The organism is Shewanella sp. POL2, assembly GCF_000282755.1.
Lineage (GTDB): Bacteria > Pseudomonadota > Gammaproteobacteria > Enterobacterales > Shewanellaceae > Shewanella > Shewanella xiamenensis.
Window position 1 is genome coordinate 57,672 of record NZ_AKZL01000001.1, and the last position, 57,671, is coordinate 115,342.

The 57,671-nt window shown below is 44.6% G+C and carries 48 protein-coding genes, 1 tRNA gene and 2 pseudogenes (2 of these 51 cut by a window edge); 22 read left to right on the forward strand and 29 right to left on the reverse strand.

All coding sequences use genetic code 11. From position 1 onward, the window contains the following. From SHEWPOL2_RS00280 to SHEWPOL2_RS00345, 14 genes and pseudogenes are all read right to left on the reverse strand, one after another. Nucleotides 1-572, reverse strand: partial view of a flagellin gene (locus SHEWPOL2_RS00280; protein ID WP_011716406.1) — the 5' portion only. 250 nt of this gene lie to the left of the window's left edge; only the first 572 of its 822 coding nucleotides appear in the window; it begins with the start codon at nucleotides 570-572; its stop codon lies off the left edge, out of view. 94 nt (nucleotides 573-666) lie between these two features. Continuing rightward, entirely contained in the window at nucleotides 667-1,878 is a 1,212-nt protein-coding gene (gene flgL, locus SHEWPOL2_RS00285; RefSeq protein WP_037424806.1) for a flagellar hook-associated protein FlgL, read from the reverse strand. An 11-nt stretch (nucleotides 1,879-1,889) separates the two neighbouring features. After that, nucleotides 1,890-3,815, reverse strand: coding sequence for a flagellar hook-associated protein FlgK (gene flgK, locus SHEWPOL2_RS00290; RefSeq protein WP_037424813.1), 1,926 nt, complete (start codon nucleotides 3,813-3,815; stop codon nucleotides 1,890-1,892). Between the two features lie 40 nt (nucleotides 3,816-3,855). After that, a complete protein-coding gene (flgJ, locus tag SHEWPOL2_RS00295; RefSeq protein WP_037424815.1) occupies nucleotides 3,856-5,025 on the reverse strand; it encodes a flagellar assembly peptidoglycan hydrolase FlgJ in 1,170 nt (389 codons plus the stop codon). Nucleotides 5,026-5,042: 17 nt separating this feature from the next. Continuing rightward, nucleotides 5,043-6,134 (reverse strand): flagellar basal body P-ring protein FlgI, encoded by a 1,092-nt coding sequence (locus SHEWPOL2_RS00300; protein ID WP_037424820.1) that lies wholly within the window; start codon nucleotides 6,132-6,134, stop codon nucleotides 5,043-5,045. Nucleotides 6,135-6,145: 11 nt separating this feature from the next. Further along, a complete protein-coding gene (gene flgH / locus SHEWPOL2_RS00305) occupies nucleotides 6,146-6,820 on the reverse strand; it encodes a flagellar basal body L-ring protein FlgH (protein WP_011716401.1) in 675 nt (224 codons plus the stop codon). A gap of 12 nt (nucleotides 6,821-6,832) precedes the next feature. Then, nucleotides 6,833-7,620: pseudogene (flgG, locus tag SHEWPOL2_RS00310) on the reverse strand (flagellar basal-body rod protein FlgG). 10 nt (nucleotides 7,621-7,630) lie between these two features. After that, on the reverse strand, nucleotides 7,631-8,374 hold the full coding sequence (flgF, locus tag SHEWPOL2_RS00315) for a flagellar basal-body rod protein FlgF (RefSeq protein ID WP_011716399.1): 744 nt from the start codon (nucleotides 8,372-8,374) through the stop codon (nucleotides 7,631-7,633). 171 nt (nucleotides 8,375-8,545) lie between these two features. Continuing rightward, nucleotides 8,546-9,908, reverse strand: a pseudogene (gene flgE / locus SHEWPOL2_RS00320) (flagellar hook protein FlgE). A gap of 69 nt (nucleotides 9,909-9,977) precedes the next feature. Then, nucleotides 9,978-10,757 (reverse strand): flagellar hook assembly protein FlgD, encoded by a 780-nt coding sequence (gene flgD / locus SHEWPOL2_RS00325; RefSeq protein ID WP_037420602.1) that lies wholly within the window; start codon nucleotides 10,755-10,757, stop codon nucleotides 9,978-9,980. Between the two features lie 24 nt (nucleotides 10,758-10,781). After that, nucleotides 10,782-11,198: a flagellar basal body rod protein FlgC gene (flgC, locus tag SHEWPOL2_RS00330; protein WP_011716396.1), complete on the reverse strand. Its 417-nt coding sequence runs from the start codon at nucleotides 11,196-11,198 to the stop codon at nucleotides 10,782-10,784. 2 nt (nucleotides 11,199-11,200) lie between these two features. Continuing rightward, nucleotides 11,201-11,605, reverse strand: a complete 405-nt coding sequence (gene flgB, locus SHEWPOL2_RS00335) for a flagellar basal body rod protein FlgB (protein ID WP_037424822.1) — start codon at nucleotides 11,603-11,605, stop codon at nucleotides 11,201-11,203. Between the two features lie 143 nt (nucleotides 11,606-11,748). Further along, on the reverse strand, nucleotides 11,749-12,588 hold the full coding sequence (locus SHEWPOL2_RS00340) for a protein-glutamate O-methyltransferase CheR (RefSeq protein ID WP_037424824.1): 840 nt from the start codon (nucleotides 12,586-12,588) through the stop codon (nucleotides 11,749-11,751). Between the two features lie 102 nt (nucleotides 12,589-12,690). After that, nucleotides 12,691-13,611 (reverse strand): chemotaxis protein CheV, encoded by a 921-nt coding sequence (locus SHEWPOL2_RS00345; RefSeq protein ID WP_037420608.1) that lies wholly within the window; start codon nucleotides 13,609-13,611, stop codon nucleotides 12,691-12,693. 205 nt (nucleotides 13,612-13,816) lie between these two features. Between SHEWPOL2_RS00345 and flgA the strand changes: the two genes are divergently transcribed. The 3 genes from flgA to SHEWPOL2_RS00360 all read left to right on the forward strand — a co-directional run bounded on the left by flgA (nucleotide 13,817) and on the right by SHEWPOL2_RS00360 (nucleotide 15,353). Then, nucleotides 13,817-14,524 (forward strand): flagellar basal body P-ring formation chaperone FlgA, encoded by a 708-nt coding sequence (flgA, locus tag SHEWPOL2_RS00350; protein WP_037424826.1) that lies wholly within the window; start codon nucleotides 13,817-13,819, stop codon nucleotides 14,522-14,524. A 74-nt stretch (nucleotides 14,525-14,598) separates the two neighbouring features. Then, nucleotides 14,599-14,925, forward strand: coding sequence for a flagellar biosynthesis anti-sigma factor FlgM (flgM, locus tag SHEWPOL2_RS00355; RefSeq protein WP_037420613.1), 327 nt, complete (start codon nucleotides 14,599-14,601; stop codon nucleotides 14,923-14,925). A 2-nt stretch (nucleotides 14,926-14,927) separates the two neighbouring features. Next, nucleotides 14,928-15,353 (forward strand): flagellar protein FlgN, encoded by a 426-nt coding sequence (locus tag SHEWPOL2_RS00360; RefSeq protein WP_037424828.1) that lies wholly within the window; start codon nucleotides 14,928-14,930, stop codon nucleotides 15,351-15,353. A gap of 122 nt (nucleotides 15,354-15,475) precedes the next feature. Here SHEWPOL2_RS00360 and SHEWPOL2_RS00365 read toward each other — a convergent pair whose 3' ends face one another. Next, nucleotides 15,476-15,925: an LPP20 family lipoprotein gene (locus tag SHEWPOL2_RS00365; protein WP_037424831.1), complete on the reverse strand. Its 450-nt coding sequence runs from the start codon at nucleotides 15,923-15,925 to the stop codon at nucleotides 15,476-15,478. Further along, nucleotides 15,922-16,554 carry a FlgO family outer membrane protein gene (locus SHEWPOL2_RS00370; RefSeq protein ID WP_037424938.1) on the reverse strand — a complete coding sequence of 211 codons (633 nt, stop codon included), beginning with the start codon at nucleotides 16,552-16,554 and terminating at the stop codon, nucleotides 15,922-15,924. Before SHEWPOL2_RS00370 ends, SHEWPOL2_RS00365 begins: the two co-directional genes overlap by 4 nt. A gap of 239 nt (nucleotides 16,555-16,793) precedes the next feature. Here SHEWPOL2_RS00370 and SHEWPOL2_RS00375 point away from each other — a divergent pair, with 239 nt between their 5' ends. The 13 genes from SHEWPOL2_RS00375 to SHEWPOL2_RS00435 all read left to right on the forward strand — a co-directional run bounded on the left by SHEWPOL2_RS00375 (nucleotide 16,794) and on the right by SHEWPOL2_RS00435 (nucleotide 31,624). After that, nucleotides 16,794-17,960 carry a flagellar assembly protein FlgT gene (locus SHEWPOL2_RS00375; protein ID WP_037424834.1) on the forward strand — a complete coding sequence of 389 codons (1,167 nt, stop codon included), beginning with the start codon at nucleotides 16,794-16,796 and terminating at the stop codon, nucleotides 17,958-17,960. Between the two features lie 55 nt (nucleotides 17,961-18,015). After that, nucleotides 18,016-18,091 (forward strand) — tRNA-Arg (locus SHEWPOL2_RS00380). Between the two features lie 47 nt (nucleotides 18,092-18,138). Next, the gene (locus SHEWPOL2_RS00385; protein WP_037424837.1) at nucleotides 18,139-19,464 is read left to right on the forward strand and encodes a 6-hydroxymethylpterin diphosphokinase MptE-like protein; all 1,326 of its coding nucleotides are present in this window, start codon (nucleotides 18,139-18,141) and stop codon (nucleotides 19,462-19,464) included. Beyond that, nucleotides 19,464-19,745, forward strand: a complete 282-nt coding sequence (locus SHEWPOL2_RS00390; protein ID WP_050991283.1) for a hypothetical protein — start codon at nucleotides 19,464-19,466, stop codon at nucleotides 19,743-19,745. The genes SHEWPOL2_RS00385 and SHEWPOL2_RS00390 overlap by 1 nt, the downstream gene beginning before the upstream one ends. A gap of 64 nt (nucleotides 19,746-19,809) precedes the next feature. Continuing rightward, nucleotides 19,810-20,682: an N-acetylneuraminate synthase family protein gene (locus SHEWPOL2_RS00395; protein ID WP_037424841.1), complete on the forward strand. Its 873-nt coding sequence runs from the start codon at nucleotides 19,810-19,812 to the stop codon at nucleotides 20,680-20,682. Then, nucleotides 20,682-22,427: a thiamine pyrophosphate-binding protein gene (locus SHEWPOL2_RS00400; RefSeq protein WP_037424849.1), complete on the forward strand. Its 1,746-nt coding sequence runs from the start codon at nucleotides 20,682-20,684 to the stop codon at nucleotides 22,425-22,427. Before SHEWPOL2_RS00395 ends, SHEWPOL2_RS00400 begins: the two co-directional genes overlap by 1 nt. Further along, nucleotides 22,420-23,154, forward strand: a complete 735-nt coding sequence (locus SHEWPOL2_RS00405) for an SDR family oxidoreductase (RefSeq protein ID WP_037424851.1) — start codon at nucleotides 22,420-22,422, stop codon at nucleotides 23,152-23,154. The genes SHEWPOL2_RS00400 and SHEWPOL2_RS00405 overlap by 8 nt, the downstream gene beginning before the upstream one ends. A gap of 10 nt (nucleotides 23,155-23,164) precedes the next feature. After that, a complete protein-coding gene (locus SHEWPOL2_RS00410; protein WP_037424853.1) occupies nucleotides 23,165-24,349 on the forward strand; it encodes a methyltransferase domain-containing protein in 1,185 nt (394 codons plus the stop codon). Then, entirely contained in the window at nucleotides 24,349-25,578 is a 1,230-nt protein-coding gene (locus tag SHEWPOL2_RS00415) for an ATP-grasp domain-containing protein (RefSeq protein ID WP_037424857.1), read from the forward strand. The genes SHEWPOL2_RS00410 and SHEWPOL2_RS00415 overlap by 1 nt, the downstream gene beginning before the upstream one ends. Further along, on the forward strand, nucleotides 25,575-27,479 hold the full coding sequence (locus tag SHEWPOL2_RS00420) for a glycoside hydrolase (protein ID WP_037424859.1): 1,905 nt from the start codon (nucleotides 25,575-25,577) through the stop codon (nucleotides 27,477-27,479). Before SHEWPOL2_RS00415 ends, SHEWPOL2_RS00420 begins: the two co-directional genes overlap by 4 nt. Continuing rightward, nucleotides 27,476-29,209: an acylneuraminate cytidylyltransferase gene (locus tag SHEWPOL2_RS00425; protein WP_037424861.1), complete on the forward strand. Its 1,734-nt coding sequence runs from the start codon at nucleotides 27,476-27,478 to the stop codon at nucleotides 29,207-29,209. The genes SHEWPOL2_RS00420 and SHEWPOL2_RS00425 overlap by 4 nt, the downstream gene beginning before the upstream one ends. Nucleotides 29,210-29,219: 10 nt before the next feature. Continuing rightward, nucleotides 29,220-30,656: a radical SAM protein gene (locus tag SHEWPOL2_RS00430; protein WP_037424864.1), complete on the forward strand. Its 1,437-nt coding sequence runs from the start codon at nucleotides 29,220-29,222 to the stop codon at nucleotides 30,654-30,656. Continuing rightward, the gene (locus SHEWPOL2_RS00435; protein WP_037424871.1) at nucleotides 30,653-31,624 is read left to right on the forward strand and encodes a glycosyltransferase; all 972 of its coding nucleotides are present in this window, start codon (nucleotides 30,653-30,655) and stop codon (nucleotides 31,622-31,624) included. The genes SHEWPOL2_RS00430 and SHEWPOL2_RS00435 overlap by 4 nt, the downstream gene beginning before the upstream one ends. Here the strand turns inward: SHEWPOL2_RS00435 and SHEWPOL2_RS22325 are convergent. From SHEWPOL2_RS22325 to pseB, 6 genes are read right to left on the reverse strand one after another with little or no spacing between them, the layout of a single operon-like run. Beyond that, complete coding sequence (locus tag SHEWPOL2_RS22325; RefSeq protein WP_083848284.1) at nucleotides 31,567-32,430, reverse strand: NAD(P)-dependent oxidoreductase; 864 nt, start codon at nucleotides 32,428-32,430, stop codon at nucleotides 31,567-31,569. The genes SHEWPOL2_RS00435 and SHEWPOL2_RS22325 overlap by 58 nt on opposite strands. After that, complete coding sequence (gene rfbH, locus SHEWPOL2_RS00440; protein WP_037424873.1) at nucleotides 32,423-33,736, reverse strand: lipopolysaccharide biosynthesis protein RfbH; 1,314 nt, start codon at nucleotides 33,734-33,736, stop codon at nucleotides 32,423-32,425. The genes SHEWPOL2_RS22325 and rfbH overlap by 8 nt, the downstream gene beginning before the upstream one ends. Then, the gene (gene rfbG, locus SHEWPOL2_RS00445) at nucleotides 33,733-34,815 is read right to left on the reverse strand and encodes a CDP-glucose 4,6-dehydratase (RefSeq protein WP_037424875.1); all 1,083 of its coding nucleotides are present in this window, start codon (nucleotides 34,813-34,815) and stop codon (nucleotides 33,733-33,735) included. The genes rfbH and rfbG overlap by 4 nt, the downstream gene beginning before the upstream one ends. After that, nucleotides 34,812-35,585, reverse strand: a complete 774-nt coding sequence (gene rfbF, locus SHEWPOL2_RS00450) for a glucose-1-phosphate cytidylyltransferase (RefSeq protein ID WP_037424876.1) — start codon at nucleotides 35,583-35,585, stop codon at nucleotides 34,812-34,814. The genes rfbG and rfbF overlap by 4 nt, the downstream gene beginning before the upstream one ends. Nucleotides 35,586-35,593: 8 nt before the next feature. Continuing rightward, entirely contained in the window at nucleotides 35,594-36,745 is a 1,152-nt protein-coding gene (gene pseC, locus SHEWPOL2_RS00455) for a UDP-4-amino-4,6-dideoxy-N-acetyl-beta-L-altrosamine transaminase (RefSeq protein WP_037424879.1), read from the reverse strand. Next, nucleotides 36,742-37,737 carry a UDP-N-acetylglucosamine 4,6-dehydratase (inverting) gene (pseB, locus tag SHEWPOL2_RS00460; RefSeq protein WP_037424882.1) on the reverse strand — a complete coding sequence of 332 codons (996 nt, stop codon included), beginning with the start codon at nucleotides 37,735-37,737 and terminating at the stop codon, nucleotides 36,742-36,744. The genes pseC and pseB overlap by 4 nt, the downstream gene beginning before the upstream one ends. 378 nt (nucleotides 37,738-38,115) lie before the next feature. On the opposite strand from pseB, the gene SHEWPOL2_RS00465 reads away from it, so the two are divergent. From SHEWPOL2_RS00465 to SHEWPOL2_RS00475, 3 genes are all read left to right on the forward strand, one after another. After that, on the forward strand, nucleotides 38,116-40,584 hold the full coding sequence (locus tag SHEWPOL2_RS00465) for a 6-hydroxymethylpterin diphosphokinase MptE-like protein (RefSeq protein WP_037424944.1): 2,469 nt from the start codon (nucleotides 38,116-38,118) through the stop codon (nucleotides 40,582-40,584). Nucleotides 40,585-40,689: 105 nt separating this feature from the next. Beyond that, nucleotides 40,690-41,169 (forward strand): DUF2947 domain-containing protein, encoded by a 480-nt coding sequence (locus SHEWPOL2_RS00470; RefSeq protein WP_037424885.1) that lies wholly within the window; start codon nucleotides 40,690-40,692, stop codon nucleotides 41,167-41,169. A 244-nt stretch (nucleotides 41,170-41,413) separates the two neighbouring features. Beyond that, nucleotides 41,414-41,974 carry a chalcone isomerase family protein gene (locus tag SHEWPOL2_RS00475; protein WP_037424887.1) on the forward strand — a complete coding sequence of 187 codons (561 nt, stop codon included), beginning with the start codon at nucleotides 41,414-41,416 and terminating at the stop codon, nucleotides 41,972-41,974. Here SHEWPOL2_RS00475 and SHEWPOL2_RS00480 read toward each other — a convergent pair whose 3' ends face one another. Then, the gene (locus tag SHEWPOL2_RS00480) at nucleotides 41,975-42,850 is read right to left on the reverse strand and encodes a DUF6268 family outer membrane beta-barrel protein (RefSeq protein WP_050991284.1); all 876 of its coding nucleotides are present in this window, start codon (nucleotides 42,848-42,850) and stop codon (nucleotides 41,975-41,977) included. A 175-nt stretch (nucleotides 42,851-43,025) separates the two neighbouring features. Continuing rightward, complete coding sequence (locus tag SHEWPOL2_RS00485) at nucleotides 43,026-43,646, reverse strand: TetR/AcrR family transcriptional regulator (protein WP_037424895.1); 621 nt, start codon at nucleotides 43,644-43,646, stop codon at nucleotides 43,026-43,028. A 137-nt stretch (nucleotides 43,647-43,783) separates the two neighbouring features. Here SHEWPOL2_RS00485 and SHEWPOL2_RS00490 point away from each other — a divergent pair, with 137 nt between their 5' ends. Together SHEWPOL2_RS00490 and SHEWPOL2_RS00495 are read left to right on the forward strand one after the other, a co-directional pair. Continuing rightward, nucleotides 43,784-44,899, forward strand: a complete 1,116-nt coding sequence (locus tag SHEWPOL2_RS00490) for an efflux RND transporter periplasmic adaptor subunit (RefSeq protein WP_037424898.1) — start codon at nucleotides 43,784-43,786, stop codon at nucleotides 44,897-44,899. A gap of 2 nt (nucleotides 44,900-44,901) precedes the next feature. Beyond that, complete coding sequence (locus SHEWPOL2_RS00495; protein ID WP_037424901.1) at nucleotides 44,902-47,982, forward strand: efflux RND transporter permease subunit; 3,081 nt, start codon at nucleotides 44,902-44,904, stop codon at nucleotides 47,980-47,982. On the opposite strand, the gene SHEWPOL2_RS00500 is transcribed toward SHEWPOL2_RS00495, so the two are convergent. Continuing rightward, a complete protein-coding gene (locus tag SHEWPOL2_RS00500; RefSeq protein ID WP_037424904.1) occupies nucleotides 47,967-48,212 on the reverse strand; it encodes a DUF465 domain-containing protein in 246 nt (81 codons plus the stop codon). The two genes, SHEWPOL2_RS00495 and SHEWPOL2_RS00500, sit on opposite strands and share 16 nt — an antisense overlap. 270 nt (nucleotides 48,213-48,482) lie before the next feature. Between SHEWPOL2_RS00500 and SHEWPOL2_RS00505 the strand changes: the two genes are divergently transcribed. After that, nucleotides 48,483-50,486, forward strand: a complete 2,004-nt coding sequence (locus tag SHEWPOL2_RS00505) for a Cache 3/Cache 2 fusion domain-containing protein (protein WP_037424906.1) — start codon at nucleotides 48,483-48,485, stop codon at nucleotides 50,484-50,486. A gap of 543 nt (nucleotides 50,487-51,029) precedes the next feature. Here SHEWPOL2_RS00505 and cydX read toward each other — a convergent pair. From cydX to purL, 4 genes are all read right to left on the reverse strand, one after another. Next, nucleotides 51,030-51,146 (reverse strand): cytochrome bd-I oxidase subunit CydX, encoded by a 117-nt coding sequence (gene cydX / locus SHEWPOL2_RS00510; protein ID WP_011622029.1) that lies wholly within the window; start codon nucleotides 51,144-51,146, stop codon nucleotides 51,030-51,032. Between the two features lie 18 nt (nucleotides 51,147-51,164). Beyond that, complete coding sequence (gene cydB / locus SHEWPOL2_RS00515; protein WP_037420654.1) at nucleotides 51,165-52,304, reverse strand: cytochrome d ubiquinol oxidase subunit II; 1,140 nt, start codon at nucleotides 52,302-52,304, stop codon at nucleotides 51,165-51,167. Between the two features lie 15 nt (nucleotides 52,305-52,319). Then, the gene (locus SHEWPOL2_RS00520) at nucleotides 52,320-53,876 is read right to left on the reverse strand and encodes a cytochrome ubiquinol oxidase subunit I (RefSeq protein ID WP_037420657.1); all 1,557 of its coding nucleotides are present in this window, start codon (nucleotides 53,874-53,876) and stop codon (nucleotides 52,320-52,322) included. A 1,237-nt stretch (nucleotides 53,877-55,113) separates the two neighbouring features. Beyond that, nucleotides 55,114-57,671, reverse strand: the 3' portion of a protein-coding gene (purL, locus tag SHEWPOL2_RS00525) for a phosphoribosylformylglycinamidine synthase (protein ID WP_037424909.1). Its footprint extends 1,324 nt past the window's final position; 2,558 of the gene's 3,882 nt are visible here — the last part of the coding sequence; its start codon lies beyond the right edge, outside the window; it ends in the stop codon at nucleotides 55,114-55,116.

Below are 57,671 nucleotides of genomic sequence, written 5' to 3' on the forward strand. Positions count from 1 at the left end.
TCAATGTTTGCTAGCGCAGTGGAACGACCTCCTGCGCTAGCAATAGCTAATGCGTTGACAGATAAACTCCCGGCATTAGTAGTACCAACGGAAATAGTGATATCTTCACCTTCTTGGTGACCCACTTGGAACGTTTTACCCGTTGAAAATAGGCCAGTCATCAGTAGAGTATTACCAAAAGCGGTGCTGTCACCAATGGCAGTAATTTCTTCAGATAATTGATTGATCTCTTTTTGTATTGCATCTAAATCATCGGTACTATTTGCACCGTTTTCAGCTTGTACAGTCAAGTCACGCATACGCTGCAACATGTTAGTTTGTTCTTGCATCGCACCTTCAGCGATTTGAGCAATAGAAATCGCATCGTTAGCATTACGCATGCCCACATCTAAGCCACGAACTTGGCTATTTAAGCGGTTAGAAATAGCTAGACCAGCAGCGTCATCTTTCGCACTGTTAATACGCAGACCGCTCGATAGACGTTCCATAGAGGTTGCTAAACCACTACTGGAGGTATTTAAATTTTTCTGTGCCTTCATCGAAGTCACGTTGGTATTAACTGTAATAGCCATGTTGAGTTCCTCTTCCTAGTTATACCGCCAAGGCTTGGAGCTTGGCTAAATTTTTAACAATTTATCTTACAGATGGTTAGGTCTTTGCTTTCTGTTAAATAAAGTCAAACAGGGAAACAGAACCCACCTTACTAAACACGCTAGAGACTGCGTTCAATGCAAGCTGCTGCTTTTCAAATTCCGTAATCGCTGACGCGTAATCAAGATCCTCAAGTAGAGAAAGAGCAGATGTATTCAACACTTGTTCCTCGATGTGAGTATCTTTGTAGCTTTCAACGGCTTTCAGATTATTCCCCGCCACACTTCTGGCAGAACTGATCTGATTGACACCACTATCGATGTCATTCAATATCTGTGCCAACTGAGATCGACCTTGAGGTGTGTTAGCTGAATTAGGATCTTCAATTAATGCGATCGCACGACTGATTGTATCGAAAATGCTGACTTCAGACTGTGGCTCCATGGTGAAACTATCGCCAGCGCTGGGTTTTCCAGAAATGTTGACTTCAATACCATTAAAACTTACAGGGGTTGCCGCATCAAAATTAGCAATGTTCGCCACTGGATTATTGGCTGAATCAAGTACTTGTAAATTGGTTCCACCAGAACCATTATCTGAAAAATTAAATGTATATGTATCAGCTAGATAAGTTGCTGGATCAGCAATCTTCGCCGTTTTAACACTAAACTCGCCCTGCTGGCTGGCCAAATAATTGACACTATAATCGCCAAGTCCATTGGGGGCTTTCATAAAAGCGGTGTCGCCAGGAACATTAGTGCCAAGGGCCACACCGGACTGAACTAAGCTATCACGCACGCCAGAATCACCGCTATAAACTATTTTGGGTGGTGTAGAGTTATCGAAAGCAAAAGGCTCTTTATCCGTGCTGTAGCCAGAAAACATATAATTGCCAGATTCATCCTTACTATTGGCAATAGATAAGAGTTCTTCTAAGCTGCCTTTCATTTCATCGGCAATCATTTGCCGCTCAGAATCCGCGAGAGTGCCGTTTACCGCTCGCATAACTTGTTCACGTATGGAAGATGCCAGATTTTCGGCACTCCCCAACTTACTTTCAGTTACTGCTAATCGATTAGTCGCGTAGTCAATATTCTTCATAAATTGATCGACTAAGGCATTGCGTTGATTCAGGTTATCGATACCTAGCGCCGCAACGGGATCATCACCCGCAGTATTGACTTTTTTGCCGCTACTGAGCTGTTCGAGGATCTTGCTAGTTGCCGTTTGCTTTTGCAGTACACTCGTAATGCTTTGATTAAAGATCTGCGCGGATGATAGTCGCATGATTAAATCTCCTAACGCACTGAAGTTAATAGGGTGTCAAAAATTTGTTGTGCCGTAGTCATGATACGGGCTGAGGCTTGATAAGCTTGTTGAAAACGCATTAAATTGGCGGCTTCTTCATCTAAGTTGACGCCCGATTCGCTTTCTACTCTGGCATAGGCTTGTTGGTAAATAGCCTCTGCAGACCCTACACGCACTTCGGCCGCTTTTGTCTTACTGCCTATGTCAATTTTTGTATTTTCAAATACATCCGCTAAGGTTGACTTCCCCCCATTCATCACTTTACTTTCACTCAATTTGGCCATAGCAACGGCGTTAGAGTTGTCGCCTTCAGCAAAGGCTAGGTTAAAGGTAAATCTGTCATTACTGGCGGCTGCGGTACTATCAACTTCAAAGGTAAAACCAAAGGCACTTATACTTGGGGGAGTATAAGGAGCGGCAGCGCCAAGGGAGGTTCCGGAGGCATCAAATGCTTCATAGGTTGGAGGTATCGCGGTGGTATCGAGCTGGATCGTCAATTCACTGCCAGTAATAGGAAAATTGGCTGCACTGCGATTCGTAATTTGCGTCAACTTAACTTGGGTATTACCTGAGTTCGCTGCATCAGCGGTTATTTTAGGCGAAGCGGCGGCAATGCCTTTTGGATCCGTCATTTCAACGGTAATGCCGTTAGCGGCGCCCGCAGTAGGGCGAATAACAAAGCGATCACCTGAAGCCATCGCCCCTGCTTTAATATCGATTGAAAATCCAGCACCACCTTCTAAGGTCGAGCCATTTAACGTCAGTGGTGTAATTACCCCTGTTTCTGTATCCCTTAGTTCATAGGAGGCCGGCGCAGTAAAAGATAACTCATATGAGCCACCCGTTAATAAGCTTGTGTCATCAATATTCACGCCTAAGGTTGCGTTACCAGTATTGTTTGAATAGCCACCAACACGACCCAATGACATCAAAGGATCATTAATATCCCTAAAGATATTCGCTCCCACTTGGCCATTTAGATCTAATCCTTGTTGCTGCATTTTGTTGAAGTTATCAGCAATCCCCAGGGCCAACTGATCAAGCTCATGGCTTGCAGGAATTAACGTTTGATCACGGTACTCAAACAACGCCCCTAATTGCCCACCTAACTTGCTCGGATCGGCAGCAACACTTTGTGAGCCAATACTTGACGTCAATTGCAATTCATTGGGAAATGGATCTCCAGTTTTAGTATCCATCGTCATGGCGATTTCACCGGAAACCAACATCACCGAACCACCTAACATAATACTTTTTGCACCATTCTCTTGAGGAATTACATTCACCTGAGCATATTGGCTTAGCTCTTGAATGAGTGCATCTTGCTTATCGAGTAACATGGCATCTTGATTTGGCGATTTCATCAGCTCGAGATTTAAATTAGCCAGCTCCTTACTAATCTCGTTGATGCGCTTAGTCATCCCCGTGATCTGGTCATTGGTTTGCGTAAGCTGGCCATTTAGACTCGATTGCATCTGATTCAAGCTACTTGCCACTTGTTTAGCATCAGTCAGGGTTGAGCTGCGAAGACCTAAATCAGCAGGTAAATCCGCTAAACTGTTTACTCCAGCAAAGAGAGAATTTAAGCTCTGCGGCACCATTTTACCGGTTTGAGAAAACAGTTGGTCGAGCTCACTGAGTTTGCCATAACTCGCTTCAGCACCACTTAGGGTTGTTTGTCCAATACGTAATTCTCTTGCCGCATAGTCGTTGTAAATACGTTTTACATCATCAACGTAAGTCCCCGTGCCATAAAAACTATTACCAAGCCGTTGTGACTCTAGCGTCGACTGGGTTGCCACCTGCCTGTGATAACCTGCGGTATTCGCGTTGGCAATGTTATTACTGGTAACCCCAAGTTGCGACTGCGAGGCTAGCACCCCAGTACGAGCAATATTTAATAGGTCAATCGCCATTAGCCGACACTCCTCAGAACTAATAACCTATGAAGATTTATCATTTGTCTTCTCCTTGCAGTATCGACTTAAGCTCTTGGCTTATTGTCTGCATCACTTTAATGACTTTCTCAGCATATTTTGGATCGGTGGCATAGCCCGCATCCTGCAATGCACGAATAAATTGGGTTGGTGAAGCGGCGACTTTTTTAGCATCTTGATAACGCTCACCCTCAGCAATAAAGGTGACAAAATCGTTAAAACTATGTTCAAAATCAGTGTAAACGCGAAAATCGGCTTTTTGTCTAACGGCAATACCCTGCTCAAATTCCAAGGTACTCACGTTAGCCTTATCACCTTGCCAACGACGGTCTGCTTTAATGTTGAATAGGTTATGGCTAGGCGCGCCATTGCTACCTCGTACAATTTTCTGTCCCCAACCGGTTTCGAGCGCCGACTGCGCCAGTAGCACTTCAGGTTGGGTACCCAAAGCCTTAGCCGCTTTTTCTGCATGGGGATACAAGGTCGCCAAAAACTCTTCCCGACTACCAAATTTGAGTGTCTTTTGGGTTTCTCTAAATGCCACTGTCGGCAAAATCTGGCCGCTAATTACAGGCTCAATGGGCGATAGTGGTTGCTCTGACCAGGTTGGTTTGGGTGTACTAACCGCTAATGAAGGTGCTGGCGTGTCGATATCCAATGACGAGGCCACATCATCTGGCCTATCTGACTCAAAGGTTGGACGAACAATATAGGCTGGGATGCCTGCAGAAGTGCTTGCAGAAGTGCTTGCAGTCGTTGCTGAAGCATTAAGCACATCTTGGGTTGCCGTATTTTGCGCTGGAACACTCAATGCTTTATCGCCTTGCAGCAATTTTTCGCCGCCATCACTACGTAATACAGAGGCAGGAATATGCTGGCTAGACTCAGGTGATAACTGTTGCACCATCATGTCGGCAAGACCTAACACACCTTTATCCGACAAATCGACCGACAATTGCTGATCACGCATTTGCTCATAAAACTTAGTGTATTGGCTATTGAGGGGACTATCCGATTCAAATACCGCATTAGCATCGCGCATGCTTTTCATCAACATTTGCACGAAAATGCCTTCAAATTGTTGGGCAACTTGTTTTAAAGTGCCCTTCTCATCCTTCTGTGCCTGGGCGCGAAGTGAATCTAGCCCGCCCAGGTCAAGAAAATGTGATGAACTTGAAAGCTTTTCCATAATTTTCCCGACAGAAATTAGATGATGATAAGCTCACCATGCAAAGCACCTGCCACTTTTAATGCTTCTAGGATAGCAAGTACATCTGAAGGTGCTGCACCCACTAAGTTGACGGCTCTGACCAACTCATCCAGAGTGGTTCCCGGGCTAAACATAAACATGCGGCGATCACTTTCATTGACACCTATAGTGGTGTTGGCAGTCACTACGGTTTCACCATTAGCCAATGCATTAGGTTGAGAGACTTGTGTCGCTTCAGCAATTGTCACGGTTAAACCACCATGGGTTACTGCAGCAGGCAATAATTTAACGTGTTGACCCACTACTATGGTTCCAGTTCGAGAATTAACAATCACCTTGGCCGACTCTTCTGCAGGAATAACATCCAGATTTTCTAGGGTTGCAAGGAAGGATACGCGTTGTGAGACATCTCGTGGAGCACTCACTTGAACTGATGTTGCATCCAATGGGCGTGCCATATCAGGGCCGAGCAGATCATTAATCGCATCGGCCATACGCTGCGCGGTCGAAAAATCCGAGCGACGTAAGTTAAACGTCAAATAATCGCCAGTAGAAAACGGCGTAGCCACACTGCGTTCAACAATTGCGCCGTTAGGAATACGGCCAACCGTTGGCGTGTTTTGAATCACTTTCGAACCATCCAAACCATCGGCACTAAAACCACTTACCACTAAGCTGCCTTGGGCAATCGCATATACATTGCCATCAACCCCTTTGAGGAAGGTTTGCAGTAACGTCCCACCACGTAAGCTTTTTGCTTCACCTAGGCTTGAAACGGTCACATCCAATTCTTGGCCTGGTTTAATAAACGCTGGCATATCGGCATGCACAGCAACCACGGCCACGTTTTTGATTTTGGGTCTAAAATTTTCAGGCAAATTGATGCCGAAATTTTTAAGCATGGTGGTGAATGTTTGCTCTGTGTAATTGGTTTTCTCACCCGTACCAGGCAACCCCACGACTAAGCCATAACCAATTAACTGGTTATTTCGTACCCCTTGCACATTAGCAATATCTTTAATGCGTTCTGCCTGGCTTGGCATCGAAAACGCCAACATAACAACGGCCAAAATGAGTTTATATTTCATGATATGACTCCTTAGAAGGGCCACCAATCGCTCATAAAGAACTGGCTTAACCAGCCCACTTTTTGCGCTTCGGCGAAAGTACCAGTACCGCTATATTGAATACGCGCATTGGCCATACGGGTTGAATCAATGGTGTTATCTGGCTTGATATCCTGCGAGCGCACAATACCGGTCACGCGGATAAACTCATCACCATTGTTGATTGAAATCCACTTTTCACCGCGCACAACTAAGTTACCGTTATTGAGCACTTGCATAATATTGGCGGAGATACTGCCATCTAAGCTATTGCTTTGATCTGCATCGGATTCACGCTTAGTATTCATGCTGTCTTTGTAGCGTAAATCGAGGGGAATACCGCCTAAAGACACATTGCTCCCGCCGGCATAAATGGGATCGAGTGTCATATCAGAACCTTTTTTGATCTGATTACCGGCACTCTTTTTCGCCTGAGTCGCTTCTTTCAACACGATAGTGATAATGTCACCGACTTTATGGGCACGAATATCCGAGTAAAGACTCGCCGCTTGGCTATCTTGGTAAATCGACCCCGTTGCAGCAATTTTAGTCGGTGGTGCTTCGGGATAAACTGGGGCATAGAAGGGATCATCCGCAATCGGCTTCTTTGGAGTTGAACTACATGCCGCCAGCAAGAGCGTACTAGCCAATAGTAGATATCTAGCCATGATCATGTGCCTCTATAGATTCTGATTCACATAAGCCAGCATCTGATCGACCGCCGAAATCACTTTGGAGTTCATCTCGTAGATCCGCTGACTTTCAATGAGGTTAACTAGCTCTTCGGTCACGTTCACGTTAGAGGTTTCTAACGCACCTTGACGAATCGCTCCCATACCATCAAGTGATGCAGTGCCTTGAATAGGCGTACCACTCGCACCAGTTTCGGTGTATAGGTTTTGTCCCATAGGATCTAAACCCGACGGGTTAATAAAGTCGGTCATACTGAGCTGCCCAACGACCTGGTTTTCCGCCGCACCTGGTGTTTTACCGAAACTTCCCCTTCAGCAGAGACCGTAATACTGGTTGCATCCTCAGGAATAGTGATCGCAGGTTGCAACACATAACCCGAACCCGGCGTGACAATTTGCCCTGTATCATCTAAGGTAAATTGACCATTACGGGTATAAGCCGTAGTCCCATCGGGGAGCTGCACTTCGAAAAATCCTGGGCCTTCAATCATCAAATCGAGCGAGTTATCCGTGGTCAGCATATTGCCTTGGGTAAACATTTTTTGGGTGGCTACCACCTTGGTACCCGCACCAATGTTCAAACCGTTTGGCAACTTAGTGTTAGAGGCGCTGATCCCACCCGCTTGGTTAACAGTTTGATAAAGTAAGTCCTCAAATACCGCGCGGCTTTTTTTATAGCCCACAGTGCTGGCGTTAGCGACGTTGTTTGAAATCACCGCAATATCGGTTTGCTGTGCGTCTAAGCCAGTTTTACTAATCCATAACGCTGGATGCATAATTTATCTCCTAACTAATCCGCATTAATGAGGATGAAGCGCGGTCATTTTCTTCCGCGGTTTTCATCATCTTCACTTGCAATTCAAATTGTCGCTGTAGGTCGATTAAGGACACCATCTCATCCACGGGGTTGACGTTACTGCCCTCTACAGCACCACTTTCAACAAATACACTAGGATCGGCAGGCGCCGGATCACCGGATACCAAACGGAACAACCCATCCTCGCCGCGCATCATTTGTGCATTGCCAGGGTTTACTAACTTTAATCTTCCTACCTCTTCGACGACTTCTGTCGTCGCACCTTGAGGACGAACAGAGATAATCCCATCCTGTGAAATAGTGACCTTTTCAATTGGCAGCGGTAACACAATCGGTCCGGCATCACCCATCACGGGATTACCACGGTCGTTATGCAATAAACCTGTTGAGTCAAAACTGAGACTGCCAGAACGGGTATAAGCTTCACTACCATCCTGTGCTTGCACGGCAAACCAACCGTCACCTTTAATGGCAACGTCAAGATCGCGTCCAGTAGATTTAATCGGGCCCGAACGAAAATTGGCGGAGGGGGTTTCAACCATGGCAAAGACCCTTGTCGGCAATCCTTCACCAAAGGCTTGCATCGATCTGGCTTGCGCCATATCCGACTTAAATCCATCGGTATTTGCGTTGGCTAAGTTGTTGGCACGCAACGCCAACTCATTCATATTTTGCTTAGCGCCGCTCATGGAGATATAAAGGAATTTGTCCACAGACTGCTCCGTCAAAGTTTCAACCTGACAATAGCAAAGCAAGCATCATGCCAATAAAATAAGCAGCTAGTTAACTGATAAATTAGGAGATTTTAATAAACGAATGAATGCACAACAGAAAGAGGCTAAGTGTTGCCGCTTGCGGCAACACTTAGCAGAGGCAAGATTAACTTAACGAATTTGCAGAACAGTTTGTTGCAGAGTGTTATTCACTTCCAGCGTACGTGAGTTGGCTTGGAAGTTACGTTGTGCCGAAATCAAATCCACCAGCTCAGTCGTCAAGTCAATGTTAGATTGCTCTAACGCTGAAGAACTGAGACTACCAAACGTACCACTGTTAGGCTCACCAGCCAGCGCAGGACCTGACGATAAACTGGCTTTCCACGAGGTATTACCCACTTGTGTCAAACCTTGCTCGTTTGCAAAGCGAACTAAAGCAACGCGGGCTAATGGCACTGTTGAACCATTGGAATAACTGGCAGTGATCAAACCATCTTCACCAATTTCGACATTGGTTAAACGCCCTACTGTGGTACCGTCCTGTGACAATTCAGTGGCGGCAAAAGGAGCTGAATATTGGGTTGGTGCATTAAATTTAATAGTCACGGCTTGAGTGCCATCAGCACCAGGGCCTAACACACCAGCGCCGCCAACCCCTAGCGCTTCGGTGGCAACGACTGCCGGATCACTCCCAGTATACACACCGACAGAATTAAACTTCAGAACCGATCCCTTCCAGCCGCCAGCCGTTTGAGCTGTGCCAGAGGCATCGGGAGTGCCATCACCATTGGTGTCAGTCTGATATGTACCAGCAGGGCCAGAAATATCAACTTGTTTACCATCAATGGCATAGTATGCAACCCAGTTGTTTTCACCATTATATGAGCCATTATTTGGCTTGACGAAATAGGTCGTCATGATATGTGGCTCACCCAGAGAGTCATAAATCGTCATGGATGTCACACTGTTATAGGTTTTGGAGTCTAAGGGATCAAAAGCAGCAGGATCGAGTGAACCTTCTTTTGCATTTAAATTCATCTGCAAAGTCACGTTTTCAGTTTGAACAGGGCTACCTGCAGTATCAGGAATTTGTACTGGCTTAGCTGTCGTTAAACTGACAGAGGTAGAGTTACCATCTTTATCTACTGGAAAGGTCTGCAAAAAATTCCCTGCTGAGTCAACCATATAATTATTTTTGTCGACTTTGAAAGCACCTGCCCGAGTAAACTGATGATCCAAGGTACCTATCTCGGACGCAGTTACAAAAAAGCCAACCGCCTTTAATCGCTAAATCTAACGAGTTATTCGTCAGTTGCAAACTACCTTGGTGGAATTGCTGCGCCACTTGGCTCGTAGCCACACCGCCACCCACAGCGGTTTTTGAGTTTGAGAAAATTGAATTAGCGTAAACATCCGCAAATTCAGCACGCGACTCTTTAAAGCCAATGGTGTTAGCATTCGCGATATTGTTCGCAGTAGTATTCAAATCTTTCTGCGCAGCAGAAATGCCACTCAATGCAATGTTAAACGACATAATTCACCTCTACATTTGCTCAATTCAATGATGGACAAGTGTGATGTCCATTTACAATCTTGATAACGATTAAACTTCACTAATCGCAAGTACATCCGACAGTTTAAAGGCCATTCCACCCTTGAGATTTAAAATGGCGCCAGTCGCTGCAGTACCTAAAGAAACACTGGTCACATGCGCATAGGTCGATACAGCTAACGCTTGTGATTTATCATTCACCAAACCCGATGCTTTAATCGAGTAATTACCTGCAGCAACGGGTTCTCCTTTATCATTCAAACCATCCCACTTGACATCAGTGTTACCACCCTTACTACCATCAACAGTAAATGTTCTAACGACTTGCCCTTTATCATCTTCGATTCGAACATTAATGACGGGAATTTTCTCTGAAGTACTGATCACACCATTTAAGCCTGGGCTTTCTGCAGAGATATAACCCGTATCTGTCGGTAACAGCACTTTTCGCCCAACTAATCCCGATGCTTGCAAAGCTTGGCTTGATGTCATCACACTGTTTAAATTAACGATTTGATCATTTAACTTAGAAATGCCATCGACTGTAGAAAAAGATGCCATTTGTGCAATCATCTGGTCGTTATCAACGGGCTTGAAGGGATCCTGCATCGATAACTGCTGGCTGAGTAATGAGAAAAAATCCTCTTGAGTGAGCTGCTGACTCTTAGCCTCTGGAACAGCAGAACTATTCGGCAAACGTAATCCATCCAAAAATGGGTTACCTGTCGAGCTAGTCGAGGTTTTCGTGGTATTGGTTGATACCGTATTCGATTGAGTGTTTGTTTGAGTCAGCTGCGATGAGGTTTGACTCAGTTGGTTAATGAGGCTCACAACGTACCTCCTAAATAACGCATATTATTTACCCATCCCAAGTGTTTGTTGCAGCATAGATTTTGCCGCCTCAGCCACTTGAACATTCATCTGATATGAGCGAGAAGCTGAAATCATGTCAGCCATTTCTTCCATGACATTGACATTTGGTTTGTAAATAAAGCCATCAGCATCCGCCATCGGATGATCCGGCGAATACTCTTTTAATAGGGGCTTATCACTCTCGACTATGCCTTTCACCGTGACACCTTGGGAAGCTTGTTGCTGACTTTGCGCCTTGGCCATTTCTGCTTCGAAAATAGGATGACGAGAACGGTAAGTTTTATCTACACTGCTGGAGACTGAATCTGCGTTAGCAATGTTACTCGCGGTAGTATTTAGCCGCAGAGACTGGGCTGACATGCCAGACCCCGCAACATCGAAGATATTAAATAAACTCATGATTAATCCCCTCTCAGCGCTTTTTTCATACCGCTAAATTTACTGTCTAAAAACCCCAGAGACATTTGATATTCGAGAGCATTTTGCATAAATGCTGATTGCTCTTGTTGAACGTCGACAGTATTGCCATCCCCAGTATCGGGTTGATTCGGCACTCGAAATTTAACGTACTGCCCGGTTAGCTGCGCTAGCCCAAAATGCTGCTCATCAGCGGTCATCTCTAAGCTATTACGCTGTTGTTGCTGGGTTTTAGCAACATTTAAGGCGGCAGAAAAATCGACGTCACGGGCTTTATAATGTGGCGTATCAGCATTTGCGATATTGCTTGAAATCACTTCAGCCCGCTCAGCACGGATCCCCAACGTGAATTGGTGAACACCCAGTGCCTTATCAAAATTAATCGCCATAAAATTGCCTCCATCGTGTCACTCACGGGAACAAAGCAATTCATGTGCCAATACTTTTATGGGAGGTAATAAAGTTTGTGAGGGATATAGCAGATAAAAAAATTACCGAACTATGCCGGTAATTATCAATTAAAATCAAACCCTTAAGCTTTCTTTTGGTAATAAATGCCAGGGTTACAACGAACCATATCAAATTCATCAGTAAGGCCAGCAATGGATTCGGATGCGCCTAAAAAGAGGATACCTTTGGGATTTAACGCGGCAGCAAATTGCCGCAAAATTTTTGCTTTTGCCTCAGGGGCAAAATAGATCAACACATTTCGGAAAAAAATAATGTCAAACTTACCCAACAAAGTGTAACTCTCGAGCAAGTTATGAGCTCGGAAATTGACGAGACGTTTAACGTTATCCTTTATGCGCATGTTGCCAGAAGGCAAAGCATCAAAAAACTGCCGCTTACGTTCTTCAGACAATCCACGTGCTAACGCTAAACTATCATACTCAGCATTTTTACATCGCTCCAACATAGAAGGAGAAAGATCCGTTGCTTGAATCGAGGCACCACCAGGCAGCGCCCCTGGTTTTTTTTGCTGGTACTCTAATATGGTCATTGCTAAAGAATATGGCTCTTGACCCGACGAGCAAGCTGCAGACCATATCTTTAAAGGTCTACCTAACTTACTGTATTCTGGTAATAGCACATTATTAAGCAATTCAAATGGATAACGATCACGAAACCATAAGGTTTCATTAGTGGTCATGGCATCAATAACTTCAGCTCGTAAAGCTCGTTCCGTGGGTTTCATCGAATGCTTTACCACATCGGATAACGAAGGAAGGTTATATTTGCCCATCAATGGCGCGAGACGACTACGTACGAGGTATTGTTTATTTTCACCTAGCACGATGCCGCTATGTTGTTCTAAGAACAACCTAAATTGATTATATTCTGCTTCAGCGAGTGATTTATCAGGCACATTCACGTCCTAGATCCTATAGCAAGCACCAAAATAAGTGCACAACAATCATGTAATAAGGGCTAGATTATAGCGTAAAGCTCAACTAGGCACTAACCCACACTCTCACTACAAACTTAAATGCTTGTTCACTGCCGCAGCTAATTCGTCAGGGTTAAATTTTGCGATAAAGTCATTGGCACCAACCTTTTGTACCATGGCTTGGTTAAAGACACCGCTTAATGAGGTGTGCAGTACCACCTTGATATTTTTAAGCTTAGGATCATCACGGATCTCAGCCGTTAAGGTATAACCATCCATTTCGGGCATCTCAATATCGGAGATAATGAGTGGAATTTCATCGGCAACGTTATTCATTTCACTTGCAATGGCCTTGAGCTTATCAAGTGCCTCACGACCATCCTTTGCCGTGTCAATTTGTAAATTTAACGACTCTAACGACCGAATAATTTGCTTGCGTGCCACCGCCGAATCATCAATCACCATAATATGGTAATGCTGACTTCTATCGAGAGTAAGTTGCTCATTAACCTCTTCACTAATGGCCGTTTTGACAGGTGAGATTTCATCTAAAATCTTTTCAACATCCAAGATTTCAACCAATTCACCTTCAATCTCGGTAACCGCGGTTAAATAGGAATAACGCCCAGCACCTTGCGGTGGCGGCATAATAGCTTCCCAGTTCATGTTGATAATACGTTCAACAGAACTAACCAAGAACCCCTGCACACTACGGTTATATTCCGAAATGATGATAAAGCAATTTTCAGTGCTCGCTAACGGACGCCCTCCCGTTGCCGCACTCAGATCGATAACAGAAATAGTTGTGCCACGAATATGGGCAACTCCTTTGACGTAAGGATTGAGTTTAGGCAATGTCGTTAATGGCGGGCATTGCAAAACCTCTTTCACTTTAAATACGTTTATCCCAAACCGTTGACGACCATTTAACTTAAATAGCAATAGTTCTAGCCGGTTTTGACCTACGAGTTGGGTTCGTTTGTTGACTGAATCAAGAATACTCGACATAACTCTGCCTTGTTGTTCTGTTTATGTACGGCCCTAAAACTCGTTTGAGTATAGGCATATTAATTGCTTACGTCTTGTTATCGATAAACATAGTTGAAACTAAGTCAAACTTCTGACACCAAAAATCTAAGAAAGAAGCATTGAACAGTTTCACGCTTGATAAAAGTATAGGTGTATTCTGGCGTTACAAGCTAGTCTCTTCATTATGAAAGTAAATTTAGTCTATTTTTTGAGTATTTTCGCACTTTTTCTATCCACGGCAGCTAAGGCTGAACCCGTGATACCTAGCGTATCGGCGATATCCGAATTAGCTAAAGCCCTTATTAATGAAAAGATTGCTGTACCTGCAAATGCGAAAGTCGACATTAATCCACAAACGGTCGATAACCGAATGCTGCCAGCACAGTGCACATCACCAATAAGGGTCGAATTAGCTTCAGAACGCGAAATTAGCCGTAATAACACCATAAAAGTCAGTTGTGATACCCCCGATCTCGCCTACCCTTGGCAGATTTTTATGTCTGTTCGAGTAGACATTCTTTTTCCTGTTGTGGTCGCAACCGAAACCTTAGCGCCAGGTGAATTAATCAGTCCTTTACAGGTCGAGATCCGCTATGTTGACCAAAATAGTTTGCGTGGCATGCAATTTAGCGATACTAATCAGCTAACAGGCGTGAGAGTTAAACGCCGAGTCGCGAAAAATTATCCTATTTTTGCGAACAACCTTTGCTTTGTCTGTAAAAATGACACAGTGTCGATTTATGTGCGTTCAAATAACTTCGTACTAAAAACTGTGGGAGAGGCGCTGCAAGATGGTAATATTGGCGACCAAATTCGAATCAAAAATAGCAGTTCTAACAAAGAGCTAGATGCCATAATTACGGCGATTGGCGAAGTAGAAGTTAGAATGTAAAATAAGCTAAAGCTTTTCGATAAGCTGCCGATACCCCAGTTAAGAAATCCGTATACATGACGCTGGAGCCTAAAATGGCAATTGATATTAGCAAATTTAACGCCGGAGCGGCCGCACAAGTCCGTTCAAACAGCACTAAACAAAGCAGCGAAAGCGAGAAAACCTCTCAGGTAGCAGCTAAATCAACTCAACTAAAAGGTGACTCTGTTGTCATTACGGCTCAAGCTCAACAGTTACAAGGAGCTCAAACCAAAATGGCCAGTCTACCTGAAGTCGACCAAAAGAAGGTGGCCGAAATAAAACAAGCCATTGCCGAAGGTCGTTATAAAATTGATCCCGAAAAGTTGGCTGCGAATATTGCCAGCTTCGAAGCAGAATTAAATGAGCTTAATAAAGAGTAACTATGACAGAAATAGCTAAACTGGTAGATCAACAACACGCCCATTTGGCTGTTCTTAAACAAATTATTCTTAAGGAAAAAGGCGCTTTGGTTGACCAAAACGCCGATTTGCTTTTGTCGCTTGCTGAGCAAAAATCAACATGTCTACAAGACCTTAAAGCAAATGATGACTTGCTGGCTAGTCACAGCGATAAAGCCTTACTCACAGAGCAAGTTGAGCTATCCGATAAAATGGCAGTGGTTAAAGAGGCTCTAGCAGAATGCAAAGATCTCAACGCACAAAATGCTAGTTTGATCGAGATGAATCTTGCAAGCCTAAACCGCTTTGCTCAAGCCTTGCAGGCGAGCCGAAATGCCACCACGCTGACGTATAACGATAAAGGTAAAACATCAACAATCTCAAGCTTAGGCAATGATCTAAAAGCGTAAGGTGTTATAAGTACAAACGGATTTCAAACAAAAACCGCGCTTAGTAAGCGCGGTTTTTGTTTATCGATTATCCGTACCCAAACCATCTCATGCTTGTCTTCTGGCGGATAGGAGATAACACCTTAAAAGTAAGTGACTTCTTTAATTCTCTGTGGCCGACTCTGCTGCTGATAGATTTGCCATACCTTAGAAAAATCAAGTTCTAACTCAGTAACGTAATGCTCACCTGCGGGATAACTTTTAACTACTCTTGCGCCGCGGATCAACCCAGTGACTGAAGCTTTAACATTATCATCGGTTAGCATCCAATCACTGACACTGCTGTTAGCGGTGATCTTTTGGCCGTATACTTGTTCAGCTAGCTCACGGTAAGCCACAATTTTAGATGCTTGCATCGCCATCAACATTCTTTGAGATTGCTCTTTCGCTGGTTGAGTCGCTAACGGGGCATAACCAATGGCCGTTAGCTTAGGGAAGCTAGATGGAGGAACATCTTCCCACTGCACATACTTGTCTCTAGAGGCACAACTTGTCAGTAGAAGCGCCGCAATCACTAACAGGTAGCGTTTCATTTTCCATCTCCTAATACACGCACTTCATTCATACCGGGAGCCGACTGACGATATAAAATCCCATCGTGGGAGATCACTTGCTCAGAGGGCTGCATATAATTGCTTAATTCTTTTTGTGTCACAAAGGTCTGTGAAGCTGACACCACTCGGTTGTTACTTAAGGTAACGATTCGAGTATTAATGGCTAAGCCATTGGTCGTCGGGCTCATCGTGGATACCACAATATGGTCAACAGGTAAGTTGGTCGAAAGCTTTTGCCAATCGCGCGTCAAAATAAAATCGCCCTCACCAGTAACATGCAGTCCATCAGCGAGATTTAACTCCACCACATTAAATTGAAAACTGTGCAACGATGCCATGAGTCCCTGCTGCAATTGCAGCGCAACCGCATTCGTACTCGTCATGTCGCCCACTAATACTGGTGTAGTTACAACGATAGGTTGATCAGGACGCAATGCATCATTTTGCTTGACTAGCTCAGTCACAATACGCTGCGCTAAATGATTAATCACCGCTGTCGGCGGCAAACCATTGCCATCAACTAGGCTAGGTTTGGGCGGTACAACGGGTTTCGTCGTACAACCTACCAGCACCACAAGTGCCAGAGGAATAAATGCACGCTTCAGCATTGGAATAACCTCATCGTCTAAATCAATGCGACTCACATGAAGTCGCGGCCTTTGGCGTAAATCAAGCAAATATTAGACCAAGTCAAAATATTGCGCTTAATGAACTCTTCAGATTATCGACAAATCCATTGATAACTTTATCCCTAGACCACGATAAATCAGGCATACAATTTGCTTAGAGCAATAAAGTACTGCCAGTAAACTGACTCATCCCAGCAATTTTAGTTAAGGGCTTATTGATGAACATACTAAGAAAGAACTTGCTCATAATCAGCAGCCTACTGCTATTTGCTGCACAGACAAACGCCGAATGGGTCGAGGCCAGTGGTGAAGCAATCATCACTAATGGCAACATCGCCCAAGCGCGGGAAGAAGCCATCAATCAAGCGGTTAGCTATGCCACCCTCAGCACCGGGATCCAAATATCCAGTGAACAACAAACCACCAACGGCAATCTCACGCAAGACAGCTTCGCCATTAATCGTAACGCTCATGCGATTAGTATTCAGTTAGTGAGTGAACGCATTCAAGGGAATAAAATTTATGTGTCGCTCAGGCTCGATCTGAATGATGACCCAACACAACAATGCCCAACGGGCCAATTAAAAGCCGCGATCCTTATTCCCCAAGCCCAAATAAAAGATCGAGCACAGTTACGCTACGGACAATTATCGGGATTTGAAGAAGTCATCTCCGAGAAACTGGGTAATAGTATTGATGGCTACTCATCAACTGGATACAGCCATATCCATGCCAAAGAAAGGCTCGATATCGCACAAGAACTGGTCGATATCCGCGGCTATAGACTTCCGAGTTGGCTGAGTGAAATTACCGATAGCCAATACATTTTATTACCGCAAATTATTGATATTTCAACTGAGCCAGTACAAGCCACCTTTATGGGATGGTGGGATGAAGCGCCACAAAGGCAGTTCCAATTAAAGCTTAGCCTTTATCACGGCATTAGCGGTGAAGAAGTATGGAACAAAACCTACAGCACATCGGCTCGGTGGGAATTTGAGGAACAAGCCATTGTTGCCCCCAATAGTGATAGATTTTGGCGTTCATCCTACGGCAAAAATATCAGCCAACTGCTGCAAGAAGCGACTCGCGATATTGATAACACGCTCAACTGTAGACCACTACTTGGGCAGGTTGTCAGTCGTCAAGGAGACAGGATTATCCTCAACCTAGGCCGAAAACATGGCATTAGAGTTGGCGATAAGTTCCAAGTGGTGTTACAACGCAATTTACCAGATAGACTCAATGAAATGCGTGCCATTGCTACCAAAAGCCGAGCAACAGTACAAATTGAACAAGTCAGTGAAGAAAGTGCAACAGCCGTACTCGTTGACCAAAATGCGGTTTACAATGTACAGATAAACGACATCGCGCTTAAGATTTAAGCAACTAAATCATAAGCCTTTTAATCAAAGATAAAACCAGTATAATCACCAGCGTCTCTTCATAGCTCAACAGGATAGAGCAGCCGCCTCCTAAGCGGCCGATCGGGGTTCGAGTCCCTGTGGAGAGACCAGATAGTGATGTCGGTAATATCAACACGAAAGCTTCCGAGGAAACGGAATGACTGAACTATTTGCCACTAATCTGAGTATTATTGCTAAACGCTGGCCAATTGTGGCTGCTGCGATAAAAAGCCAATCAATTGACCATCTTGATGCACACTTAGTCCAAGGCCAAAACCAAACTATCAGTGTTAATGGCATTCAGCTCAGCAGTCGCCATGACCGCATCGCTGAAGCACAGCTGTTTATTAGTACCCTTCCCTCAAATGTTCAGCAAGTCACGGTTTATGGGGTAGGAATGGGCGATGTGCCGAGTCTACTAACGGATAACCCGCAATATCAAAAAATCGAAGTTTGCATTTTAAACTTAGCCGTATTCGCATTACTGCTTTGTTACACCGATCAGAGGGAATGGCTCTGTCATCCGAATGTGCTATTAAATGCGATGCCCAGTGCCACGCTGCAATTTCCGAATGTTGCCATTACCCCAGATCTTAATCTCGTCAGTGATGACAATGCCACACTGAGGGATCTCTTGGTGATGGAGCTTAATCGTGATTTCACCAATCGACACCATCAAATTGATGATCCTGAGATCCTTAAGCGCTTTGCCGATAATCAGGTGTTTATTACTAATGATCCCGATGCTGCCCATTTAACGAAAAGCTACAATCCATACAAAGCAATCGTCATAGGTTCTGGCCCATCTTTAGAAGAACATTATGCTTATCTTAAGCAGTTGAGTTTAAGCCCATCGAGACCCTTATTGATTGCTGCGGATACGGCTTTGCGTGGATTACTTCATCATCAGATTAAGCCTGATATTGTCGTCTGTATTGACGGTTTAATTTCCTCCTATCATTTGCCTTTGTCAGAAACCCAAGAAATCAATCTTGTGTATTTTCCTCGGGTAGCCCCCGAAGTATTAGCCCATTGGCTAGGGCCAAGATTTGTGGCTTATGGCACGAGTAAAATTTACGACAGCATGGCCCAGCTGAACCCCAAGCTGAGACTGTTTACAAATGGCAGTGTGATTCACCCAGCAATTGATTTAGCCGTTAAGTTACATGCTAAAGAAATCACGCTATTAGGCTGTGACTTTTGTTACTGCAATAATAAAAGTCATGCTTTTTGGAATGATTATCCATTTGAAAGCAAGGACAAATCTGAAAAAATATGGGTTGAAGCTGTGATACAAAAGGTGAGAGAAGCAAAACATTGGTTGATTAATGGTAAAGGTCAACGGATTGCAACTGATCTAAATCTTCGCGCTTATTTACGACATTTAGAACGCTATATTGCTAAACATCCACAGGTGAAGTTTTACCAAGCCAGTTTATCGGGCGCGAAGATCCGCGGTTCGCAATATAAGGAGCTGATTTAATGTCGTCTAAACCACATAATTCGCCAAAACCTTCACCAAAACAGTCCCTTGAAGACATGCTTTGCCAAGCGGCCCACTCCTTCCGTTTAGGCAAGGAAGCTCAGGCCTCAGTGGAATTTCGTTTATGCCTCGATTCAATTGAGAAACATCACCCCGAGCTGATGCAATTACCCTCGTTTCAGCAAATGCTGGCACCAATGTTACAAGCTCAGGAACAACACGATTGGCTTAGTCTGGCTGATTACTTAGAGTATGAGCTCATTGCCATTGTCAGTAGCTAAACTAACATAAAGCTTCCCTGTCATTTGCCGTTAATACGTTATCAACACCATTGTGTGAGCCACTATGACTAATCATTCCCCCCTATTCATCGCCGAAGTTTCTAGTAACCATCATAGAGACTTACAGCGTTGCATAGAATTTATCAAAACAGCTGCTGACATAGGTTGCGATGCCGTTAAGTTTCAACTGTTTAAAATTGAAGAACTGTTTGCACCTGAGATTCTGTCTAAGAGTGAAATGCATCGTAAACGTAAACAATGGGAGTTGCCCGTCAGTTTTCTACCCCAACTCAAGCAATCCTGCGATGAATACGGTATTCAGTTTTCTTGTACCCCGTTTTATCTCGACGCGGTAGCAGAGCTTGAACCCTTTGTGGATTTCTACAAGATCGCATCCTATGAATTACTTTGGGACGACCTACTCGCGGCCTGCGCGAAAACAGGAAAACCAGTTGTGATTTCAGCGGGCATGGCCACGATAGAAGAAATCGATCACGCGTTAAAAACCTTGAAAGAAAATGGTGCCAGTGACATTACCTTACTGCACTGTGTTTCTGCATATCCAACCCCAGAACGTGAATGTAACTTAGCCGTTTTAGGTAGTTTTAGAAATCGTTACCAAGTTAAAGTTGGATGGTCTGATCATACTGTTTCCAGTGCTGTCATTAATCGGGCCGTACACAGATGGGAAGCCGATGTTGTCGAGTTCCATTTAGATTTAGATGAAACAGGCGATGAATACGCTGCTGGTCATTGCTGGTTACCACAACAAATTGCAACGGTAATTCAGGGAGTCAAACTTGCAACTGTCATTGATGGAAACCCAGTAAAGCAATTTGTTGCCAGCGAAGCCTCAGATAGAGAATGGCGAGCCGATCCGCAAGATGGATTACGCCCAATGAAGTCTCAAAGAGAAAAGTTTGGAGTATCAGAATAATGAGTATGTCCCCAATTACAGTAGTGGCAGATGCTATTATTGAATTTTTAGCCCACCAAGGGATTAAAGCATTTCACAATTATCCCGGTGGAACCATCGCTCCTTTATTAGATGCTTGCAAACGTTTCGGAGTAACCGTTTACACTTCACGAAATGAGCAAGGTGCCGGTTATGCTGCACTGGCTCAAGGCAAACTAACCCAATTACCAGGTATAGTGGCAGTAACATCAGGCCCAGGTGTAACCAACGTATTAACGCCCGTCGCCGATGCCTATTTTGATGGTATTCCGATGTTAGTATTTACGGGCCAAGTGGGTACTGGCGACCTCACAGGCCAAAAACGAGTAAGGCAATCTGGGTTCCAAGAAGTTGATACCCCATCATTGATGAAACCTATCACTAAGGGACAATTCCAACCTAAAAACAGTGAAGAACTATACGCTATTCTTCCTATTGCATGGCAACTGGCTTTAGAAGGCAGAAAAGGCCCGGTTTCGATTGATTTACCAATGGACGTTCAACGCAGTGCAGCAACTGAATCCATCAAAGTTCCCGAAATGGTTGCTTATCCAGTCAATAACACTGAGCTAGGCACTTTTATAGATGAACTAATCAATGCCATTGAACATTCGCAAAAACCAGTGATTATTTGCGGTAATGGTATGACATCACCCGCATTAGTGGATGCAATCCGTACCTTAAGAAACTACTGGCCTGCGCCAGTGAGCCATAGCTTGCTAGGCGTTGGAGTTTTGGACTCCGATGATTCTGGGTCTTTAGGGTTTCATGGCCATACAGGTAGCCAATTAGCAGGTAAAGCCATTGCTGAGTGTGATTTATTACTGGTATTAGGTTCCAGATTAGATGTTCGCCAAACTGGCACACTGAAAACAGCCTTTGCCTCCAATGCGAAAATTTTTAGAGTCGATTTAGATATTGGAGAATTAACTGATAGTCGTATCGCTCACCATAAGGCTGTTCAAGCTGAACTTGAGCAATTTTTTGATGCCTTACACCCCAAATTTGCTCAATTATCACCACCTAATCTATCATCATGGCATAACACCATTTCGCAGTGGAAAGCGCAATTAGCTTGGCCCTACCCAGATTATCCAGGAATTGCACCTAAACTCTTGCTAGAAAAACTAAGCAACTCTTTACCAGAGAACACTATCGTCACCACAGGTGTTGGCGCACATCAACATTGGGTTGCAAGGCACTTTAGATTTGCCCTCCCCCATCGCCAGCTTTTTACCTCGGCAGGCCATGGCACCATGGGCTATGATCTCCCGACAGCGATAGGTGCCGCAATCCACTCACCAGAGTCCACCATTTTGTGTATCGCGGGTGACGGTTCATTCCAAATGAATATCCAAGAACTGGGCGTGCTCAAGGAGTTAGGCCTTAAGATCAAAATACTGGTTCTGGATAACCACAGACTAGGCTTAGTATCTCAATTCCAATTAATGAATTGGGAAACCGATACTGCTTGCGGTAACAAACAATCGCCTAATTTTGCCTTAATAGCTCAAGGTTACGGCATTAAAGCATTGCATTGTCGTGATAGCGCTAAACTAGAACAAACATTGGCTGAATTTATTGAGACCGATGAATCCATTCTGCTTCATATCGAAATTGCCACACAGCATGATGTCCTCCCAATGCTATTAGGGGGTCAAACAACAGATAAAATGTGGCCTTACTTTGACATGCAAGGTAATCCAAGGGATCCATCAAATGTCTAAACTCGTTTTGATCACAGGTGGAAGCAGAGGAATTGGTGCCGGTATCGCCAAAGCCTTTGCGGAGGCGGGATATTGGGTCGCTATAACTTACCTTAATCACCAAGATAAAGCCGTGTCATTAGCTAACATCTTAGGGGATAAGGTAGCCGCTTTTGCATTAGATCAATCAAAACCTGAGAGTATTAAACAATGTATTACTGAGGTCGAAAAATATTTTAATCGAAGTATTGATGTACTGATTAATAATGGCGCCATAGCCCAGGAAAAGCCCTTTAGCGACATTACTGCCGATGATTTTACCACTATGCTGAACACTAATCTGCGCGGTCCATTCTTGCTCGCACAAACGTGTATTCCTGCAATGCAACAGCATGGCTTTGGCAGAATCATCAACATTGGCTCCATTGGAGGTCAGTGGGGAGGCTATAACCAAGTTCACTATGCCGCAGCCAAGGCAGGGCTTATTAACCTAAGCCAATCAATTGCAAAAATCTATTCGCGAGATGGGATAAGAGCCAACACGATTGCTATAGGTTTAGTTGCAACAGAAATGACTGAGCATGAATTGAATACCGAGACAGGCAAACAAAAAGCAGCGGCAATTCCAGTTGGACGTCTTGGCAAAGTTGAAGATATAGCCTCAATCGCCCTCTTTCTCGCCTCCCAAGATAGTGATTATCTCAGTGGACAAACCATAAATGCCAATGGCGGAATGTACTTCGGATAAGGATGCTCTAATGATAAGAAATTGCTTTCTTTGTCAATCAAAAACTGAAGTTGTTTTTTCAACAACTTGGGCTCTTCCAGGCCTCGCACCAAGGGAAATTGGTTTTTCTGTATGCCCTGAATGTGGATCTGTTTGTCAAAGTCCATCGGTTAGTTTCGATGAAATGATGACGTTTTATAGCTCGATGGCGGTTTACACTAATCCAGGAAGACAAGAGAAACCAACTGAAGCCAAGATTAGAGACCTTGATGAGCAAATTCGTTTTATTCGTAGAGGCATAGGTTTCCTTCCCAACTCAGCACTGCAAATTGGTAGCTCTGACGGTTATACCTTATCGCGTTTTCGCGAGGCAGGAATTAGCAGAGTCCTAGGCGTTGAGCCAGGTACAGCGTCAGTTGAACTTGCAAAAAGGTTATATCAAATCGATTGTATCCTCGGCAGCGCAGAAGATTTTGACACTGACGAACAATTTGAGCTAATTATTTTGACCCATGTGCTGGAGCATCTTTATCGTCCCCAAGACACCCTAAAAAAATGCCATAACCTGCAACAGAACATGGCAGAGGGGTTTATTTATGTCGAAGTGCCACTCATGGCTAAACCTGCCAGTCTATGCCCTGGATTTTTCTCTTTCGAACACATTAATTACTACACTCGGGATAATTTGGTTCGCAGTCTGAGCGAAGCGGGTTATTCAGTTGTATCTCTAGTCGAGCACTACAACAGTAACCTTTCGCCTATTATTGGCGTGCTAGCAAGTACCAAAGCACAAGACCACTGTGATGATGCACAACCCAATATCTGCCGGAATAGGGCTATTTTGTCTGATTACCGCGCAAAAGAAGTGGCGTACTGGCAAGGTTGTTTAAATGCAATATTACCAGCACTTAAGCAAAGTAAGCGAATCTTCCTTTGGGGTGCAGGTATCCATACATGCCAAATTGTTGCCAACACGAATCTTATCGACGAATGCGTTATAACGGGACTGACTGATACCTCCAAACTAAAGTGGGGATTAAGGCAAGGTGAGTGGATTTGCCAAGCACCAGATACAATCGATTGGCAGGATGGAGATTGTGTCCTCATCTCATCCTACGCCAGTGAGAAAGAAATTTTTGATGCGCTCAAATGGCTAAGAGATAAAGGTATTCTCACCTTAAGACTTCACAATGTTGACGATACTCGGACTCATTAATGACAAAGAATTTACTGATTGTGGGTGCAGGCGTAGAAGCCTGTGAAGGTATCCGCATTGCCAAGGAAATGGGACTTAAACTTGTTATTGCTGATGGCAACCCCTCCGCCCCAGGACTTACCATGGCAGATTGGCCAATTATTGCCAGTACCTACGATGGTCAAGCCATCTTAGCAGAAGTCAAAAAACTCCAAACACAGGGCGTAAATATTGATGGTGCGATCGCCATGTGTGCCGATGTACCTTTAAGTGTAGCTATCGTCAGTAATGACTTGGGGTTGCCAGGCCTGTCACTTGAGTCAGCTTTTTGGGTTTCTGATAAATTAGCAATGAAAAAGAGGCTGCAAGCAGAAGGTATTCCTATTCCACGCTTTGCGGATGTATCTGATAAATCAATTTTACTTAGTCAAGCCAATCAGATTGGCTTTCCACTGATTATTAAACCCGTTGATAGCCGTGGCGCACGCGGGGTGCAACTGATAGAGATGGCCTCAGAGCTGGATAGTGCATGGGAATTGGCTGCCAGAGAATCCCCAACCTCAAGGGTCATGCTGGAAGAATATCTCGAAGGTCCACAGTTCAGTACAGAAACCTTGGTCGATCGTGGACGCTACTATACCCTCGGTTTTGCCGACCGTAACTATGAGTGGCTCCCTCGAACGAAGCCTTTTATCATTGAAAATGGCGGCGATGCTCCTACGGGTGTTAGTGCAAACATCAAAGCTGAGGTTATTGCCACTGTTGAACGAGCAGCAGCGGCACTTGGGATCAACCAAGGCGTAGCCAAGGGAGATATGGTCTATACGGCTCAAGGCGCTAAAGTGATTGAAATTGCAGGGAGACTCTCAGGCGGATTCTTTTCGACCACGCAAATCCCCCTTGCGACTGGCGTTAACTTTATCGAAAAGGCTATCAAACTCGCCCTTGGCGAGCCCTTAACCACAGAGGAAGTTACAGCTAAATATCAGCGGGCGGTCGCTATTCGCTACCTTGATTTAGCACCAGGCAGAGTACGTCATATTTATGGAGTATCGCAAGCAAATCAAGCCATTGGCGTAGAAATGTTAACGCTATTTATCGCGCCTGGAAGCGTAATTTATCCGCTTGTTAATCATACGCAAAGAGCGGGATTTACTATTGCGAGTGCCGATAACAAAACCGATGCAATAGCTAGAGCAGAAGCTGCGCTGGCGTTGATCCATATCGAATATGAGGATGAACCTGTATGACTACTGCCCTCTACACGGTATTTCATCTCAATCTGGCCTTTTCCTCCATTGAAAATGAACAACATGCCGCTGTCATTCGCAAATGCTATTGGCCACTCCTACAGATAGCGCAAAAAGGTATTCCTGTTGGAATTGAAATGACGGCCTATACCTTAGAAGCAGTTCAACAGGTTGACCCTCTATGGGTACAGGAATTCAAACTATTGCTCCAACAAGGAATGTGCGAACTTATCGCCAGCGGTGATAGCCAAATTATTGGGCCTTTGGTTCCTGCAAAAGTCAATCAGGCTAACCTCCGTCTTGGGCAGGATACCTATCACACCTTGCTTGGGGTGCGTCCTCAAATTGCCTATATCAATGAGCAAGCCGTTTCAGCAGGGCTCTTAGATGTTTATATCGATCAAGGTTTTGAAGCTGTAGTGGTGGAATGGGATAATCCCTACTCCCATAATCCAAACTGGTCCAACACACTGTTAGATAGGCCACAGAGTTTACAAGCCGCAAGTGGTAGAACAATTAAGGTGATTTGGAACCACGCAATCGCTTTTCAAAAGTTCCAGCGTTATGTTCATGGTGAATTAACACTAGAAGATTATCTGCACTATCTCGTTAAAATCTTCAAACCTGGTATGTTGGCCTTTCCAGTTTATGGCAGTGATGCCGAAGTGTTCGACTTTCGTCCCGGGCGCTATCAAACTGAGGCGGATCACGTTGAAGGAGAATGGCAGCGGATTTCCACCCTCTTTAACACTCTTGCGGGGATGGACAACTATTGTTGGCAGTTGCCTCAACACATTCTTAAGTTTTGGCAAGAATCAAATGCGGTGGAAATCACCAATGCAGAGCATCCGGTTTCAGTCAAAAAACAAGCTAAATATAATGTTAGCCGCTGGGGATTAAGTGGTCGTAATGACCTCCTACTCAACAGTCTATGCTATCAACTATTCACCACACTCGCACATAATCCACATGCAACAGAGCAAGACTGGCGAAACTTATGCCGTATGTGGGCAAGCGATCTGCGTACCCATATCACCGCAAAACGCTATCAGCAACTTAACTTGGTTGCTAATCCTGCTAATGCGCCAGTATTTGCGCCTTGGGAAGCACAAGAAGATATTCAGATTGAGTACGATACACAAAGACGTCGTTTGCATATTCGTACCCCTAAAGTACACCTGAGCCTAAATGGTAACCGTGGATTGGCTATTGATAAATTAGCCTTTAAGTCCCACGCCTTTGAACCCGTCCTAGGTACCTTATCCCATGGTTTCTTCGACCATATTAGTTATGGTGCTGATTTCTACTCGAATCATTTGTTAATGGAACGATTTCGTGCACGTGATCGTGTCACCGATCTCAATCGGGTGAATTATGAATTGGGCTGCGCAGAGGGCAATTTAGTGATTTATTGCCGTCAATCATTAAAAAGTGGCGCCATCATTAAATGGTACCGTATCGAGCATGAATCTTTGCATACAGGCCTTTTCTTTGAGGACAAGCAGCGCCCTGAAGCCTCAATCCGACTCAGTTATCTGACTTTACTCGGCTGTGATAACAGAGCCTGGTACCAGACCAATCTCGGTGGTGAACAGGAAGAGTTTTTTCAAATACAAGAGGATATGGACCAAGGTTCTCCTGTTTCTTCAATTGTTTCCGCAAATAGCGCCATTGGTGCTACTGCTGGCCAAATTCGGTTTGGCAGCGGCCAATGTGGCGTGCGATTAACTTGGGATCCCGCCAATTGTGCTGCACTCCCCATGATTTCGAGTAAAAAAATAGATGATAAATACCTTAATCGATTATGGTTTTCGTTAGCAGAAGCCGATGAGACACTCAAGGAAGGTGGCAATTTACTCGATTTCAATCTCTGCATTACCCCTGAGAGTATTAATCTATGACCAAAATACTCGCCATCATTGGCGCACGCCTTAACTCTAGTCGCTTAGCTGGTAAACATTTGCTACCACTTGCTTGTGATGCCGCAGGTAATACTCTTCCTATTATTGGCCATATTTTAAGGCGCCTAAAGACGTGTAGCACAATTAGCGCAATAGAACTTGCCACAACTGCAGATGAGTTCAACCAACCCCTAATCAATTGGGCACAAGAAAACCAGCTAACCTGTGTCCCCTTTGAAGGTAATGTTAATGATCTGATGGGCAGGCTTGATAGGATCATCCAGCGACAACAACCTGATTATATCGTGTATATCTGTGGTGATTGCCCACTTATAGACCCCAATTTTATCGATCACGCCTTAACGGCACTAATGGCATCAAACAAGGACAGTATTAAGCTCCGTGACAATGTAAGCTCAATTCATGAGGGAATGGCATTTTACAGCCAAAGGGGATGGAAAAAACTGATGACAGCCAGTCAATGCGACATGTCTCGGGAACACGTAGGTTATGCAGATAAACTCACCCCTGTACTTGATTATCTCTCTATTGACGATAGTGCGGATTATTCACGGATAAAGCACCGGATTTCCGTGGATACCCCTGCCGATTTTCGCTTTATGGCAGAGGTGTACCTTCGTTGGTATGTCCACCATGGTGCGGAGTCGATTGTAAGCCTTCAATGGGTACAGCAACAACTGCTTGATGACCCTGCATTAGCCGCAATAAATACCCATGTGCAGCAAAAAGCCGCCGATAAACAGTATCCTAAGGTAAGCCTTTATTGCCACGTTGATAGTGTCATCGGTATGGGACACCTCAAACGCTGTGCCCTAATTGCCGAGGCACTGCAGGAACAATTAGGTTTAGGCACCAAATTACATGTTATTGGCTCCCCATATGAACTCCCTTGGCTACACACTAAAGTGCAATGGTTTGATGGTGAAGTTGAACTCTTTAATTGCATTAAGCAGGACAATAATCCTCTGTTGATATTGGATTTCCATCCCGATTTTATTGATACGCTAGCCCTTGAAAATGCCTGCCACCATGCCAAATTGCAAGGCCGTGCATTACTAGCACTCGATAAGCTAACTGCGCTTGTAGAAAGTGTCGATAAGCTATTTATTCCGAGTTTTTATTGCAGTATTAAACATCCCAATATCAGTTATGGTTGGCAGAATTATCTCTTTAGTCCAATCACATTGCTCCCTAAAAAACCGCAAGTAATGATTTTAACGGGCGGCACAGATGCGCTGGATTACGGTCGATATCTACCCAATTTACTGGAAGATACGATCAACCCTCACTGGGATTACCTTTGGATAAGAGGCCCGTTAGCAAAGGCGCCTGAGATCAAAAGTGACTCCAAGATCAAGGTTCTCCATAATCCGAGCAACCTGCCACAATTACAGGCCGAATCAACAATAATATTAAGCTGTTACGGCTTATCCTTATTTGAATCTATCGCCGCACGGGCAGCCACTATCCTGTTACCGGTCAAACACCTGTGTGAAAATGCCGAATTGGACGCACTGGCAGCATATCAATGTTGCCAAATAAGCAATACTTTACCCGAGGCCGTATCTCAATTAATGATTTTACAAAACCAGCCTGAAGTTCGGAATCAACTTATAAATAAAGCTGGAACAGTTTTTGCCGATATAAAGGGGATGTCAAAATTACTTTCTATCGTGAGTGAGTTGCTTACGACCGCAAACCGTCACTGAGGAACAATGTATGTTTATCTTAGTTACCACCCCCGTAGGTAGAACAGAGCTAGGCGATCAAATCGATTATTTTCCAAGCCGTTGGAGTGGTAGCTCAGGCAAATTTAAAGTCACGACCTTTTATCCGTTTAATTTATCTTATCTCACCGCCATGCTAAAACGCGATACGGAGCATCGGGTCCGTATGATAGATATGAACTATTACGGAGTCGACAGTGATGAATATCGCAATATCGTCACCCAACTCGCACCAGATTTATTGATTGTGGAAATTGACTCTATTATTTACCGCAAACAATTGGCCATATTTAAGATGCTTAAGCAACACTTGCCGCAACTTAAAATTCTTGCCTGCGGTCCGCAGCCGACTGCGACCCCTGAAGACTGTTTGCTGCAAGGCGTAGATTATATTGCTACAGGTGAATTTGAGCATTCCATCACTCACTTTATCCAAAGCGGTTTAAATGTTCATTCTCCTGGGATATATCCCAATAAACAGCCGAATTTAGTTGATATTAATACATTACCCTTGCCAGATGATATCGATCTCAAACGACGTAATTACTGCCGTCTTTATGGCTCAGAATATAACGAAGTTGAAATGTGGGTCACCCGTGGCTGCCCGGTAATGTGCAATTTTTGTGTGGTGGCAAATGTCTACTATGCCAAACCTAACCACAGGGTGAGGGATTTAGATAAAGTCATTGCTGAAATTCGCTATCTCCAAAAGACCATACCCGATTTAGAGGGTATCTTCTTCAATGAAGAAGCCCACACCATTAACCGCAATTATCTACGAGCCCTGTGCCAAAGATTGATCGATGAAGGCCTGAATAAAGAACTTAAATTCAACTGCATGGGCAACTACGACACTCTTGATACCGTGACACTCACACTGATGAAGCAGGCCGGATATTATAAAATCCGCATTGGGCTTGAGAGTTTAGATGAATCAGTAATGCAGCATATTTCTAAGTACCGTTCGAAGAGCAACTACCAACGTCTACTTGATGTACTGCACGATTGCCGCGAACTAGGAATTAAAATATACGGCACAATGTCAGTCGGAACCGTTGGGGCCAATTACGATTCAGACATTGAGTCGCTCAATACGATTAAAAAATTGCATGCCGAGGGATACATTCAGGAATTTTCTCTCTCCATCAATACCCCACTTCAGGGGACACCTTTTTTTGATAAAGCAAAAGCGGAAGATTGGCTTATTGCCACCTCCTCTGACTATGATGGAAGCTATGGTTCGATGGTCAACCTCCCCAATTATTCGGCGGAATTCATCAATAAAGCTTTTGAATATGGTTCGCAAATCAGAGCTCACATCAACCAAATAAACCAAGAGAAAGGCGTGCGTTACTCCTCCTATGACCGCGAATGGTGCGCCCCTGTTTATGCCACCTCCCATCGTCTAATTGGGACGCAAATACTATGATGCCAATCTTGAGTGTTTGCATCCCTAACTACAACCATGGTGCGGTATTAGGGGAAACCTTAACCTCGGTATTATCAAAAAACGTCACTGCAAATTTGGATGACGTTGAAGTACTGATTTCCGATAATGCGTCCACCGATAACAGCCTCAGTATTATTGCTCCATGGCGCAGCCACCCAAATCTCCGGGTACTTGAGCAACCCCACACGCTGCCAATGTCCAGCCACTGGAACAGAGTGATCCAAGCAGCCAAGGCTAATTGGGTATTGGTGTTATCCTCCGACGATATATTATTACCCCAGTCACTGGACACCTTAAAAGCAGTGATCAAATCAACCGAAGCCGACGCGATATTCTTTGAATACGATTTTCTCACGCCCCAAGGCCGAGTCAGTAAATGCCCCTTCTATAGGAACAGCGCGATAATTCTAGGTGAAGAGCAAAGCAAAATTTTTCTGAAGGGAAACAATTTCCCTCTCTCTGCATGCTTGTTTCGTCGCAAAGCACTGGAACAACTCGGTGGATTTGACGAAACAAAAGTCTTCTGCACTGACTGGCATGCATGGCTAGGCTTAAGTGCACGGGCATCTAAGATCATATATATCAAAGAGCCTTTAATGCTATACCGACAACACGAGGCCAACGAAACTCATCGATGTATTGAAAACCTGAGTGCTCTTAAGGAAGTCATCGCGATGAAACAGGACTTTATCAACAAAAATAAAGTGACTGATCCCGACGTACTATGGGGGGCGTTAAATAATGATGTAAAACTGGCCCATCGCTATGCTGAAATAATGAAATCTCGTCAGTTAGAACAAGCTTATTTACATTATCAAAAACAAGTGACGTTACTCACGAATAAACTCACTAGTCTAAGGTCAACAAAACCCATGCCGATGACAGCTCCTTATCCATTACCATGGGGCTCAGAAATAATAGAACTGGCCAATCTAGCTCTCAAATAATCCTCTAGACAGTAGCTTGCCGACCAATCCGGTAGTGTCGGTATATGCTCATCGTTAGGATGTATAATCTCCATAATGCCATTATTGAGCGGGCTGTATCTAACGTTTAGCGTATACCCCAACTTTTCAAACAAGCGACTTAAACGTTCGAAGGTCCATAATTGTTCAGTCCTGACTCGATATGTTAACAAGGGTAGTGGAGCTGAATAAGAGGACAACAACATAATAGCGCTAGCTACATCCCGCACATCAGTTAACGCAAAGTGTTTATCTTGATGTCCAAGATTGACTGACCGTTTAGTCTTGGCTGCATTGACAAAGTAATCAACTAACTTTCCCCTAGGATCATTAGGGCCATAGCTAGATGACAATATCAAATGATAACAATCAAGCCTTTCACAGCGACGATAATAATCCAAAAAGACCGCAAGACTTTGTTTAGATGCACTATACATATCCACTGGGCCAGGGGTTTCAATATCCCCAAATTGCCAAAAACTACCTGCTGCGATAAAGCGAATATTCGCCTGTGTCGATGCCCATTTCAGCAAACGAAGGGGCAATAATAAATTCGCCTGCAAGCCTTCTCCTTTAGCCTCCTCACCATAACTGGCCGCAAGGTGAACGATCACTTTAGGGGCAAACATCGTCAGGTGAGATTCAAGCCGAGGGTCATCAAATGCAAGAGCCCCATCTATCGCGTGACGATTAATACATAAAATCTGCCAACCTTCTAACAATGCGCTCTTTCGTAACGTCTGCCCAAGAAACCCCGAAGCACCTGTTATCACCATACTCTTAGTCACTTAACCTCCGGCATAATGACACTAACGTATCAGCCATATAGTCGAGCATTGCTGTATCTAAACTGGGATGCACTCCTAACCAGAAGGTATTAAACATCACATTGTCGGTATGGATTAACCTAGTAGCAATGCGATAATTAACCCCTTTAAAATAAGGTTGCTTGGTCAAGTTCCCTGCAAAGAGTAATCGTGTTCCAATTTTTGCCTGTTCTAACTCTCGCAGTAGTAAAGTTCTTCTCCCTGCAAGGGAGCCAGACAAGGTCAGCGGTATACCAAACCAACTTGGATTACTTCCCTGTGTAGCTTGTGCAATTTCAAGCCCATCAACATGACTTAGTTTAGATGCTAAATAGTTGAAATTATGGCGACGTTTCTCACAAAATGAAGCTAATTTATCCATTTGTGATAGACCACAAGCCGCCTGCATATCGGTGATTTTTAGGTTATAACCAATATGGCTGTAAATGTACTTGTGGTCATAACCTTGGGGAAGCTCACCGAGTTGATGGTCGAAGCGACGTTTGCAAGTATTATCCTCCCCAGGCTTACAATAACAATCACGCCCCCAATCACGAAAGGATTCGACAATTTTTGCCAACTTTTTGGAGCGGGTAAACACTGCACCGCCCTCCCCTGTAGTGATATGGTGAGCGGGGTAAAAACTTAAAGTTGCGACATCACCAAAACTCCCTACATGCGACCCTTGATATGTGCTGCCAAGGGCATCACAACAGTCCTCGATTAACCACAACCCATGCTGATCGCAAAACGATCTCACTGCTGCAAGATCGAAAGGGTTACCTAAAGTATGCGCAATCATGACCGCCCGCGTCCGCTCACTTAAAGCTTGCTCAAGTAAACTTACATCAATGTTCAAAGTGTGGGGATTGACATCCACAAAGACAGGAATCGCTTGGTTTTGAATTATCGGATTAACCGTCGTAGGAAATCCGGCAGCGACAGTAATAACCTCATCGCCGGCACGTATAGCTTTTTCCTGCAATTTGGGGGATGTCAATGCAGTGAAAGCTAATAAATTTGCAGCAGAGCCTGAGACTGTTGTCAATACGTGTTCAACCCCCAGCCATTGCCCCAACCGCTGTTCAAAAGCTTTATTGTAACGTCCTGTGGTCAACCAACCATCTAAGCAAGCATCAACTAACATGCTGATATCATTACTATCAATCAACTTACCCGAAACAGGTATATAGCTCTCTCCTGCGATAAACAACTTCTTTACTTGCTTATCAGTATATTGCCGGGTAAGGGTTAAAATCTGCTCCCTCAATGCAGCTTGGTTCGTCAAAGGCAAGCTCCTGTTTCAGATAAAGATGAATTCATATAATGGTGAATTTGCGCTTGAGTGAGTAGCCTAACATCTGCACCATCCGCTACACCTAGATACCATTCAAGGATCTTTTCAATTGTCTGGTTCAGGCTCCAATGGGGTTGCCATTGTAATGACTCGCGTGCCTTTGTGCTGTCCAATAGTAGAATTTCCGTTTCCTTAAATTGACTAAATTGCGATTCAAAACAATATTGCATGCCCATGTGTTGGTAACAACGTTGCACTAACTCGCCTACAGTCAACATATCCTTTGCAAGGGGACCAAAATTCCACGCTTCAGCATACTTCTGGGGCTGCTGATATAACGCCTCAGCTAACAGTAGATAACCGTGTAATGCGTCTAGCACATGTTGCCAGGGGCGAACAGCATCAGGATGACGCAATGCGACATGCTTACGGCGAACGATCGCAGCCATAGTATCAGGAATAATACGGTTAACAGCATAATCGCCCCCCCCAATCACATTGCCCGCCCTTACAGATGCAATACCTATTTGGGGACTGTTGCCGAAAAAAGAAGCTCGATAAGCATTGACCACCAGTTCACAGCCAGCTTTGGAGCAGGAATAGGGATCAAAACCACCAAGACGATCGGACTCAATAAAACTATAGTTGCCATCGGAAGGCTGATAACACTTGTCGGAACTGACGACGATAACAGCTAAAGGTAAAGGCCAATCCTTAAGGCTATCGAGTAATTTAGCCGTCCCCATGATGTTGGTATCTAGGGTGCTCAAGGGGTCCTGATATCCCGTAGCCACCAAAGATTGCGCCGCAAGATGGAAAATTACGTCAGGTTTAAACTCCATGATCTCTTTTTTGATTAACTCAGCATTATTTATGTCACCAATCCTATGCTCAACCACTGAGGCAATTTGGGCTAAATCAAATAATTGCTTTGGCATCACCTCTAAAGAAAACCCACGAACCTGCGCCCCAAGTGTCGTTAACATCAGGCTCATCCAACTGCCCTTAAAACCAGTATGTCCGGTCAGAAACACCCTTTTACCGGACCAAAAATCCGCACTTGCTTTCATAGCCAGCATTTCCAAGGCGCTTTATCCGTTTGCCACAAGTTTTCCATTTGTTGTTTGTCCCTTAATGTATCAATCGGATGCCAGAATCCATCATGGCGAAATGCCATTAATTCCCCTGCCATGGCGAGTTGTTGCAGTGGCTCTTGCTCCCAAGAGGTATTATCACCGTCAATAAAAGTCAGCACCTTAGGCGACAGGACAAAAAAACCACCATTAATCCGCCCACCTTCATTGGCTGGCTTTTCATCAAAACGAATCACTTGATTCCCCTCAAGCGTAAGCCCACCAAACCTTGGGGGAGGAACCACAGCCGATAAGGTAGCTAACCGGCCATGCTCTTTATGAAATCGGATCACAGAGCTGATATCAATATCCGACAAGCCATCCCCGTAAGTCATACAAAAAGTGTCTTCACCATCGAGCAATTTAGCAATGCGTTTAAGGCGGCCACCAGTCATAGTGTCACGCCCTGTATCTACTAATGTCACTTTCCAAGGCACAGTGGAAGCGTTATGAAGATACCGCTCCCCAGTCATAAAATCCAAAGTCACATCACTGGTAAAAAGATGATAATTACTAAAATACTGCTTAATCACTTCCCCCTTGTAACCACAAAGGATGATGAAATCACTTAATCCATGCACTGAATAAATTTTCATGATGTGCCATAACAGAGGTAAGCCACCAATCTCTACCATTGGTTTAGGCCGAAGGGCAGTTTCTTCACTTAAACGAGTCCCCAAACCTCCAGCCAAGATCACAACCTTCATCGAGCCTCCTAAGATGCAATAAATTCCATAAACAAGGATGAAATCCGTTGTACATCCCCTTCTGCCAGTCCTGGATATAATGGTAGGGTTAGGATTTGCCCATAAAAGGATTCAGCATTGGGAAAGCCTCCTTTCTTAAAGCCTCTTCGTAAATAAAAGGGTTGAAGATGTACGGGAAAATAATGAACATGCACTTGTACATTTGCAGCTCTCATATCGTTGAATAGCTGCTTTCTTCTTGATGCGTCATTTAGGCGGATGATTTGTAAATGTCTGGCACTTTGAGTATTTGATAAAGGCTCAACACAGCTTAAGGGTAAACCAACGAGTTCTTTACGATAGATAGCGGCTAGTTCATTGCGTTTCAAAACAAAGGCATTAAGCCTGCTGATTTGCGACAAACCAAGTGCTGCCTGTAACTCCGTCATCCTATAGTTAAATCCCAAGGCGTGTTGTTCGTAATACCAGTCCCCTTCATCAGGTCTTAACATTTTATCGGGGGCTTTAGTAATACCGTGGCTGCGGTAAAGGGCCATTTTTTCAGCTAATTCTGAGCTGTTTGTCATGGCCATACCGCCTTCGGCGCTGGTGATAATTTTGACGGGGTGAAAGCTAAAAACGGTAATATCTGAGAATTGACAACTACCCAAAGGGTATCCATGATAGCTCCCGCCAATCCCATGCGAGGCATCTTCAATGATGTTAAAGCTATATTGTTCAGCAAGAGCAGCGATCGCTGCCATATCACAACTATGACCACATAAATGTACAGGGATAACAACTTTAGGGAGCTTCCCTATCCGAGCCGCTTGTTCTAATTTCATTGCTAATGCATGTGGACAAAGATTACCCGTTAGAGGGTCCACATCGACAAAATCAATCTCAGCTCCACAGTAAAGCGCGCAGTTTGCCGAGGCGACAAAGGTAATTGGAGAAGTCCATACTATATCATTTGGTCCAACCCCAAGAGCGAGACATGCAATATGCAAGGCAGAAGTCGCGCTATTTACTGCTACGCCATAGCGAGCTGAACAATAAGAAGCAACTGCTGATTCAAATGCAGGAACCTTAGGCCCTTGAGTCAAATAATCAGAATTAAGCACTTCAATCACAGCATCAACATCAGCCTGATTGATGTCTTGTCGGCCATAGGGGATCATGCAACGGTATCCAGTTTAAGAATTTCAGCCTGTGTTAAAAAATGTGGATTAGTGCCAGAATTATATTCAAATCCCATCGACACAGCCTGCCCCTTCTCTCCTAAGGCATTGGTACAAAAATCTGTTTCACGCCCAAAAAAACGAATACTTGGCGTGATGACAAAGTGATCATCAAATTCGATCGTGTGATGTGAGTCATCCCCTGGACACATGACCTCATGCATTTTTTCCCCGGGACGAATACCTACAATCTGCTGCTCCAAACTCGGCCCATAGGCTGCAGCAAGATCAGTGATGCGTATGGAAGGTATTTTAGGTACGAAGATCTCCCCGCCCTGCATACGGGAGAAGTTTTTTAAAACAAAATCAACACCATCCTGAAGAGTAATCCAAAAACGTGTCATATCGGGATGGGTAATGGGCAGCGAAGTCGCGCCATTGGCAATGAGTTGTTTAAAGAAAGGCACGACTGAGCCACGTGACCCCACAACATTACCATAGCGAACAGCAGCAAATCGGGTTTTACCATCTCCAACCACGTTATTGGCGGCAACAAACAGCTTATCGGAGGCCAACTTAGTCGCACCATATAGGTTAATAGGACTCGCGGCTTTGTCTGTTGAGAGGGCGATAACCTTCTTAACATTATTACTGATGGCGGCCCGGATCACATTTTCGGCCCCATGGATATTGGTTTTTATGCATTCCATCGGGTTGTATTCGGCAGCGGGAACCTGTTTAAGTGCTGCGGCATGGATAACAAAATCCACATCTTTAAAGGCTTGCTTTAGGCGATCACCATCACGCACATCACCGATAAAATAACGCATACATGGCGCGTTAAACACTTGCTGCATCTCATACTGCTTTAATTCATCTCGAGAAAAAATGATCAATCGCTTCGGTTTATACCGTTCGAGAATGGTTTTGGTGTATTTTTGTCCAAATGACCCCGTGCCACCCGTAATCAAAATTGTTTTATTATCAAACATAGAGTTCCCCACTCACGATTTAAACCTTCGATTAGCTACTTGTGACAACGATGAGCCATTTCGTCAACTCTCCAACTCCTACAAGATCCACGCCAAAAATCCTCGTCGGAATAAAATGATCTGAAATGTTATACATACAAGCCACTTCATTATAGGCAAATATCGATAAAATATAAATTTTTTATATACTTATTGCTAGATGCCTAGCAAACAAATGCTTTACAGCTCAAGCAAGGTACCAGCCTATTAGTGTCAATTTTTTGCTGGAACATATTTTGCAAAGTCCTAGTAACACTTGCTCAGACAATGAATGAAGTGACATTATGCTGGCGTATCATCCGTGTAATCGCTCAGTTGTTCGCTCTACTCGAGGAAAACATGCAACTACAAGCCCACATTTTGAATAACTTTGCGATCAGTCGCTTTAACGAATACTACTTGCCTAGTATTAACCGCCACACCTTTGAGGGGATTGACTCTAAAACCTTATATAATCGTCGCTTCAGACAATCGTTTTCTCAACAAGATAAGCTGCATATTGTGGTTGGAATGGATTCAGGGCTGCTAGCCAATTACGTGTTGGAGCAGGATCTCCCCCTCGGTGCTAAATTTCTTTTTGTTGAATTAGATGAAGTTATGCCCTTATTGGTTATCGATATCCCCGCAGACAAACAATCTGCAATCAGGATTGTTAATGAAGCCAGTTTTATTGAGTTAATGGAACATGATGAATTTAAAATCTATCTCATCAAAGGCGAATACGAAATTCATCAATCCTTAGGCGTAGCATCTCAACACTTAAACGCCTATAGCGCCTTATTCAATCGCATTGAAACCAAGATTCAGGATGATTATTTCACCCATAGGATCGGTTTTAACCAAAAAATCTTTTTTCAAACCCAGCTTGAAAATATTGCCGATAATCAAACGCCAGCCAAAATACTACGGAATAGATTTAGCGGAAAAACCTGCCTAATCATCGCAGGCGGTCCTTCCCTTGACGAACATATCAATTGGATAAAACATAATAACGACAATTTATTTATTATCGCCGTCTCACGCATCGCAGGAAAACTAGCCGATAATGGCATATCCGTAGACATTATTACTTGTGTCGACCCTCAGGATTTTAGTTTCGACGTAAGCCGTGACATGTTTAAATTAAGCCACAAAACCTTGCTGGTAAATTCCTATCACGTAAGTCATAAAGTCCTTTCCCAATGGAATGGCCCTAAAGCCTATTTGGGTCAACGCTATCCTTGGAGTGGCAAGCATGATCATGACAATATCATCACCGTCGGCCCAACGGTCACCAACAGCTCAATACGCCTTGCTATCGAAATGGGCTTTACTACCCTATTGCTAAGTGGCGTCGATTATTGCTATTCAAAATCCGGTTATAGCCATGCAAAAGGAACGTTTGAAGCCAGCATTGGTCCAAGTCTAGGCCGTAATAATAAATGGGTTGAAACCTACGCAGGACTGCCAGCAGAAACCCCAATTCAGCTTATTCATGCAATGGAATCTCTTGCTGAAGAAGCCAAGACCTATCCCGAAATTAGCTTTATTAACCTGTCAATCAATGCGGCTAAAATTGAGGGTATTGTTCACATGCCAACAACGGCAATAGTGCTTTCATCATTTACGGATAAATCCGTCATTGAAGTGATCAACGAGGCAACGCCCAATACTGAGGATGACTTAAATTCAGCAATACAAGAGTGCAGTAAAGCCATTAGCCAACTAGACACATTAAGGCAGCTAACTAAAAAAGCGCTAACGCTTGCAAAAACACTGAATGAGGATCCACAGGACGCTTGTTTAACGCTGGATAAAATCAACCAAATAGAAGAAGAGATTAATCTTCACTACGCCACACTGTCTCGGTTGATTAAAACCTACGGTTATTATGAGTTCTCACATTTTCTCACTTCAAGAAATACCGATAGTTGGACACAATCCCATATCAATGAAATGACGCTAAACTATTATGAAGCGTTCAATACAATATGCCATGATATTTTGGAACTCACTAAAAAATCCTATGATAATCTTAAATTTCGACAACTCGAATTAAATTCCACCTCATTAACGCTGCTTGCACCTATTTGGTTGAAAAAAAACCAATCAGGCCGTATTTATATTTGGAATAAAAACCATAAACATCCCACATTATCTGAATCCGATCAGGTGATATGGAATGAATTAACAGAACAATTTTCTCAGGATATTACCCTAGTAAGCCCAGTCTATGTTGAGGCATTAAATAAAGCGTCTACTGCGGAAAATATCTACACAAAAATCATGACGCTTTACGCAATGAGAAACAATCAAGGTCTATCGATAACAGTAGAAAATCTACTGCCATTTGTCGATGGCAATCCAGAATTGCAAAGGCTGTATCACTTGGCTCTCGCGTTACAACTCAGCCTAGAGCAACAACATCAGCAAGCCTTAGATGCACTATTAGCATTACCCGAAGATCTCTATACAGAAATGGAGTTAAAACACATTATTCTGCTTGCGCTAAAATTGAGCAAACTTGAGCTGGCCGAGTCAACCCTTGTCAAAATTTTGGCCTATAGCGACGAGTATATGCCACAGTATGCGCATATCCTTAAGCTACGCGGAAAAATCCAAGAGTCAGTCAACGTCTATCTAGACTACTTAGAAAAATATCCTTCAGATACGCAGACTTGGATAAAACTTGGCTTATTTATGATTGAACTTGGCCAAGCTGAAGGCGCACACACTGCGTTTACCAATGCCCTCAATGCCGATCCGAGTAATCAGGTAGCACAACACTACGCGGCTGAACTCACTCGAATCATAACTGAAGCACAATAATTAAAGATACCGAGCGGTAATATCTCCGCTCGGTGGTTTTATTATTTATTCCTCAGACCTTATAATGAGCCCGTTTTAGTCTTGTCATTTGCTAGGAGATTTTGTTTGGCACATACCTATATACCTTTAGACACCTATCGCCGTAAGTGGATTTTTAACCACAAAGACTTACCTGTGAGCGATGATGACAAGACTGTCATTCTGCCGCTAACGGATAAAAGCGCCATGCTGGTGTGGAATCAGTGGATTAGCAATAAAAGTAGCCGCGCCGAACAGTTTACTAAAGGGGATTGGGCCGCCAAAGCCAACGCATGGGTCAAAACAGATCATTGGCAGAGTGCGTGGGACAGTGAAGATAACAGTCTACCCGAGATGTTAGCCGAGTTTATTCAGTGGCCAGAGGATACTCAGGTCTATTTTTGCTACGAAAAATATCAAGTGATTGAGACTCGTTGGGATGTGTTTGTCCGCAATTGGAAGTGCTTTCTGTTTTTTGATGATGGCCCAATCCTGATCTCCCCTAAGCAAAAACAAGCGGTGATGTTTGAGCAAAATGGCCAATATAAATTAGGCGTTCGTGGCTGACCCTGTCAGCTAATAAACTAAACAGGTCGAATATTTCTTCACACATATCGCTTTTTTACTGCGCTCGACAAGGGAAAGTCGTCTTGTTTTGCCTAAGTCACCAGCGATAGCTTACACAGATTAGGCTATCGCTCCTCTTGGGTTTCGATTAGTATCGCTTCGCAATCTACAGATAAATCACCGTTCGAGTCACTCAGATGATTGATACACTCAACGGCCATAACTAAAAAATATGAGGTGTATAATGAAGTTACTCTCAACCTTAACGCTCACTACTGCTTTGCTTTTTCCACTATTTACCCAAGCTAAAGAAGTATCAGGTGTTCAAGTTGCCGACAGCATTACGCTCGACGCTCAGGCGCTGCAATTAAATGGCGCCGGTGTCCGCAGCAAATTCTTTATGGATTTGTATGTCGGTAGTCTGTACGTGCCCACTCCCAGCAAAACCACCGCCGAGGTGATCAATGCTCCTATAGCCGCTATTCGCCTTAATATTACGTCTGGAATGATTACGTCTGAGAAAATGCGTGATGCGATAACCGAAGGTTTTGAGCATGCAACCGCCGATAATACGACTGATATTCAGCCACAAATTGATGCGTTTATGGCGCTATTTAAGGATGAAATTAAACAAGGAGACCAATTTACCTTAGTCGCCAACAAAAGCCGTGGTGTGACCGCCTATAAAAATGGCCAAGAACAAGCCACGATTGAAGGGGAAATGTTCCGCCAAGCCTTACTCAAAATTTGGTTAGGTGAAAAACCTGCCCAGACAAGCCTCAAAGAAGCCATGCTGGGCCAGTAATTAAAATCGAAACTCGAGATCCAAGGCCGCTGCGCCTTGGTTATCGAGATCAAGCGCGGCCTCATCGGTCACTTCTAATTCACCGTTAAAGTAATAGCCCGCGTAGAGATTTAACGCGATTGCTGGTGTCACACGCCAACCAGCTCGCAGATAGCTCACCCATTCATTGGTTTCGACTACCGTTTCATCATCGGCAATTAAAAATCGCTCCGTGCGGCGCGAATTACCCAAGCCCACGTTCCAAGCGGGATTGAACTGATAACTAAGTTCCAATCCTGCTGGCCCACTAAAGACCGCTTGGAAAGGATTTGCTAGACGCCAGCGATCATTAATCTGCCAGCTCACGGCAAGGTAAGGCAAAGTACGCACTTCATCTATGTCATTCAAGTAGGCCACACCAAAGCCCAGCATGTTTCCCGATTCAAAGGCATACATGGCCGAGGCAACCACACCATAACTCTGTGCATTACTGGCGGACGCGGTATCGGCATAAGCATATTGGATTTGTGGCGAAAGCATAAATGACCAATGCTTATCCATCCGATAATTAACAGATAGGCTCGCACGGTAGCGATCGATATTTTCCCAGGTTTCACCCGCATCACTAAACAATGCTGCCGTATTATTGGCGCCTGTTAAACGAATATTACGCCAATCGTAGTCAAGTCTGTCGTAGCCAAGTCTCATCCCAACGGACCATTGTTGACTCAAGGGCATAGTCACGCCAGCGTTGAGTAACAGGCTATCCCGCTGCAACTCAGTTTCACCATTGGCAACGTTGGCACTCTGGGTACTAATTTGCGATACGCTGACCTTAAAAGGCTTATATTCTTGACGAGGCTCTGCTGCGAAAACGGAGTAGCTCAACAAAGGCATCAACCCTATGAACACTATGCTGGGGTTAATATTGACTGGTGAATGAAGTGGTTTAGCCACGCCTGCTCCTTGCGTTACTGGTTGATGATATGTTGCGTATAATACGCGTTACCCAAGACAAAAGTTCATTCTTAATTGAAGAATGATACAAACTGATACCTTAACGCCACTTTAGTTAAACACAATAAGCTTTTAGGAACATCTCGGCACAACCCCGAATATACTGCTCACGTTCCCCCAATAAACTCTCGGTTTCTAGCCCCAACTCTAACCTGAGCTTCAATTCACCAAACAGCATTAAACATAAACGAACCGCACAGTGATGCGGTTGTGGAAATCGATACAATCCAAGCGCCTCAACCGCCACTAAATATTTTGTCAGCATCGCAAGCATATGTTGTGGGCCCGCCTCAAAAAATAAGCGTGAGACTTCAGGGTGGCTTTCCGATTGCGCCACACAGGCTTTAAAGACGGTAATAGCCTCAGGGCTGACAATCATTTCACCAAATTGCAACGCAAACTCGGTGATAGTGGCTTCGGGTTGGCTTGGATCACTCAGCAAGTCATCATGTAAATTGTGACCCACGCATTTTGACTCAATCGCAGCCACAAACAGGTCATCTTTACTGCCATAGTGAGAATAAACTGTTTGCTTAGAAACACCCGCCAATTTAGCGACTTCATCCATACTGGTATGGGGAAAACCTTGACGGCAAAACAAGTCAATGGCCGCCACTAGCACTTGCTGTTTCTTTTGTTCACTGCGGCTCATCGGGATCTCGGTGGACTGAGTCATATCTTCACTCAAGGTAGCAACATAATTAATTCGTATTAGTTAAGCATAAAATAGACTAGACAGTCCAGTTCCGCACAACTAGACTAGCAAGTCTAGTTACACAAAATTAACCTTAAGCTTACAACGGAAGGATTCAAATGGATCAAGCGGCCCGATGTTTTTGGCGTGTATTTTGCGTTTGCGTGATTGCCGTCACCACCTTAACGGCTTGTCAAAAGGAAGTGACAGAGCATGCCAATACTGCGCAATTACAAACCGTGACGACGGCGCCGCTGTGCTTGTCGACTGGCTATCAGAGTGAGCAAGTATTCACTGGCACAATCCGTGCGGGCAATACCACGGGCGTCGGATTTGAATTATCGGGTAAGCTCAGTGAGTTAACTGTCGATAGCGGCGCTAAGGTGACTCAGGGGCAAGTATTGGCCAAACTGGATACCCGCTTGCTTGAAGCCGAGCGCCAAGAAATCCAAGCAAGCTTAGCGCAAACCCAAGCCGATGTTGACCTTGCCACCAGCACTCTCAAACGAAATCTAGAACTGAAGAAGTCCGGTTATGTCTCTGAACAATTGCTCGATGAAACTCGAACTCAACTCACCAGCCTAGAGGCGGCTAAACAACGCCTGCTCGCCTCGCAACATGCCAATCAACTCAAACTCGACAAATCACACTTACTCGCCCCCTTTGATGGCATCATCAGTCAGCGCCAACATAATTTGGGGGAAGTCGTTGCCGCGGGTAACCCCGTCTTTACCTTAGTTGGTAGCATCAATACCGAGGCCTATATCGGTGTCCCGGTTGCCATTGCTAACCAATTCACTACCGGACAAGAAGTAAAGGTTAGTGTCCAGAATCAACTATTTATGGCTAAAGTCGCTGGGATCAGTGCCGAGGTAAACCCCATTAGCCGCACGGTACAACTGCGGATTAGCCTACCTGCACAGGCCAAGGTGATAAATGGAGAAATAGCCTATTTACATCAACAACAAACCGTTGAACAAGCAGGCTACTGGGTGCCAATTTCAGCACTGATTGATGGTATTCGAGGACGCTGGAATATCTATGTTACGGCGCAACAAACAGCTGATAGCGCTTCAACTCAAATAGAGCGTCGCGATGTCGATATCCTCTACACCACGCAGGATATGGCTTATATCCAAGGAGCGATTAAAGCCGACGAACAATATGTGACTCAAGGTTTGCATAAATTAGTCGTTGGCCAAGCCGTTTCCACAACAATAGCAACGACGAGGTAATCATGATTAAAGCCTTCGTCGAAAATGGTCGCTTAGTCAGCCTAGTGATCGCCCTACTACTGGTCGCGGGATTTGGCGCAATGTCCAGCTTGCCGCGCACCGAAGATCCACATATTACCAACCGCTTTGCCTCTGTCATCACTCCTTATCCCGGCGCTTCCGCCGAGCGGGTCGAGGCGCTTGTCACCGAAGTATTAGAAAATCAATTACGTCGCCTTGAGGAAATAAAGCTGATTCAATCCACCTCAAGACCCGGTATCTCGCTGATCCAGTTAGAGCTCAAAGACACAGTGACAGATACTGCGCCTGTGTGGTCAAGGGCGAGAGATCTGCTGGCCGATGCCAGAAACACCCTCCCCGATGACATACAGACACCGACCTTAGACGATCAAGTCGGCTACGCCTACACCGCGATTTTAAGCCTAGTGTGGAACGATAACAGTCAACCACGGGTGGATATGCTCAACCGCTATGCCAAGGAATTACAAAGCAGGCTCAGACTCTTATCCGGCACCGATTTCGTTAAACTCTACGGCGCACCCGAGGAAGAAATCCTAGTCCAGCTCGATGGCTATAAGATGAGCCAGTTGCAATTAACGCCGGGTACCATAGCGAAAATCTTAAGCAGCGCCGACAGTAAAATTGCCGCAGGCGAGATCAATAACAATCACTTTCGCGCCCTTGTCGAAGTCTCAGGTGAGCTCGATTCGCAGAGCCGTATTCGCCAAGTACCACTTAAAGTCGATAACGATGGGCAAATCATTCGTCTGGGCGATATTGCGACTATCAGCCGCCAAGCTAAAAAACCAGCAGATAGCATCGCTCTCGTTGACGGCGAGCAAAGCGTGTTTGTTGCAGCGCGCATGTTGAATAACACCCGTGTTGATATCTGGCAAGGACAAGTCAAGCAACTGGTCAATGAGCTCAACAACGAGCTTCCCGCAAATATCAAAGTGCAATGGTTATTTGAGCAAAACAGTTACACCAGTGACCGGCTTGGCGGACTCGTTATCAACCTAATACAAGGGTTTGTGATTATTCTCACCGTCTTACTGCTGACCTTGGGCTTAAGAAACGCGATTATCGTTGCCCTATCGCTTCCCTTAACCGCCCTGTTTACCTTAGCCTGCATGAAATATATCGGCTTACCCATTCATCAAATGTCGGTCACAGGTTTAGTCGTTGCTCTAGGGATCATGGTGGACAATGCCATTGTAATTGTTGATGCCATTTCCCAGCGCCGCCAACAGGGTATGAGTCGCTTAAACGCTGTGACTGAGACCTTACATCACCTGTGGTTGCCTTTGGCGGGCTCAACGATTACCACTATTCTAGCCTTTGCGCCGATCGTATTAATGCCAGGCGCAGCCGGAGAATTTGTGAGTGGCATCGCTATATCGGTAATGTTTGCACTCTTTGGCTCCTATGTAATTTCCCATACTTTGATCGCCGGTCTTGCGGGACGCTTTAGCCTCGAAGGTAAACATCCTGTCTGGTATCAGCATGGTATCAATGTGCCTTTAGTAAGCGGTTACTTTCAAGCAAGCCTAAGATTTGCGCTCAATCGCCCACTACTGAGCGCTACGCTTATCGGGATAATACCGCTGTTAGGTTTTTACGCTTCAGGCAAGATGACTGAGCAGTTTTTCCCGCCATCGGATCGGGATATGTTCCAAATTGAGCTGTATCTCGCCCCCCATGTCAGCCTCGAAAACACCTTAAACCAAGTGCTATTGATGGATAAGCAGTTGCATCAAATCGAGGGTATCAGCCAAGTCGATTGGGTTGTGGGTGGCAATACCCCTTCGTTTTATTACAACTTAACTCAGCGCCAACAGGGGGCCACTAACTATGCCCAAGCTATGGTGAAAGCCAGCGACTTTGAGCGCGCCAACGCCCTTATCCCAGAGTTGCAGCAAAGCTTGGATAAAGACTTTCCAGAAGCGCAGGTGCTGGTGCGTAAACTGGAGCAAGGCCCGCCCTTTAATGCCCCGGTCGAGTTGATGATTTTTGGCCCTAATCTGGAAACATTACGCACCTTGGGTGATGAAATCCGTCATATTTTGGCTGCAACGCCCGATGTGATCCACACCCGCGCCACCTTAAGTGCCGGCGCACCTAAGGTATGGCTACAGGTCAATGAAGATGCGAGCTTAATCAGCGGATTAAGCCTGACGGATATTGCTAGACAAGTCCAAATGTCTACAACTGGAGTGATTGGCGGCAGCGTGTTAGAACAAACCGAGTCACTTCCTATACGCGTGCGTCTAGGTGAGAGTAGCCGCGAGCAGGCGAGCCGTATTGCGGAAATCCAGCTCATGACCCCTTCGGGCACTGCCGTTCCGTTATCTGCACTGTCCCACAACGAGGTGCAAGTCAGTCGCGGGGCGATCCCTAGGCGTAATGGTCAACGCGTCAACACGATCGAAGCCTATATCGTCAGCGGGGTATTACCTGCCCAAGTCTTAAATGATGTAAAAGATAAAGTGGCCGCCATCAAACTACCGGCAGGTTATCGGATTGAAATTGGCGGCGAAAGCGCTAAACGCAATGAAGCAGTAGGTAATCTACTGTCTAATATCATTTTAGTGGTTACCTTATTACTAGCTACAGTAGTCTTGTCCTTTAACTCCTTTAGGCTAACAGCGATTATTTTACTGAGTGCATTACAGTCGGCGGGGCTTGGGCTACTTGCGGTCTATGTGTTTGGTTATCCCTTTGGCTTCCCTGTGATCATCGCCCTACTCGGCCTAATGGGGCTTGCGATCAACGCGGCGATTGTGATTTTGGCTGAGCTGGAAGATACACCGAATGGCAGAGCGGGAGATAAAGCTGTAATTATCAATATTGTCAGCGGCTGTGGACGGCATATCAGCTCAACCACAATCACGACGGTGGGGGGATTTATTCCGCTGATTATTGCAGGTGGCGGATTTTGGCCGCCCTTTGCCATCGCTATCGCGGGAGGCACCTTGCTAACAACCTTGCTATCACTCGTTTGGGTGCCAACCATGTATCTGCTACTAATGAAAAACCGCAATAGGTCAGATACATCGCCGTTGTCGCCTCAAATAGCATCATGAACCAGATATTGATACAACTTATCTTTAAGGTGAAGCCGTTCTAATTTTAAGGCCACAAAGTGCTCATCATTGGTGGGCACTTTGGTTAACTCTAGAGCGCGAATGTTATGGTCTAACTCATGGTAACGCTGCGCCATGGTCGCGAAAATTGCATTGTTTTTTTTAAGATGATGAATATGGTCAGCAAAATCTGGAAACTCATAAATTAACGCATGATTTTCACCCAACATAGTGTCACTCCTTGTCGTCTTGTATTGGTTCGATTGCGATAAGCCATGGGAAGTCATCCATTTACCCCAAAACTTATCACTCTAGACCGCATTCCCTATCGCAAAGTGCTATATTCCTATCCGCTAAAATAAAGCAAAGTTATCGTGGTAGGAATTGGCAATATGTCAGCGAACTATCTATAAATAATAGAAAATCTTAGACCCATATCAAGACCATGACGTAAAAGTTAGGTTACATTAGCGTTAACCTTTACCCTATAGGATCGCAGAATGAACTATAAAAATTGGCCTATTGCAAAACAGATCGGTGCTCTCGCGTTTGCCCTTACCCTTATTATTTTCTGTATACTCAGTACACTTTCCTATAAATCCGCTTCAAATGTGCTCGAGGACAAAGGCATTAGTGCCATGAAAGCCGAAATGCACGCTGTATCCGATATGCTTGAGCTTCAATACGATAGCTTGTTGCAACTAGCAAGACGCAATGCCGATGTATTTAAAGAAATGTATCCTGGTCAATTCAGTATCTTGGATAAAACGGTCAATGTACTTGGCGTAAACACGCCTGCATTGCTACATGAAAAAGAACAAATCAACTCTTCAAAGAGTAAAGTTGACCGTTTTGCTAACCTCACAGGTGGCACCGCTACGGTCTTTGCTCTCGCTGGAGATGATTTTGTTCGTATTGCAACCTCCCTTAAAAAACCCGATGGCAGCCGCGCCTTAGGTACCTTTTTAGGTAAAACCCATCCAGGTTATCCGACCTTAATCAAGGGCGAGGTTTATGAAGGTTACGCCAAACTTTTTGGTAAAGACTACATGACCGTCTATCGACCCATTAAGGATCTGCAAGGAAAAGTGATTGGGATCTTATATATCGGTTTTGAAATCACGCAATCCTTAACCCAATTACAAGATGCGGTGAATAAAATCACTCTAGAAGAAACTGGCCATTTCCTATTAATGCGTAAGATAGACAACGTTCTCGTCGCTCATCCCAAATTTAATACTGGCGAACCTGTGACAGAGTCTATGCTTGATGGCTTAACCCTCAGCCAAGCCACCCAAGATCAAGCTGAATGGCGTTATAGCAACAGCAAAAACCAACCGATGTTTGCTTACAGTCAAAGTGTTAGCGGTTGGAACTGGATGCTGATTGGTCAAGTTAACGCAAATGAATTAAATGAAGAAAGCCTTCTCTTATTGACGATTAATGCCATTGTGGCCGTCTCAGGCATAGTGTTAATTACCGTACTACTGTCCTTAGTGCTACTGCGCTCACTCAAGCCTTTGCACACACTCCAACACCATATGGAAATCTTAGGTTCAGGAGACTTTAGTCACCACCTCCCCGCATCAGCTTTAGATAGTCAAAACGAAGTCGATAAGATCACCACAAGTGTTTCCACTATGTCATCGGAACTGCGTCAATTAATCAGTGCCTTGCAAGCGTCGGTGCAGAGTATTGAACAGCAGGCATCAAAAGCGCAGCGTATTGCCAAACAAAATGGCGAAGAAGCTCAAGCGTTGATGCAACAAACGGATCAAATTGCTACAGCAATTGAGGAAATGTCCACTTCAATCCGCGATGTAGCAAATCACGCTCAAGAGGGGGCAACTCAAAGCCAACAGGTCGATATCGCCGCGAAAGAAGGTCAACAGCAACAAGTACGCTTAGTACAAGACCTGCTTAAATTAAGCCAACAGCTTAGTCAAAGTCACCAAGCCGTAGAGAAAGTTAGCCAAGAAAGTGAAGCGATCAGCAAAGTCACAGAAGTGATTAACAGTATTGCCGAGCAAACCAACCTACTTGCTCTCAACGCAGCCATTGAAGCGGCCAGAGCTGGTGAACAAGGGCGTGGTTTTGCCGTGGTCGCAGATGAAGTTCGAACTTTAGCTCAACGGACGCAATCATCGATTTTGGAAATTGGTCAAACAATCGATAAGCTTCAAAGCCAAGTTAAAACGACAACAAACCAAATGTCGCAAAGCCATCAACTGGGTATTGCATCGGCAAATCAAGGGGAAGAAACAGGCAAACAACTTGAGGAAATTACCCGCAGGATTGGAGAACTTGCGATTAGCTCGCGCAATATTGCTTCTGCGACTGAGCAACAAAGCAGTGTTGCCCAAGAGATCACCCATAATCTGCATCAAATTAGTGAGCTTGCCAATGAAGGAGAGCATAGAGCAGCTGAAACAGTAAACTCAGCAAATGAGTTATCTTCCCTCGCCGTCGCGCTTAAGCAGCAAATTAGCCAGTTTAAGGCTTAACCAATACAGCTAAAATTAAGCCCCACGCTTTAATGCCGCCCAACAGGGCGGTATTTTTTATCACTTTATCAAAGCTTAGTTGATGTATTGAGGCAAGATGTTGTTCGCTCTAGCCATTTCGACCTCGTAAAACGCGCAGCAATGTGCCGTTACTCTCCTCACACAGCAAGTGACAAATAGCGAACGAGCCAGACGCCTGTTTGGACAATGTTTGACTAGCGTTTCTGCGGCATTCTCGTTCGTTTAGGTAACATCAAAATCCGACATTACCTTGCATCCCTCCAACCGCTGATCACCTAACACATCAGCACGCAATGGAAACTTTGCCTCTCATGTTATTACGATTGATTTAACCATTTTCAACGGCACAGACTTATCCCCTGCTATCGATAATTTCAGTCATAATCTTCCCTCCTTAAATAGGATTATTGCCTATGCATGCGAATAAGCAGTGTGTTTAGGATTAGCGTACTGTTTTTTATTCCAATAAAAAACCCTGCAGATGCAGGGTTTTAGATGATTTACGCTGTTGGAGTTTAGCGATTACTCAGCGTCATCGCTTGAGCGGTCCATATTCTCAGTGTTTTCAAGCCACAGGGCGTTGATCACACCAAAGGAACAGGCTAACAAAACCCCTAATATCCACGTGAAATACCACATAGTAGATGCTCCTTAATTCTAATAGAGTGAGGCTTTGTTATCTTCAATATGTTTGCGGTTTAAACGACCAAACATCTTGAAGTAAGTCCATACAGTGTAACTTAACACGATTGGAACAAAGATAATCGCCGCCCAAGTCATCACAGTTAATGTCATTTCACTCGCAGTCGCATCCCACATGGTTAAGCTCACGTTAGGATCTAATGAAGATGGCATAACGAATGGGAACATTGCTGCACCACAAGTTAAGATCACCATCGCCACAGTCAGCGAGCTAAATAAGAATGCGAAACCTGAACGATTTAAGCGACTCACCACAATCACTAACAGTGGTAATGCCACACCTAATACTGGGAATAGCATAGTAATAGGATACTTATCGTAGTTAGCTAACCAAGCGCCAGACTCAACGGCTACGGTTTTCAGCGTTGGGTTTGACAATGCATGGTGGTCAAGGGTTGAAGTGATAACATAACCATCAATACCATTGGCTAACCACACACCCGCAGCGGCAAATAATACTGCCACTAACAGTGCACATAGCTGAGTCGCATTCGCGGCACGTACACGCAGCTCACCGTCGGTCTTCATTTGCAGCCAAGCAGCGCCTTGCATCATAAACATGCTCACGCTCACTAAGCCCGCCAGTAAACCGAATGGGTTCAACAGGCCAAATAAACCACCGTGATAAGTCGCACGCAGGAACTCATCGAAATTGAATGGTACACCTTGGAGTAAGTTACCGAAGGCCACACCGATGATCAGCGGTGGAATAAAGCCACCACAGAACAACGCCCAGTCCCACGATTTACGCCATTTTGGATTTTCAATCTTAGAGCGATAGTCAAATCCAACTGGACGGGTATACAAGGCAAACAGCACTAACATCATGGCCACATAGAAGCCAGAGAAAGATACTGCATATACCATAGGCCATGCCGCAAATAAGGCACCACCCGCGGTGATTAACCATACTTGGTTACCGTCCCAATGGGGGGCAATAGTGTTGACCATAATACGGCGCTCAGTATCGTCTTTACCAATAATCGGTAATAGTGCACCCACGCCCATGTCAAAACCGTCAGTGACCGCAAATCCGATGAACAGTACGCCGATCAGAGCCCACCAGATAACTCTCAATATTTCATAATCAAACATAATGAAATCCTCTGCTTAGGCTTCTAGTTTCTCGAAGTGATAACGACCAGTCTTTAAACTGCTAGGGCCAAGACGGGCAAACTTAAGCATCAAGAATATCTCGATCACCAGCAGCACAGTGTAGAACAGTGAAATCGAAATAATACTGAACCACAGATCCCCAGTCGTTAGACTCGAAGCAGACATAAAGGTCGGCAGAACCTCAGAGATGGTCCAAGGTTGACGGCCATATTCAGCCACAAACCAACCACACTCAATCGCAATCCAAGGTAATGGCAAGCTAAAGAGCGCCGCTTTAAGAACCCATTTTTTCTCTTCGATTTGATGACGTGTGCTTTGCCAGAAGGCCGCCGCGAACACAATCAACATCACAAAACCTAAGCCAACCATCACACGGAAGCTCCAGAAAATCGGTGCCACGTTCGGGATAGAATCCTTCGCAGCCGCTTTGATTTGCTCTTCTGTCGCATCAACTACGTTGTCGGTGTAACGTTTCAGCAGTAAGCCGTAACCTAAGTCAACTTTAGCCGCTTCAAATGCTTCACGTAATTCTGGAGACTTATCACCAGCGCGCAGTTTCACCAGCATCTCATAGGCTTTCATACCATTGCGAATACGCACTTCGTGTTCAGCCACTAAGTCACGCAGACCAGTCACTTCTTCATCTAAAGAACGTGTTGCCACGATACCCATTGCGTAAGGGATCTTCACCGCAAAATCGGTGTGCATGGTTTCTTGATTTGGGAAACCAACTGCAGTAAAGGCCGCTGGAGCTGGCTCTGTATGCCACTCAGCTTCGATTGCCGCTAACTTAACGCGCTGCGCTTCACCCACTTTATAACCTGATTCGTCACCCAAAACGATAACAGACAGGATAGATGCCATACCAAAGCTGGCGGCAATCGCAAATGAACGACGGGCAAAAGGTAAGTCACGTTTCTTCAGAATGTAGTAAGAGCTGATCGCTAATACGAACATTGCACCTGTTACATAGCCAGAAGCCACAGTGTGAACAAACTTCACCTGTGCAACAGGGTTGAAGATAACATCAGCAAAGCTGGTCATTTCCATACGCATGGTTTCGTAATTGAACACGCTACCTACAGGGTTTTGCATCCAACCGTTTGCTACCAGAATCCACAGAGCGGAGAAGTTGGAACCAAAAGCCACCAACCAAGTTGTCGCTAAATGTTGACGTTTTGAGAAACGATCCCAACCGAAGAAGAACATACCTACGAAGGTCGATTCTAAGAAGAATGCCATTAAACCTTCGATGGCCAGCGGTGCACCAAAGATGTCACCTACATAGTGTGAATAGTAAGACCAGTTAGTACCAAACTGGAATTCCATCGCTAAACCCGTTGATACACCCAAGGCAAAGTTGATACCAAACAACTTACCCCAGAACTTAGTCATATCTTTATAAATTTGTTTATCAGTCATCACATAGAGTGATTCCATGATAGCCAGCAAAAATGCCAACCCCAAGGTTAAGGGAACAAACAGGAAGTGATACATGGCTGTCAGCGCAAACTGTAGCCGCGATAGCTCAACAACCTCTTCAACAATCATCGGTGACTCCTTACGTGGTGCGTCCAATTGCTACGACAACATGAGCCATTCATAGCAAGTGCCTTTGTAGGATAGTGAGTTTTCATTTTGTGTTTATAGCTGAAGCCAGTATAAACCGTTAAATATCATCTTTTTCATTACATCGAGGCAGCAAGGCCTAAAAATCCCCTTTTTCCTTGCATACTGAGACCCTAGTCACACTATCGCTCGGCTTTGAGACTTCCACCTCACCACCCAATCCTACAAATGATCCCATCGATATAAATATCAGATAGTTAAGATATTTAATCGCTTTCATTTGTGAGTATTTTATACCACCCGCCTTTGATTCAAATCAATCAAACTCAGGGGTTTAGATGGGTTTTGCGGCAGGGCACACACTTCACTTTGACACCCTATTGACAGGAGATAAAATATGAAGTAGAGAACAAGATTGAAAGAATTAAAAAATAAAATTTTAAGCACTTTAGAACAAATTACTACCATAACCAGCAAAAACAACAAAAAACAAATAAAAAACAACATTAACACTAATAAAACAATAATCATAAAAAATGTAAATACACAAAATAAACCAATATAAACAATATATTAAAAATTAAAAAAGCTTAAACCAAAAACAAATCAACTAATATTAATTAGTTTTTTTAATGATTAATTGTATTTTTTCTCGTTTGAGAGTGACTGTGAGATTGGTTAATATATCTCCTGTGTTAAGGAGACGGTTTGGTACGACTGGTGAAGTGTCCCAGACAAGCCCAACTCCGCGCACATAGGTCTAACTTTGGTGTGGAGAAAGAGATATGACAAACTTATTCGAACGTCTGGTTAACAGCTATAAGCGTGTTTTTGTTGAACTTTATACAGCGCATGAGCTGTAATCGTTCACCGCTTACTCTGAAATAATACTGATTTGATTTGAAGTTTTGTTAGCGCAAAACGAGCCCCCTTCTCGATGAGTTGGGGGCTTTTTATTTTTATTGTCCGCAGATTGCAGGCATTAAAGCAGTTAAAAAATGGCAATAAGGTTTTGTTTCACTTGTGTGAACTACTTATTAAGAGGTATTTAGCTGATTAAGTCGGTATTTTTCAAATTGACTGCATTAGAAAAAAAGCATATAAAGCTAACATATTAAAATATATTATTTTTTTAAAAGATGCGTTTTATATATAAAAAAGGAGCGAAAATTTTCGCTCCTTTTTAGTCACTTAAGTGATGGTTTTATCAATAAAAACCTTAGCCTAAGTTGACTCGCGCATTGCGGAACATCCGCATCCATGGGCTGTCTTCACCCCAGTTATCTGGGTGCCACGAGTTCGCAACCGTTCTAAATACACGCTCAGGGTGTGGCATCATCAAGGTCACACGGCCATCAGTAGTACAGATACCGGTTAACCCGTTTGGCGAGCCGTTCGGGTTTTGTGGGTATTGAGTCGCGATCTCGCCTTTACCATTCACAAAACGCAGCGCAATGGTGCCAGAAGCCTCTGCTAAGGCCAGCGCCTGTGCACTAGCAAACTCAGCATGTCCTTCACCGTGGGATACAGCGATTGGCATACGTGAACCCGCCATACCTTGGAAGAACAATGACGGACTTTGCTGCACTTCAACCAAGCTGAAACGTGCTTCAAAACGCTCAGAGCGGTTACGCACGAAACGTGGCCAATGCTCGCTACCAGGAATAATTTCCTTCAGATTTGACAGCATTTGACAGCCGTTACACACGCCGAGCGCAAAGCTTGAGTCACGTTCAAAGAAACGTGAAAACTCATCGCGAGCACGCTCGTTAAACAGAATCGACTTAGCCCAACCTTCACCGGCACCTAGTACGTCACCGTAGGAGAAGCCACCACAAGCCACCAAACCTTGGAACTCTTCAAGGCTAATGCGACCTGACAGAATGTCAGACATATGCACGTCGCGGCTTTCAAACCCTGCGCGATCAAACGCAGCAGCCATTTCGACATGGGAGTTTACGCCCTGCTCACGCAGGATTGCCATTTTAGGTGCAGCACCTTTGAGGATATAAGGCGCAGCAACGTCTTCACTCGGGTCAAAGCTTAACTTAACCGTTAAACCTAAGTCAGTTTCATCCTGCTTAAGCTTAAATTCTTCTAATGCACAGGCTGGGTTATCACGCAGTGCTTGCATACGGTAAGTGGTTTCTGACCACACAGTGCGCAGTGCAACACGCGTCTCGCTGAACACTTCACGCTCACCCTCTTTAATGGTGATGCGTTCATCATCGGCTAGCGTTCCGATCACATGGCAAGGTACGCCAGCGATAGCAAACTGAGCGGCGATTTTGGCAGCGTTATCGCGGCTCACTTGCAGCACAGCGCCGAGCTCTTCATTAAAGAGTATTTCTAAATCAGTGCCCTGTAGATCTTCTATATCAATGTCTAAGCCAGTATTACCCGCAAAGGCCATTTCCACCAAGGTCGTGAATAAACCACCGTCGCTACGATCGTGGTAAGCAATCACTAACTTATTAGCCACTAGCTTTTGCATGGTTTCGAAGAAACCACGTAACAGTGCAGCATCGTCTAAGTCTGGCGCGATATCGCCTAACTCACCGTAAACCTGTGCTAAACAAGAACCACCTAAACGATTTTTACCAGCGCCTAAGTCAACTAGCAATAAAGAGGTTTCACCTTTATCGCTGCGCAGCTCTGGCGTCACGGTGTTACGAATATCCTGCACCACACCAAAGGCCGTGATAACCAATGACATTGGTGATGTCACGGTTTTATTCACACCATCTTGCTGCCATGCGGTTTTCATCGACATGGAGTCTTTACCGACAGGAATGGTGAGGCTCAGTTCTGGACACAGCTCTTCACCCACGGCCTTAACCGCTTCATAAAGACCCGCATCTTCGCCAGGGTGACCCGCAGCCGACATCCAGTTAGCCGACAGTTTGATACGTTTGAACGAACCAATATCCGCACCCGCGATGTTCATAATCGATTCGGCCACCGCCATACGGGCAGAGGCGCCAAAATCGAGCAGTGCCAGCGGCGTACGTTCACCCATAGACATGGCTTCACCGGCGTAGGTATCAAAGCTTGCCGCAGTTACCGCGCAATCTGCAACGGGTACTTGCCATGGGCCAACCATTTGGTCACGGTTCACTAGACCCGTTACTGTGCGGTCACCAATGGTGATAAGGAAGGTTTTGTCCGCCACTGTTGGCAAGCTAAGAATGCGTTTAACCGCATCTTTAATATCGATATTGCTTTGCTCAAGTGCAGGTGAAACCGCCTTTTTAGACACCACATTACGGCTCATCTTAGGTGCTTTACCTAATAACACCTCGAGTGGTAAATCGATGGGATTGTTATCAAAATGGCTGTCGGCTAGGGTTAAATGCTGCTCTTGTGTCGCCTCGCCTACGACCGCAAACGGTGCGCGCTCACGCTCACAAATCGCAGTAAATAAAGGCAAGTCTTCGGCAGCAACCGAAAGTACATAACGTTCCTGCGATTCGTTACACCAGATCTCCAGCGGGCTCATACCCGGCTCGTCCGATGGCACATTGCGCAGATTGAAGATACCACCACGGCCGCCATCATTCACTAACTCAGGGAAAGCGTTAGATAAACCACCCGCGCCCACATCGTGGATAAATTGAATTGGGTTTTTATCGCCTAACTGCCAGCAGCGGTCGATCACTTCCTGACAGCGGCGTTCCATTTCTGGGTTTTCACGCTGTACTGACGCAAAGTCTAAATCTTCGCTCGATTGACCTGACGCCATCGAAGAAGCCGCGCCGCCGCCCAGACCGATGTTCA

What these genes read in the sequence shown, in the direction of transcription:
- SHEWPOL2_RS00435 (WP_037424871.1), top strand. Translation starts at nt 30,653, where the DNA reads ATGATGCCAATCTTGAGTGTTTGCATCCCTAACTACAACCATGGTGCG.
- SHEWPOL2_RS00375 (WP_037424834.1), top strand. Translation starts at nt 16,794, where the DNA reads ATGAACATACTAAGAAAGAACTTGCTCATAATCAGCAGCCTACTGCTA.
- SHEWPOL2_RS00395 (WP_037424841.1), top strand. Translation starts at nt 19,810, where the DNA reads ATGACTAATCATTCCCCCCTATTCATCGCCGAAGTTTCTAGTAACCAT.
- SHEWPOL2_RS00415 (WP_037424857.1), top strand. Translation starts at nt 24,349, where the DNA reads ATGACAAAGAATTTACTGATTGTGGGTGCAGGCGTAGAAGCCTGTGAA.
- SHEWPOL2_RS00345 (WP_037420608.1), bottom strand. Translation starts at nt 13,611, where the DNA reads ATGTCGAGTATTCTTGATTCAGTCAACAAACGAACCCAACTCGTAGGT.
- SHEWPOL2_RS00300 (WP_037424820.1), bottom strand. Translation starts at nt 6,134, where the DNA reads ATGAAATATAAACTCATTTTGGCCGTTGTTATGTTGGCGTTTTCGATG.
- flgA (WP_037424826.1), top strand. Translation starts at nt 13,817, where the DNA reads ATGAAAGTAAATTTAGTCTATTTTTTGAGTATTTTCGCACTTTTTCTA.
- rfbG (WP_037424875.1), bottom strand. Translation starts at nt 34,815, where the DNA reads ATGAAAGCAAGTGCGGATTTTTGGTCCGGTAAAAGGGTGTTTCTGACC.
- flgC (WP_011716396.1), bottom strand. Translation starts at nt 11,198, where the DNA reads ATGAGTTTATTTAATATCTTCGATGTTGCGGGGTCTGGCATGTCAGCC.
- SHEWPOL2_RS00410 (WP_037424853.1), top strand. Translation starts at nt 23,165, where the DNA reads ATGATAAGAAATTGCTTTCTTTGTCAATCAAAAACTGAAGTTGTTTTT.
- flgB (WP_037424822.1), bottom strand. Translation starts at nt 11,605, where the DNA reads ATGGCGATTAATTTTGATAAGGCACTGGGTGTTCACCAATTCACGTTG.
- cydX (WP_011622029.1), bottom strand. Translation starts at nt 51,146, where the DNA reads ATGTGGTATTTCACGTGGATATTAGGGGTTTTGTTAGCCTGTTCCTTT.
- rfbF (WP_037424876.1), bottom strand. Translation starts at nt 35,585, where the DNA reads ATGAAGGTTGTGATCTTGGCTGGAGGTTTGGGGACTCGTTTAAGTGAA.
- SHEWPOL2_RS00425 (WP_037424861.1), top strand. Translation starts at nt 27,476, where the DNA reads ATGACCAAAATACTCGCCATCATTGGCGCACGCCTTAACTCTAGTCGC.
- SHEWPOL2_RS00520 (WP_037420657.1), bottom strand. Translation starts at nt 53,876, where the DNA reads ATGATTGTTGAAGAGGTTGTTGAGCTATCGCGGCTACAGTTTGCGCTG.
- cydB (WP_037420654.1), bottom strand. Translation starts at nt 52,304, where the DNA reads ATGTTTGATTATGAAATATTGAGAGTTATCTGGTGGGCTCTGATCGGC.
- SHEWPOL2_RS00360 (WP_037424828.1), top strand. Translation starts at nt 14,928, where the DNA reads ATGACAGAAATAGCTAAACTGGTAGATCAACAACACGCCCATTTGGCT.
- SHEWPOL2_RS00385 (WP_037424837.1), top strand. Translation starts at nt 18,139, where the DNA reads ATGACTGAACTATTTGCCACTAATCTGAGTATTATTGCTAAACGCTGG.
- SHEWPOL2_RS00475 (WP_037424887.1), top strand. Translation starts at nt 41,414, where the DNA reads ATGAAGTTACTCTCAACCTTAACGCTCACTACTGCTTTGCTTTTTCCA.
- SHEWPOL2_RS00390 (WP_050991283.1), top strand. Translation starts at nt 19,464, where the DNA reads ATGTCGTCTAAACCACATAATTCGCCAAAACCTTCACCAAAACAGTCC.
- flgM (WP_037420613.1), top strand. Translation starts at nt 14,599, where the DNA reads ATGGCAATTGATATTAGCAAATTTAACGCCGGAGCGGCCGCACAAGTC.
- SHEWPOL2_RS00430 (WP_037424864.1), top strand. Translation starts at nt 29,220, where the DNA reads ATGTTTATCTTAGTTACCACCCCCGTAGGTAGAACAGAGCTAGGCGAT.
- SHEWPOL2_RS00480 (WP_050991284.1), bottom strand. Translation starts at nt 42,850, where the DNA reads ATGCCTTTGTTGAGCTACTCCGTTTTCGCAGCAGAGCCTCGTCAAGAA.
- SHEWPOL2_RS00490 (WP_037424898.1), top strand. Translation starts at nt 43,784, where the DNA reads ATGGATCAAGCGGCCCGATGTTTTTGGCGTGTATTTTGCGTTTGCGTG.
- pseB (WP_037424882.1), bottom strand. Translation starts at nt 37,737, where the DNA reads ATGTTTGATAATAAAACAATTTTGATTACGGGTGGCACGGGGTCATTT.
- SHEWPOL2_RS00420 (WP_037424859.1), top strand. Translation starts at nt 25,575, where the DNA reads ATGACTACTGCCCTCTACACGGTATTTCATCTCAATCTGGCCTTTTCC.
- flgK (WP_037424813.1), bottom strand. Translation starts at nt 3,815, where the DNA reads ATGGCGATTGACCTATTAAATATTGCTCGTACTGGGGTGCTAGCCTCG.
- SHEWPOL2_RS00505 (WP_037424906.1), top strand. Translation starts at nt 48,483, where the DNA reads ATGAACTATAAAAATTGGCCTATTGCAAAACAGATCGGTGCTCTCGCG.
- SHEWPOL2_RS00370 (WP_037424938.1), bottom strand. Translation starts at nt 16,554, where the DNA reads ATGCTGAAGCGTGCATTTATTCCTCTGGCACTTGTGGTGCTGGTAGGT.
- SHEWPOL2_RS00495 (WP_037424901.1), top strand. Translation starts at nt 44,902, where the DNA reads ATGATTAAAGCCTTCGTCGAAAATGGTCGCTTAGTCAGCCTAGTGATC.
- flgJ (WP_037424815.1), bottom strand. Translation starts at nt 5,025, where the DNA reads ATGGAAAAGCTTTCAAGTTCATCACATTTTCTTGACCTGGGCGGGCTA.
- pseC (WP_037424879.1), bottom strand. Translation starts at nt 36,745, where the DNA reads ATGATCCCCTATGGCCGACAAGACATCAATCAGGCTGATGTTGATGCT.
- SHEWPOL2_RS00485 (WP_037424895.1), bottom strand. Translation starts at nt 43,646, where the DNA reads ATGACTCAGTCCACCGAGATCCCGATGAGCCGCAGTGAACAAAAGAAA.
- flgH (WP_011716401.1), bottom strand. Translation starts at nt 6,820, where the DNA reads ATGGCTAGATATCTACTATTGGCTAGTACGCTCTTGCTGGCGGCATGT.
- flgL (WP_037424806.1), bottom strand. Translation starts at nt 1,878, where the DNA reads ATGCGACTATCATCCGCGCAGATCTTTAATCAAAGCATTACGAGTGTA.
- SHEWPOL2_RS00365 (WP_037424831.1), bottom strand. Translation starts at nt 15,925, where the DNA reads ATGAAACGCTACCTGTTAGTGATTGCGGCGCTTCTACTGACAAGTTGT.
- SHEWPOL2_RS00500 (WP_037424904.1), bottom strand. Translation starts at nt 48,212, where the DNA reads ATGTTGGGTGAAAATCATGCGTTAATTTATGAGTTTCCAGATTTTGCT.
- SHEWPOL2_RS00405 (WP_037424851.1), top strand. Translation starts at nt 22,420, where the DNA reads ATGTCTAAACTCGTTTTGATCACAGGTGGAAGCAGAGGAATTGGTGCC.
- SHEWPOL2_RS00465 (WP_037424944.1), top strand. Translation starts at nt 38,116, where the DNA reads ATGCAACTACAAGCCCACATTTTGAATAACTTTGCGATCAGTCGCTTT.
- SHEWPOL2_RS00400 (WP_037424849.1), top strand. Translation starts at nt 20,682, where the DNA reads ATGAGTATGTCCCCAATTACAGTAGTGGCAGATGCTATTATTGAATTT.